The following is a 57671-nucleotide window of genomic DNA, read 5'->3' on the forward strand; positions in this document are numbered from 1 at the left end:
TGGTAAAATAAGCGTACAACAAGCCTTCGAAAAATCGTCGAATGTAGGAATATCAAAACTCGTCAATCAATTTTACAAAGACAGACCTCGAGATTTTATTAATCGTTTATACCATTTCAGGCTGAACAAAACCTTAGAATTGGATATTAAAGGTGAAGGTCAACCTAAAATTAAATTTCCTGGCGAAGAAGGCTGGTCAGGTATTTCACTTCCCTGGATGTCCATTGGCTATGAGGTACAACAAACACCTCTTCAAACATTGAGCTTTTATAATGCCATTGCCAATAATGGTAAAATGATGAAACCTATGTTTGTTCAGGAGATTAGATATCATGGAAAAGTATTAAAGCATTTCGATGAAGAGGTTCTAAAAAATAGTCTCTGCTCAAGAGAAACACTTCGTAAAGTTAAATCGATGCTTGAAGGTGTCGTTCTGAGAGGTACAGCAAGAAATCTAAGAAATTCAAGTTATAGCATTGCTGGCAAAACAGGAACAGCTCAAATAGCTGACAAAAACAAAGGATATGGTCACAAAGTTTATCAAGCTTCCTTTGCTGGCTACTTTCCTGCTGATGCTCCAAAGTACTCTTGTGTCGTTGTGATCAACAGCCCTGATAAGAAGAAAGGTTTCTATGGAAACCAAGTTGCTGGACCTGTTTTCAAAACAATTGCTGATAAAGTTTATGCCATGACTTATGCCATGCATCCGCCAAAGCAGCACGAACAACTTTGTGAAATAAAAGTCCCTATTTCATTGAATGGTAATAAGGACGATTTGGATAAGGTCTTTAAAGAACTTGATGTATCAACTGATGATCGTGAAGTTTATAGCGATTGGGTTTTAACATCGCGTCAAGATTCTATAATCAAATACAAAAATAGAACGGTAAACAATCATTTAGTCCCCAACGTAAAAGGGATGGGACTACAAGATGCTCTATACATATTAGAGAATGCAGGCCTGAAAGTGAAAGTCAAGGGCTTTGGTTCTGTAAAGAAACAATCTCTTCGTCCAGGTTCAAATTTTCGATCTGGCAATAAGATTCAAATTGAACTATCCTAAAAAATCATATTAGGATCGTGATTTTAAAAATGGCAAAGACTGATATCATATATAAGAAATGATTAAGATGACTAAAAACATAACGGATCTGTTAAGATCCATCGACATACTCGAAAGTGTGGGTGAGCTCAATATAGAGGTTAACAACATTCATTTCGATTCAAGAAAAGTTGGAGACGGTGATTTTTTCATTGCACAGGTTGGCACACAATCAGATGGTCATGATTTTATATCAAAGGCTATAGAACAAGGCGCCAATGCAATTTTGTGTGAACGTCTACCTGAAAATATTATTCCAAATATCAGTTATATTAAAGTAGAAAACACTTCGAAAGCACTTTCTACTTTGGCTCACAATTATTTCGATTCTCCATCGGACCAACTCAAACTTGTTGGGGTTACGGGTACCAATGGAAAAACAACAATTGCCAGCCTACTTTATGAATTGTTCAGAAAGCTGGGATATAAAGTCGGGCTACTTTCAACTGTTACCAATTATATCGATACAAAAGAAGTTAAATCCACGCATACAACACCTGATGCCATCCAAATCTCGAAACTTTTAAACGAGATGGTTGAAGAGGGCTGTGAATATTGTTTTATGGAGGTTAGCTCTCATGCAGTTGATCAGCACAGAACAAGGGCTTTAAATTTTAAAGGTGGTATTTTTACTAACCTAACTCATGATCATTTAGACTATCACAAAACTTTTGATGCCTACTTAAGAGCAAAAAAAGGCTTTTTCGATCAGTTGGCCAAAACATCATTTGCTATCACCAATGCGGATGATAAAAATGGAAAGATCATTTTGCAAAATACCAAAGCACATAAGTTCAGTTATTCAACAAGAGCTTTCGCGGACTACCGCTGTCAAACTCTTGAAAAACATTTCAATGGCATGCTTCTGGAAATGGATGGCATTGAATTGTGGACAAATTTCATTGGCGATTTCAATGCTCATAACTTACTAGCTGTCTACGGTACTGCAAGACTTCTTGATCAGTCGAAAGACGAGGTTCTTATGAAAATGAGCGAGCTGCAATCTGTTGCGGGACGTTTCGAAAGCATTATCTCTCCCGATGGTATTATGGCTATTGTGGATTATGCGCACACACCTGATGCATTAAAGAATGTCTTACTTACAATCGATCAACTTCGTACTAGAAACGAAACGGTGATTACAGTTGTTGGTGCTGGAGGCGACAGAGACAAGACCAAACGTCCTTTGATGGGAAAAGTTAGTGCTGAATATAGTGATAAGGTGATTTTGACATCCGACAATCCACGTTCTGAAAATCCAGAAACCATCATTACAGAAATGAGAGAAGGTATTTCTGCTAATAATCTTAGAAAGGTACTAGCTATTACAGATAGAAAAGAGGCTATTCGCACTGCTATCATGTTAGCAAAAAAGGATGACATCATTCTTATTGCTGGTAAGGGCCACGAGGATTACCAAGAAATTAAGGGTGTGAAACATCACTTTGACGATAAAGAAATTATTAACGAAATATTCAATCAATAAGCATGTTGTACTATCTATTTAAATACCTACATGAATTGGATTTCCCAGGAGCTGGGATGTTTGATTACATTTCATTTCGTGCTGCATTGAGTATCATTACATCACTCTTAATTGCCACTGTATTTGGAAAAAAAATCATTTATTATCTGCAAAAACAACAAATTGGTGAGATTGTAAGAGATCTTGGTCTTGCAGGACAAATCGAGAAAAAAGGAACACCTACAATGGGTGGGATCATTATTCTAATTTCTATTCTCGTTCCTGTTTTGTTATTCGCCAAACTCGATAACATCTATATTATCCTGATGATTATCACAACTGTCTGGTTAGGATTGATTGGCTTCATTGACGATTACATTAAAGTCTTCAAGAAGGATAAAGAAGGCTTAAAGGGACGATTCAAGATTGCAGGACAAGTAGGTTTAGGTTTAATTGTAGGCTTAACTCTATATATGAACGATGATGTGGTTATTCGTGAAAGAGCCAATATTTATGACATCGGAACACAAACAGAAATAGTTGATGAAGGCTTTGTTGCTGATAGAGCTGATGCAACAGCAATGACAAAAGATATTAAATCTACCAAAACAACGATTCCATTCTTTAAGAACAATGAGTTCGATTACGAAAGCCTTGTTCGTTTTGGAGGCGAATATTCATCAATTCTTGCATGGATACTCTTTATTATTGTCACCATATTTATCGTAACGGCCGTTTCCAATGGCGCAAATATGACAGATGGACTAGACGGACTCGCAACGGGAACATCAGCCATCATAGGTGCCACACTTGGTATTCTTGCCTACCTATCTGGTCACTTAGTTTATGCAAGTTATCTAAACATCATGTATATTCCTCACTCTGGTGAGCTGGTTGTTTATATCGCTGCATTTATTGGGTCTACTATTGGTTTTCTCTGGTACAACTCTTATCCTGCACAAGTCTTCATGGGAGATACAGGAAGTCTTTCATTGGGAGGAATTATTGCCGTTTTAGCAATTATCATTCATAAAGAGCTATTAATACCTGTACTCTGCGGTATTTTCTTGGTAGAAAATCTTTCTGTTATGATGCAAGTTTCATGGTTTAAGTATACAAGAAAAAGATACGGTGTAGGTCGTCGAATATTCAGAATGGCACCTCTTCACCACCATTATCAATTAAAGGGATATCCTGAAGCTAAAATTGTAACTCGATTTTGGATTATCGGTATTTTATTAGCAATTATCACTATTGTGACCCTTAAAATCAGATAAATGAATAGTCAGAAAAACATAGTTGTTTTAGGTGCTGGAGAAAGTGGTGTTGGTGCAGCTATATTAGCTAAAAGTAAAGGCTTTAATGTATTTGTTTCAGATAAGGGACAAATCACATCAAACTATAGCAAAATTCTGAATGAATACGAAATTTCTTTCGAAGAAGGCAAACATAGCGAGAAACGCATTATTGAGGCTATCGAGGTCATTAAAAGCCCAGGTATTCCTGAAACGGCTCCACTCATAAAAAAACTAAACAGCTTAAATATTCCTGTTATTTCTGAAATTGAATTTGCAGGACGCTACTCAGATGCTAAAATGATTTGCATCACTGGTAGTAATGGAAAAACCACAACAACGCTGCTTATTTATCACATGTTGAAAAAAGCAGGTATCAATGTGGGCTTGGCTGGTAATATTGGCCATAGTTTGGCTCGACAGGTAGCCGAGAATGATTATAGTCACTATGTGGTTGAGTTGAGCAGTTTCCAACTTGATGGCATGCAGCAATTCAAAGCTGATATTGCCATTTTAATGAACATCACTCCTGACCATCTGGATCGATACGATTATAAGATGGAGAATTATATTGATTCTAAATTCAGAATCATTCAGAATCAGACTGAGAATGATGCTTTCATTTTCTGTCATGATGACGATATCATAACAAAAGAGTTAAAACAAATATCAATTCAGGTTCAAAAACATCCATTTAGTATTTATGAATGTTTACCAAAGGGGGCAAGTTTGAAAGATGAAGATTTAATGATTAAGAATGAGAACATCAATCTTAATATGAAACAGAAAGACCTTTCCTTAAAAGGGAAGCACAACACATACAACTCAATGGCTGCAGGAATTGCAGGAAGTATTTTAGGCATTCGTAAGGAAGTCATCCGAGAGAGTCTTAGTGATTTTAAAGGCGTGGAACACCGTCTGGAGAAATTAACAAATATTCGTGGTGTTGAATTTATAAACGATTCAAAAGCAACAAACATCAATTCAACTTGGTATGCTCTGGAAAGCATGGACGACGAAACGGTTTGGATTGTAGGTGGTGTTGATAAAGGCAATGACTATTCTGAATTGATGGCATTAGTGAAAGATAAGGTGAAAGCAATTGTCTGTTTAGGTGTTGACAATTCAAAAATCCACCAGGCATTTGATGGTGTTATCGATACAATTGTAGACACAGAATCAATGCCAGATGCCGTAATAAAAGCATTTGAATTAGCAGATGAGGAAGCTACGGTCTTATTATCTCCTGCTTGTGCAAGTTTCGATCTGTTTAAAAATTACGAAGACAGAGGCAATCAATTTAAAGAAGAAGTGCAAAAATTATAGCAAGAATTAAATGGGACGATTTATCAGCAATTATAAATTACAAGGCGATAAGGTAATATGGATCATCATATTTCTATTATCCATCATTTCCCTTTTAGTAGTCTACAGTTCAACTGGAACCTTAGCTTATAAGGTCAAAGGAGGAAATACGTCCTATTTTCTCATCAAGCAATTAGGTTTGTTACTGTTTTGCTATGGCATTATTTGGGTCACCCACAAAATACCATACAAATACTATTCTAGCTGGGCCAATATGGGTTTAGTCATAGCTATAGGCATGTTATTATTAGCCAAAATTGTTGGGGTTAATCTAAATCAGGCATCTAGATGGATCGCAATTCCAGGAACTGGCATGAACTTTCAGCCTTCTGAATTAGCAAAACTGGCATTAATTCTATTCGTCTCACGAATACTATCTAAGTTTCAGACAGATAAAGAATGTGAAAAAGAAGCTTTCTTGAAAATAATTGCAGCAGTTGCTGTGGTGTGTGGCATTATTTTTCTCGATGACTTTTCGACTTCTGCACTCCTTGGGGGCATTTGCCTGATGCTCATGTTTATTGGTAGAATTGCAGCCAAATACCTTCTTGGTACTATGGGAGCAGGTTTAGGACTTATCATCGTCTTACTTATAATAGCACCATTCTTACCTGATAGTTTTGGACGTATTCATACCGTCAGAAATCGAATTCTGAACTTCGCTGGCATAGGCGATAAAAAAACTGACAACGACCGTAACTATCAAGTCGATCAGGCAAAAATAGCCGTCGTTTCTGGTGGCATAATAGGTAAAGGCCCTGGTAACAGTAATCAACGAAATTTCTTACCTCATCCCTACTCCGATTTTATTTATGCAATTATACTTGAAGAATTAGGATGGTTTGGTGGATTTGGAATTCTTGCACTCTATCTCTTCCTAATCTATCGGGCTGGCTCCATAGTTCGGAAATGTGATAGGACTTTCCCCGCCTTTCTCGTCATTGGATTAAGTTTAAGTATCGTTGCACAGGCATTAACAAATATGGCTGTTTCCGTCAATTTAATTCCTGTTACAGGTCAACCGCTGCCTCTGGTCAGCATGGGAGGAACCTCACTGTTTTTTACCAGTGCAGCCTTGGGGATGATTTTAAGTGTGAGCCGAGAAGTTAAAGAACAAGAAGATTTAAACCATGCAGAAGATTAAAATAATAGTTAGTGGAGGTGGAACTGGAGGGCATATCTTTCCAGCGATTTCGATTGCCAATGCCCTAAAAGCTAAACAAGACGATATAGAAATTTTATTTGTGGGTGCCGATGGTAAAATGGAAATGGAAAAAGTTCCTGCTGCTGGTTACAAAATCATTGGACTCCCCATCAGAGGCTTACAAAGAAATTTCAGCAAAGAAAATCTGAAATTTTTATCTCGACTATTCAAAAGTCTTCGCAAGGCTAAAAAGATTATAAAAGAATTTAAACCTGATGCTGTAGTTGGAGTGGGTGGTTATGCCAGTGGTCCTTTATTGCATGCGGCAAACAAAATGGGTATTCCATCATTGATTCAAGAACAGAATTCATATGCAGGAATCACTAATAAACTGTTAGCAAAGAAGGCAAACAAAATTTGTGTGGCTTATCAAGGTATGGAACGTTTTTTCCCTGCTGATAAAATCTTGTTGACTGGGAATCCTGTCAGAAAAGATCTAACACAATTAGAGGATCTAAGAGCAGAAGCTCAGATTTTTTTCAATCTCGATCCAAACAAAAAGACACTATTGGTTATTGGAGGAAGTTTAGGAGCAAGAACCATTAATAATAGTATTATAGAAAACATTGAAGCCTTCAAAGACAAGGCTATCCAAGTCATATGGCAATGTGGTAAATTCTACCATACAGAGATGAAGGAGAAACTTGCTAAAGCCAATATTGACAACGTACAAGTTTCAGACTTCTTAGCTCGAATGGATTTGGCTTACGCTGCATCTGATCTTGTTATTTCAAGAGCTGGAGCAGGAACTATTTCTGAACTTTGTTTGGTGGAGAAAGCTTGTATTCTGGTTCCATCACCAAACGTTTCAGAAGATCATCAAACTAAAAATGCTATGGCTCTTGTTAATCAAAATGCAGCCATGATGATTCCTGATATTGAATCGAAAGAAAGATTGGTTAAAGAAGCCTTATTGCTATTAGACAACGATTCTGAGATGGAAAAGCTTGAAAAGAATATTGCCCTATTGGCAAAACCGAATGCTGCAGATGAAATTGCAGATGAAATATTAAAAATGATTAAGCGATAAGTTTAAGTTTTGAATACTTAAATTGATTCACATATAGGCAAGGAAATGATGAATATAGAGGATTTTAAAAACATCTATTTTGTAGGAATTGGAGGTATTGGAATGAGTGCTATTGCACGATATTTCAAAGCTATTGGAAAAAACGTGTCTGGTTACGACAAGACACAAACTTTGCTTACTGGGGAGTTAGAAAAAGAAGGTATTGATATTATTTTCAAAGATGGTGTTGATATAATTCCAGAGATTTATCTCAATAAAAGTGAAACTCTAGTGGTTTATACGCCTGCTATTCCTTCAAATCATGAGCAATTGTCTTTTTTCAAAAACGAGGATTTCCTTTTGATGAAAAGAGCTCAGGTTTTGGGATTCTTATCTGATCCGTTGAATGGAATTGGTATTGCCGGCACACATGGGAAAACAACTGTATCGAGTCTAACAGCTCATATATTCAAAACTTCAGCTCTAGATTGCAATGCTTTTTTAGGTGGTATTGCAAGAAATTACAACACCAATCTACTCCTGTCAAAAACGAGTCCATGGGTGGTTTTAGAAGCTGATGAATTTGACAGATCATTCCTTCAACTTCACCCACAAGTCGCTGTTGTAACATCAATGGATGCGGATCATTTGGACATATATGGTAGAAAAGAGGAACTGGAAAAGACATTTCAAGATTACGTCAGACAGATAAAAAAAGGTGGCCATTTAGTCTATAAAAAAGGTTTAGATCTAAACCCTTCTGACATCAACCTTTATTCATATTCCTTAGATGAAGAAGCTGATTTCTATGCAAAAAACCTTAAGCTAGTTCAAGGCTTATATCAATTTGATTTGGTACATCCTAAGGGTTGCATTGAAGGGTTAAAACTTTCATATCCGGGTCGAATAAATGTTGAGAATGCAATTGCCGCTAGTGCTGTGGCTTTAATCTGTGGAATCAGCCAGGAAGAACTTCGTTTAGCACTAAATAGTTTCATCGGTGTTCGCAGAAGATTCGACTATCGAATTAAAAGTGATAATTTGATTTTTATTGATGATTATGCTCACCACCCTAAAGAACTATGGGAAAGTATTTCATCGGTTAAAGCCATTTATCCTGATAAAAAGATAACGGGAATTTTCCAACCTCATCTCTATACCAGAACACGCGATTTTGCCGATGGTTTTGCCGAAAGTTTAGATTTACTTGACGAACTTATTTTATTAGATATTTATCCTGCTAGGGAATTACCTATTGAAGGTGTTGATTCTAATTTGATTCTAAGCAAAATGAAAAGCAAAGGCCGACTATGTTCAAAGGATGAATTAATTGACCAAATTAAACAAAGCAAAATAGAAGTATTGTTAACTTTGGGAGCAGGTGATATTGATAAATTGGTGGAACCAATAGAACAGGTATTGAATCAAAAAATAAAATGACAAAAAAGATCAAGCCCATATTAATCACTACGGCATTATTTGCCTACATCATTTTCACTTTCGCCTTTGTGAATAAGAAAAGTGATGCCATACTGGTTACAGGTATTGATATCAGTATTACTGATAGCTTAAACACGCATTTCATTTCCGATTCTGAGATTAAGAATCTCGTATTAAAGAATCATCCAGATATTATTGGGAAGTATACAACGAGTATCAATAAGGAAAAATTAGAACAAATAATCAATAAAATTCCGTCAGTAAAAAACACGGAAGTTTTCACCTCACTTAGAGGCAATTTGCATATTGAAATTGAGCAACGTAAACCTATTGTTCGATTATTAAAGGGGAAAGGGTTTTATATTGATGAAGAAGGTAGGCGAATGCCGCTGTCTTCGAACTACACGTCGAGGGTTTTGGTTGTTTCTGGCCACATAAAAGACAAGACGATTGAAACAGATTTAATGCCACTGGTAAATTTTATCACAAAAGATGAATTTTGGTCTTCGCAAATCAATCAAATCTATGTAGATTCGAATAATGAATACATTTTAATACCTAGAGTAGGCGGGCAGAAAATTGAGATGGGGAAAATTGATAATTTCGAAAGGAAATTTGACAAGCTCTATGCATTATACAAAGATGGGTTTTCAACAATGGGTTGGAACAAATACAAAAAGATAAATTTGAAATACGAGAATCAGGTCGTATGTACAAAAAGATAATAGGATGATCAACACAAACGAAATCATAGCGGCTATAGATATTGGTACAACTAAAATTGTTGCCATAGCGGGGAAAGTTACATCCAACGGAGAACTTCAAATACTTGGACTGGAAAAAACCAAATCGACAGGTGTGGTTAAAGGAGTTATCCAAAATATTAACCAAACAATTGAAGCCATTCGTGAGGTGGTGAAAAAATTAGAAGAGAATACGAATATTAAAATCGATAAGGCATACGTTGGTATTGCCGGACAACATATTAGAAGCTTAAAAAACCGTCAGTTTAAATACATTCAAAACGGTTCTGAAATTATTACACAGGAAGATATTGATACAATTCTAAAAGAGAATTTCAGAATTCCTATTCAAGTTGGCGAGCAAATTCTTCACGTTATCCCACAAGACTACGTGGTTGATAAAGATAAAGGCATTACCGACCCTCTTGGGATGGCTGGACGCAGACTTGATGGCAATTTTAATATTATTATTGGAAGAACAGCATCAGCCAGAAATATAGAAAACTGCGTAAAAGCAGTTGATATTGATATTGAAGAGCTGGTTCTTGAACCTTTAGCTTCTTCTCTTGCAGTTCTTACTCATGAAGAAAAAGAAGCTGGAGTTGTACTTGTTGATATAGGTGGAGGAACCTCAGATATCACACTTTATTTCGATGGTGTTCTTCGTCATACAGCTGTCATTCCTTTTGGAGGCGATGTGGTTACCAAGGATATTAAAGAAGGATGTCATCTTTTACTAAAACAAGCTGAAGCTTTAAAAGTTCAGTTTGGCGAAGCTGTTGAGCAATTAGCAGATAGCGACAAGGTCGTAAATATTCCACAAACAGGAGGATGGGATCCCAAAGAGATTGCATTTAAAACCGTCGCACAGATTATTCAGTGCCGTATGGAAGAAATCTTAGATCGTGTAAAATATCAAATTGACATGACACCTTATGGAGACAAACTAGGTGCAGGAGTTGTGCTGACTGGTGGTGGTGCCATGCTTAAGAACCTTGATATCTTAACAAAGGAAAAATTAGGTGTAGATGTTAGAATTGGTTATCCCAATGCTTCAGCTATGATCAAGGTTGATGAAGCTATTAACATTCCAATGTATGCAACAAGTATCGGTTTACTTTTAAATGGATTAAACAAACTTCAGCATAAGCCAAGCGATGGTGTATCACACCAAATAAATACTAAAACAAGAAAGAGGGGCATCAAACGTTTCTTTGAAACTCTCTTCGATAACTAATATTAAAATTAGACTGACAAATTTATGATAGTATTGAATTCCCCTAGATATTCATATCAAATTCAAGTCTCATCAATTTGTATACTATTAAAAACACTATAAACCCTAAATTATGATTGACGAATTACTACCTGTTGATTTCGAAACTAAAGAAGAATCAATGATCAAAGTTATTGGTGTTGGAGGCGGTGGAAGTAACGCTGTCAATCACATGTATAAGGAAGGTATAAAAGATGTTGGCTTTGTAATATGCAATACCGACTCTCAGGCTTTAGTTGATAGCCCTATTCCTTTAAAAATCCAATTAGGGAAAAGTTTAACAGAAGGTCGTGGCGCAGGTAATAAGCCTGAGAAAGGTCGTCAGTCAGCTATAGAAAGCATAGATGAAGTTAATAAACTTCTTGGAGAAAAGACCAAGATGATTTTCATCACAGCTGGTATGGGTGGTGGTACGGGTACAGGTGCAGCACCTGTAATCGCTGAGCTTGCAAAAGAAAAAGACATCCTAACTGTGGGCATAGTCACCATTCCTTTCCTTTTCGAGGGGAAACGTCGTGTTCAGCAAGCTCTTGAAGGAATTGAGAATTTAGAGAAACACGTAGATGCTTTATTGATCATCAACAATGAAAAATTAAGAAGCATGTTTGGCGACTTAAAGCTTTCAGAAGCTTTTGCTCAAGCTGATAGTGTGTTATCAATTGCTGCGAAATCTATCGCCGAAATCATCACAGTTCATGGCTATGTAAATGTCGACTTTGCTGATGTAGAAACAGTGATGCGTAACTCGGGAGTTGCCATTATGGGATCAGCTAGTTTAGCTGGTGAAGACAGAGCAATTAAAGCAATTAAGCAAGCTCTTAATTCACCATTATTAAACAGCAATAATATCTATGGTGCACGCAATATCCTACTTAATATCATATCAGGTAGCGAAGAAGCAACCATGATGGAGGTAACTGAAATTACGGAATACGTTCAGGCAGTTGTAGGAAACGATGTTAGTATTATATGGGGGAATGGTTATAGTGAATCATGCAATGATGAATTGAGTGTAACTATTATAGCAACAGGCTTTACAGATAATCCAATTCCTGAACTAAATATTCAGCCTCGCCAACATGAACAAAATAAAGAACCTCAGCTTGAATTAATAATTGAAAATCCAGAAATGCTGGAAGCTGAAGCCAATAACTCAAAAAGAAAAACGACTGCTCCTAAAATGAAAAGTGTCAGTCAGACAGAAATGTTTGAAGAACCTTTTGATGAAGAAGAGATCGTAGACGATATTGAAGAAAAGGCCCACGAAAGTAAATCGGCTAATTCTTTTGTTGCTCCTCAGCCTAAGGAGGTGAAGAAAAACAAAAAATCAGGTTGGTTTAAAGATACTTTAGGTTCTTTATTCGATACGGAAGACACTTCAATGTAAATTATACGTTTAGATATAGTAATTCTCTCACTTAAGTTAAATTTCATCTAGAAAATCCAGATGAAATATACAATCGTAATTAATTAAGCATTAAATTTGCAGCGCAAAAAGCTTAGTTACTTTAGAATACAATCACACACATCCAACAAAAGGATAAATATAATAGAATTAATGAGCGAGGAATTAATGGATTTTGGCTTGATAGAAAACGAACCTTCAATTATTAAAGTAATTGGAGTTGGTGGTGGTGGAGGCAATGCTGTTAACTACATGTATAAGCAAGGCATCAAAGATGTTGATTTTATCATCTGTAATACAGATGCACAAGCATTAGCAAAAAGCAATGTGCCAAAGAAAATTCAACTTGGAGAATCTTTAACAGAAGGACGTGGAGCTGGTAATAAGCCTGAGAAAGGTGAGCAATCAGCTATAGAAAACTTAGATGATGTTACGGCAGTATTAGAGGATAATACTAAAATGGTATTTATTACTGCTGGAATGGGTGGAGGAACCGGAACGGGTGCTGCTCCTATCATTGCTAAGGCTGCAAAAGACATGAATATTCTTACTGTTGGTATTGTAACCATCCCTTTCCGTTTTGAGGGAAGACAACGTATCAATCAGGCAGTAGAAGGTATTAGAAAACTTAAAGAAAGTGTCGATTCTCTTCTTGTGATCGATAATGGTAAACTTTCTGAAATATATGGCGATCTTAAACTATCAACAGCATTCTCAAAAGCTGATGATGTTTTAGCCACTGCGGCAAAAGGGATTGCTGAGATTATAACACTACATGGTTATATCAACGTTGACTTCGAAGATGTTAAAACCGTGATGACAAATAGTGGTGTTGCTGTTATGGGATCGGCAAGTGCAGAAGGTGAAGGAAGAGCCGTAACGGCTATTCGAGAGGCACTAACCTCTCCTCTTCTTGACAATAACGATGTTCGTGGAGCAAAATCTATTCTTCTTAATATCACATCTGGAACCGAAGAAGTGACTATGGATGAAGTCGGTGAAATCACCGATTATGTCTATGAAGCTGTTGGAGATAGTGGAAATATTATTTGGGGTACTGGTCAGGATGAAGCTTTAGAAAATAAAATTTCTGTGACCATAATTGCTACAGGTTTTGAGCATGAAGATTCTGAAAACTACGATCCACTACCTAAGCAAGCTGCTGTTAACAAACCAAGTGCTTTCAAAGGCGGAAAAGGTCCAGCTAAAGTAACTGAAACTCAAAAATTGCAATTGGAATTAGATCCAATGCCAGAGCCAGAAGTTGAGCTAAATAAAAAACTGGATGCCAGCAATATGAATGAAGCTGAAATTCAAGAGAACGAAGAAATTCCAGCATACAAGCGCAAACAAATCAATTTAAATCGAACTGAAACTCAAAAAACATCTAATGTGGTTCACTTCAACTTAGATGATTTTGATAATTAATACAAATCTGTATAAATCCATCTTCTGACTCGGGTTTATACAATAATCTCATACATCATGACTTTATTAGAACAAATAAACGGCGATATAAAGGCTGCAATGAAAGCCAAAGACAAAGAAAAACTACAAGCTATTAGAGCAGTAAAAGCAGCCTTTATGCTTGAAATGACTAAAACTGGTAGTACTGAGATTGCTGATTCTGATGCACTTAAAATTGTACAGAAGCTTGCTAAGCAAAGAAAAGATTCAGCAGATACCTTTATTGCTGCTGGCCGCCAAGAATTAGCTGATGTTGAGTTAAAAGAGATGTCTTTTATCGAAGTTTACTTGCCTGCACAAATTAGCGATGAAGAACTAACTGCTGCCATTAAGGGTTTGGTTGAAAAAACTGGAGCTAGCTCAATCAAAGATATGGGTAAAGTTGTAGGTATGGCATCAAAAGAACTAGCTGGTCGTGCTGATGGTAAAACTATCGCTGACAAGGTAAAAGCATTACTTGCTTAAGTAAGCAATAACAATACACAAAAGAGGCTGTCAATTAGAATTGACAGCCTCTTTCACTATAGTCTAGTACAAGCTTTATTCGCTTATCTCACCAATTAGTGTAGCTGATGTACAGCTAACTGCTTTCACCTTTACAAAATCACCAATTTTCAGATCCTTCTTAGGCAAAACAAAGGCTTTGTTCTGTGAACTTCGTCCGTACATTTCCTGATCAGATTTCTTAGAGGTGCCTTCAATTAAAATTTCAAAGGTTTTTCCAATATCTCGCTGATTACTTTCTAAAGAGAGTTGTCTTTGTAAGGCAATCATTTCATCCAAACGCTTCGATTTCACATCCTCTGGAATATTATCCTTCAGATTTTTATAAGCAAATGTTCCTGGACGTTCCGAATATTTAAACATATAAGAATAATCGTAATTGGCCCACCTCATCAATTCTAATGTTTCTTGGAACTCCTCTTCTGTTTCATTATGAAATCCAACAAAAACATCAGACGTTAAGCCACAATCTGGAATATATTTTCGGATAGCTTCAACACGATCCATATACCATTCGCGAGTGTATTTACGACGCATATTTTTAAGAACCTCGTTGCTACCCGACTGAACAGGCAAGTGAATGCTTCTACAAATATTTAGATTGGCAGCCATCACTTTAAGTGTATCATCACTCATATCTTTAGGATGAGAGGTTGCAAAACGAATACGCATATTGGGTTCTGCTTTAGCTACCATATCTAAAAGCTCAGGGAAAGTAATTTCCGAGATCGAATTATTGAAATGGTACGAATTTACATTCTGTCCCAACAAAGTAACCTCCTTATAGCCTCTTGAAGCCAAATCGTGTACTTCTTTCAATATACTTTCAAAACTACGACTACGTTCTCTTCCTCGAGTGTATGGTACGATACAATAAGTACAAAAATTATTACAGCCTCTCATAATTGAAACAAAACCAGAAATTGCTGTTTCATCAATACGAGATGGACAAATATCCTTATAAGTTTCTGTTAATGATAAATCGATGTTAATGGCCTTTTCCCCCTTCTCAGCTTTCTTTACTAACAAAGGTAAATCCATATAAGCATCAGGTCCAACAACAATGTTTACATTTTTTTCCTGCTCAAAGAGCTTCTCTCCCAGACGTTCAGCCATACAACCAATTATCCCTACTAAGAGCTTAGGATTCTTCTTTTTCAACACACTAAAACCTTGAACTCTTCCACGAACTCTTTGCTCAGCATTCTCACGCACCGAACATGTATTTACCAAAATCACATCAGCCTCAGTTCGCTCATTGGTTCTCTCGAAACCATCGTGTTCCATTATGGCAGCGACGACTTCACTATCGGCAACATTCATTTGGCAACCATAGGTCTCCATGAATAGTTTTTTATTGCTTTTGTTCATTGTTTTTTCAATTATCCTTAATGTCAACACTCAAGAATCCTGAAGGAAGACGTATTGTTTTTTGTTTAACGCGCAAATATAGATCTTATTAGCTGAATGACAATTGAAGACTCGCAAATTCTCTTGATATAGACTCAGTAAACACAAACATTAAAACTAAAAAAAAGGCACTTGGTGTACTTTTATATTGAATGAGGCTCTGTTTTTTAAGGAAGTCAATATAAAATTCCGATATTTAGGCCACAATTGGCTTTAATGGGTTTAATTCAAGTATTTATTGATCAACATGAAGTCAAAATAAGTCATAACTAAGCCTTATTTTTAGAATTATTTCAAATGCAAGACCAATCAAAATCTCAGGATTTTCAGAAGATAGATCTCAAACAAGTATTTGCCAGTAAAAGCGAAAAGGTCGCTAAATTAATCCCTGGCTTTATTATTTCATACTTAAAACGCATCATCCATCAGGATGAACTGAATGCCTTTCTTTCTAAAAATCATCAAAAGCAAGGCATCGATTTTTCTCAAGCCGTTTTAGATGAATTATCGATTACCTATGATATTCATGGACTAGATAAACTCGATAAAAATAAGCGCTACCTTTTAGTCGCAAATCATCCCCTTGGTGGGCCAGATGGACTTATTCTAATCAGTCTTTTTGGAAAGCATTTCAAAACAATTCGGTTCTTGGTTAACGATCTTCTGATGAATATTAAAAATATGGGGCAGGTGTTTGTTCCTATAAATAAACACGGAGGCCAGGCCAAAGAAGCAGCACAAATTATTGAATCTGCTTATGCTTCTGATTCTTCTATTCTAACTTTCCCTGCAGGATTAGTTTCTAGAAAACAAAAGGGAGTCATTAAAGATTTAGAGTGGAAAAAGAGCTTTATCGTAAAAGCCAAGAAACATCAACGCGATATTGTACCTATACACATCAGTGGTCGAAATTCAAATTTCTTTTACAACTTATCCAATTTTAGAAAGTTTATTGGTCTAAAAGCTAATATCGAAATGTTGTATCTGGTAAACGAACTATTCAAACAAAGAGGTAAACAATTCAAAATTACAATTGGGGATCCTATCCCATTCGAAAGTCTTGATCGTAGTTTAACTCATAATCAATGGGCTGAAAAAATTAACAAGCAATGTTACGATCTTGCTGACTAACTATCTTAATATACAAATCCATAATAAGCACTATATTTGCAAGGATTTTATAATCTTATAATAGCCAATAGGTAAAATTAGCTATGGAGATATCCATATTTTCACTTATATTGCTAGAATTACACCACAAGCGAATCTCAATATTCTTAATTCGAGGATTAAAGAATTGTCGCCATCTAAAAAAGAAAACAAATGAAAGATATTATCCCACCAGTAGATAAAGAGCTCCTTGAGAAAGAACTAACCGAGGATCGATTTGTAAGAAAGACCAATAAGGGATCGAACGAGATTTATTGTTTTACTCACCATAACTCGCCAAACTTAATGCGCGAGGTAGGACGTTTACGTGAAATTACATTTAGAAAAGCTGGTGGTGGAACTGGTAAAGAAACAGATATTGATCATTACGATTTAGATGAAAGACCTTATCATCAACTAATTGTATGGGACCCAAGTGCAAAGGAAATATTAGGAGGTTATCGTTATATTATCTGTAAGGATGCACATACCAATGAGCAAGGTGATTTACAATTAGCTACATCAAGATTATTTGATTTTTCAGATGAATTCAAATCAAAATATATCCCTAATATGATTGAACTTGGTCGTTCATTTGTTCAGCCAGAGTACCAATCAATATTAAAAGGAAGAAAGAGTCTTTATGCGCTAGACAACTTATGGGATGGACTTGGAGCTTTAATTGTTGAATACCCTGAAATCAAATATTTCTTTGGAAAAGTGACTATGTATCCTCATTTTAACATCGAGGCTCGCAATCACATTCTATATTTTATGAACCGTATGTTCAATGATCCTGACAAACTTGCTTGGCCATTGAACCCTCTAAAGACGGATGCCGATACAGCCGCAATGGATGCAACATATAATGGTGTCGATTTCAAAGAAAACTATAAGATTCTATCTAGAATCGTACGCGAAAATGGAGCGAATATCCCTCCACTTATTAATGCATACATGGGTCTATCTCCATCTATGAGAAGTTTTGGGACAGCCGTGAATACTCATTTTGGGGACGTTGAAGAAACGAGTATCATGATTACAATCGAAGATGTATATGAGAATAAAGTTGAACGCCACATCTCTTCATATCTGAACTTCTTGAAAATACGTTTCCCTAAAACGAATTTTCATTTATTCAAAAAAAGACATTAGTCAATTTGTATTGACCAAAAAAAAAGTCATCCAATAGGATGACTTTTTTTTTATATTATTTAAGCTCAAAGATTAATAAGCTCTTTTTGTATTTCCTTCAACATAGTTGATAAATGATGTATTCACAACCTTGTTTCCTCCTGGAGTTGGATAATTACCAGTAAAATACCAGTCACCATTATTTTCAGGACAAGCTGCATGTAAATTCTCTACAGTTTGGAATACAATCTTAACCTCAGCATTCATATCTTCTGGTGTCAATTGCACCGAAATTTTATCCGAAATCTCTTCTGGAGTAAATGGTTTGTAAATCTCAGTTACATAGTTCATCACCTCTTCCTTAGGTAAATTCTCCTGAGCCTTGCACTTCTGATAAACATCTTCTATTAAACTCTCCATGTTTCTCTCCTTAAGCAATGCAATAGCTGCATTAAAAGCACAGAAATCACCCATTCTCGTCATATCAATACCATAACAGTCTGGGTAACGAATTTGAGGTGCAGAAGACACAACAACAATTTTCTTAGGATGAAGTCTATCTAAAATTCTAAGGATACTTTTCTTAAGAGTTGTTCCACGTACAATTGAATCATCAATTATAACAAGGTTATCAACACCGTTACGAACAATGCCATAAGTTACATCGTAAACGTGACCAACTAGATCATCACGACCTTCATCTCCTGATATAAATGTTCTTAGCTTAACATCCTTAACTGCGATTTTCTCAACGCGAGGCTCAACAGAAATAATCTCTTGCAACTTCTCTTCAGTCCACTCACCATTCAGTTCATGAATCTTACGTTTTTTATCTTCTTGCAGGTGATTTCGAACACCTTCCATCATACCATAAAAAGCAGTTTCTGCCGTATTAGGGATAAATGAGAAAACAGAGTTCGCAATATCATTATCGATGCTCTCAAGAATAGCTGGAGTCAATAATTGGCCTAATTTTTTTCTCTCTAAATAAATATCTTTATCAGATCCTCTTGAGAAATATATTCTCTCGAATGAACATGAGCTTCTTTTCTCTGCTACACGAACAGGAACTTCTTTAATATCACCATTCTTGCTAATAATCACAGCATTACCTGGTCCGATTTCCTTAATATCATCAGCTTTAACATTTAAAGCTGTTTGGATAACTGGACGCTCTGATGCTACAACTAAAATTTCATCATCTTGATAATAGTAAGCTGGACGAATTCCCCAAGGGTCACGCATTACAAAAGAATCGCCATGTCCAAACATACCGGCAATAGCATATCCACCATCCCAATCACGAGAAGCATTAGAAAGTACTTTCTGTACATCGAGATTATTCTCGATTAAAGGCGATATTTCTTGAGAGGTAAAGCCTTCATTTTTATATTGTCTGAATTTAAGTTGGTTTTCTTCATCAAGATAATGACCAACTTTTTCAAGAATAGTTACTGTATCGGTATAATCAGTAGGACTTTGACCTAAAGAAACCAATAGATCAAAAAGTTCATCAACATTAGTCAAGTTAAAGTTACCTGCTAATACAAGGTTACGAGAACGCCAATTATTTTCACGCTTTACAGGATGAACAAAATCGATACTATTACGACCGAATGTTCCGTAACGGAGGTGACCTAAATAAACTTCACCAGCAAAAGGTACATTCTCTTTAGCCCATTTTGCATCCTCAAATTGTTCTGGATTAGCTTCTCTTTTTGTTGCCAAATCGCCATAAATACTATCAAAAACATCTTTTATTGGCTGATTCCCATTTGAACGATGACGATGAATATATTTCGTTCCTGGCTTTTGATCGATTTTGATACTAGCGGCTCCTGCTCCTTCTTGTCCTCTATTGTGCTGCTTCTCCATCAAAAGACAAAGCTTCTGAATTCCATATTGCCAAGTCCCATACTTTTCCTGATAATACTCAAGAGGCTTACGCAAACGGACTAAAGCTATTCCGCACTCGTGTTTAAGTTGATCACTCATTTCGATTTATTATAATGGTTATTTAGTATTTCCTTATCTTCGAAAGGTAAATTTACAATTTCCTTTACTATTTTTTCAATAAAAAAACCGCTTAGAATTATCCAAGCAGTTCAATATTATTCTATTTCTTCAATCTGAATTTTCAATTCTACTTCTAGGTCAATCAAATCTATCTGGTCTCTCCTAATGTAGCAATTGGGATATTTTTTTAAGCATTTCTTATATAAATAAACAGCATCAAAATTACTTCTAAAATTCCCTATGAGAACTCGCAAGTTTGGTGCACGGTATTTAAGATAAACTCTTTCATTGGGAAATTTACCTTCCAGCTCATCTTTTATGGCAATAGCTTTTGCTTTATCTCTACCACCTCCAGAAAAAACCTGTATTCTCCATCCGAAGAAACCTGGTGCCTCTGAATTTTCAGTTCTGTCAATTTTTAACAAATCATCAATTCGGTAATCTTGAACAATTTTCACTTGTCCCTGCCCCTCTTCATTTTGTCTTAATCTCTCTAAGAACTCAATATCTCCTTCGTAAAATTTTATATTTTTAATACGAATAGTGTCCTGAATATGCTGCCCCAGAGTATCAACACTCTGATTTGAATCATACACTTGTGCATTTAGTGATGTGATACAAAAAGCAAATACTAAAGTGAGTAAAGAAAAAAGATACTTCATTTGATATGTGTTTCCAAAACTGATTACTTCTCCATTCTTCTATATTACATACAAGTATCATACAAATCCAACTGAGTATCAACACTATTAATATTTCTAGAATAGATCTCAAAAATAAACAAAATTATCTAGCTTCAAATATTATTTAACGATTGATAAGATTTCTCCTTTTCAAGATTGCAATACGCAAATCAAAAACAAGCATATACACATGAACAACTGCAGTTTACGAACGGGGAAGACATTGGAAATAAATATAACTTTCTAAAAATTTAGCATTAATTAAGTTATTTTCAGACCTAGAATAAAAATGAAGGAGGAACTTATTTTGGTTGAACTACTAATTTGATTTTATTCAACTGGTGGAAAAGAAAAAGGATGGTAACCACAACCATCCTTTCTTCTAACTATTAACCAAAATTTGAAGACTGATTCCAAGGATTCAATCTTCGTGGGCAAAAATAAGATCTATAAATTGAATTCAACATTATAATGATGAAAAATAAGATAAAATGTCCTATAACATATTATCAATCAAGCTAAGATATTTGAACAAATAATCTAATTTATATTAACAAACAACACAAACACTCAACGATTTACTCTTACGTATTGATAGGGAAAAAACGATTTCTCTATAATTTATCAATGTTAAAAAAAATCGCCTTTTAAAGAAAAGACAATAAAAATTTATAGATCAGATATACTTCAAAGCTTTCTTCCTCCGTTAAAGATTGTTAAGCATGAATAAGCGCATGAGTATTTTTCTATATTTGTATTCATGAGTAAAAAATACATTTGGTTAGTAACAATCGTTTTGGCAATATCCTTATGCGGTATGATCTTCATTCAGATCAAATACTATCAGTCTACAGCTAAAATAAAAGAAGACCAGTTTATACTTACTGTAAGTAAAGCTCTCGACCAAGTTGTTGAGAAAATGGAATATGATGACGAAACGAATAGTATTCTAGAAGGTAACACTCCCCAATTAAATAAGAATGCAAACATTACAGAAACGATAAATGCGTATCGTTATAATATTGAATTACCTCAAAGACCAGGGCAAAACACGTCATCCAAAGCGAGTAATTACCAAGATAAAGGCGGCTATAAAAAAGCAAACCAACTCGATGCAAAAAGTTTAAACAATTTAATAAAAACCAGGTCCAGATACCCGAATAGTAGAATGGGTTATCAATTTGAAATATCTCGCTTGGCCCGTCAAGCAATGCCTCTTAAAAGGCGTGTTAACTTAAATACCATTCAGAAATTAATTAAGGAAAAACTGCTTAGCAATGGAATAAAACTAGATTTTGAATATGCAGTTAAATCCGAGAATAAGTTTGAAAAGAAATCATCAAATTATTTTATTCACAAGAATAAGGAAGCATATTTCGTACAACTATTCCCCAACGACAAATACAAAAACACACACGAGTTATTCATCTTTTTCCCTGGCATGCATGAATATATTATTCAGTCATATACCATGCTAATACCATCTTTAGTATTATCTCTTATTCTGATAATGTGTTGTGCCCTTACTGTCTTTATTATATTCAGACAGAAGCGTCTATCTAAAATAAAGAACGACTTTATTAATAACATGACACATGAGTTTAAAACACCTATATCGACGATATCACTAGCATCACAAATGCTTAGAGACAACTCAATAACAACAACTCCAACGAGTATTAATCAAATGGCTAAAATCATAAATGATGAAAGTCGAAGATTAACTTACCAAGTGGAGAAGGTGCTGCAAATGGCTATTTTTAACGAAGGCCGTTTGAAATTAAAATTGAAAGCTATTAATCTTCATCATATAATTGAGAATCTAATGCCTAACTTCACAATTAGAGTTGAAGATAAAAAGGGGAATACATACCAGCATCTGGATGCTAGTGAAGATCTTGTTATGCTAGATGAAATTCATATAGGTAACCTTATTTCAAACCTTATTGACAATGCCATTAAATACAGTAAAGATACACCTGAGATAAGTATTAGTACAAGAAATAAAGATAAAGGAATTGTGGTAGCGATTACCGATAATGGTATTGGAATATCAAAAGAAGATCAAAAAATGGTTTTCGAACGTTTCTTTAGAGTACACACTGGAAATGTTCACGATGTGAAAGGCTTTGGCTTAGGTTTATCCTACGTAAAAAGAATTGCCGATGCTCACGGTGGACATGTTAGTGTTGATAGTAGCCTTGGAAAAGGCACAAAATTTGAAGTATACCTGCCATTTAAAAAATAGACATTATGAAAAAAGAAATTAAAGTCTTATTGGCTGAAGATGATGCAAATCTCGGCCTTTTGCTTAAAGAATATTTAGTAGCTAAAGGCTACGACACAACCTTATGCGAAGATGGTGATAAGGCATACGATGCATTTTTAAAGAACCCTTTTGATATTGGCATTTTCGATGTCATGATGCCTCATCGTGATGGTTTTACATTAGCTAAGGATATTCGTTTAATCAACTCTGAAATTCCTATTATATTCCTAACTGCAAAATCGATGAAAGATGATGTATTAGAGGGTTTCAAATTGGGAGCTGACGATTATATGACCAAACCTTTTAGTATGGAAGAACTTTTGGTTCGTATTGAAGCTGTACTAAGAAGATCTGGTGGCAAGTCGGAAAACAAACAAGAAGAATTCAAACTAGGTCGTTTCATTTTCGATTCTAAAAAGCAATTGCTTCACGATGGTGACAAGGCAATTAAGCTAACCACTAAAGAATCTGAGCTTCTTAAACTACTTAGCAATAATGCAAACGAAGTATTAGAGCGTAATTTCGCGCTTAAAACGATCTGGTTAGACGATAACTATTTTAATGCACGAAGCATGGATGTCTATATTACCAAACTACGTAAACATCTTAAACCAGATACAAATATCGAAATTATAAATGTTCATGGTAAAGGATATAAACTTATCATGTAATTTTTGAAAATATAATTCGATAAGAAATCCCCAAAATAAACATTTTGGGGATTTTTTATGGGCACAAGCTACTATAAAAATAGTAGAAAGGTTTGTTATTGAACTTTATTCTACTAGATTTGTAGTAGATAATGAATTCAAAATCTATAATTGCAATAAATAGAGCACAGTATGAAACAAATGACAAAAGCCGAAGAACAGGTGATGCAGATATTATGGGACCTAAATGAAAGTAATATCAGAAGTATTGTTGATAGGTTTGACATACCTAAGCCTGCTTACACAACTGTTGCAACGGTTTTAAAAGTTTTAGAAAAAAAAGGTTTCGTAACTAAAATACCACAAGGGAAAACGCATTTGTTTATACCACAAATTACCAAAGAAGAATATTCCGGTCATCAAATGGGGAGTTTATTAAAGGACTACTTTAATGGCTCATTTTCTAAAATGGCATCTTTTTTTGCTAAGGAAAATAACCTAAGCATTTCCGATTTGGAAGAAATGATTGAGATGACTAAAAAAGAAATTAATAAGAAGTAATATGAATGACTTTTATATTTATATACTGAAATCATCAGCTGCTTTAGCTTTATTTTATGGGATTTATCATTTCTTTTTACAAGATGAAAAATTCTATAATGCTATTAGGCTATATCTTGGATCATCCCTAATCTTATCGTTTATTTTGCCCCTAATTAAAGTGAAATACGAAGTGGTAACAGCAAGTGAGAACTCAGATTTTCTCTTGATGATTAATCCCTTTGTACAAACACACGAGACCAATGCTAATACGCCACTAATCGAAAATATAAGTTTAATTCAAATAATCCTTGGGCTTTACATTTTAATCTGCCTTTATATGCTTGCAAAAGCAATATTCAGAATTATTTCTACACAAAACATTATTAAAGATAAAACGTACGATGAATTTGAAGGTCATAAGTTGATAAAACTAACTGATGACACACCTAGCTTCTCATTTTTAGGGAAAATCATCATCAATTCAAAAGATTATAATACCAATTCATTTAAGAATATACTAGCACACGAGAAAGTACATGTGGAACAGAAGCATTGGATCGATCTGCTTTTGGTGGAACTAACAACAATTTTATTGTGGTTTAATCCTTTTGCCTGGCTTTTTGAACGTGCTATTAAACAAACGCATGAATTATTAGCTGATGAAGGAGTCATTGCGCAAGGCTGCAACATCGGAGAATATCAGGCGAGTATTTTAAATCAGATAATGGGTGTTGAAGTGATGGGTTTAGCCAATAACTTCAACTGTTCAATTACTAAAAAAAGAATGATCATGATGACTAAAGATAACCAATCAGATTCTAGGAAACTCCGTTTTCTATACATATTCCCGGCTATAGCAGCATTACTTGCTCTTAATTTACAAGTTGTGAATGTTGCACAGGCTCAAACCAACGAAGTTGTAACAATTACTAAAAAATCTGAAAAAGTAAAAATTGAAGGGACACTTCTCAACAATGACAACAAACCTGTAGCAAACTACAGTGTTTTATTGTTTAAAATGAAAGATACAAACTCAAAAGATGCCGTAAACATTAAGGGAGTCTTTGTTGCAAGGACTAATTCTCAAGGAAAATTCTCAGCTACAGTTCAAAAAAACACGGTAGTTAGAATATTTAATGGAAAAGAAGAAGTTATTACTCGTAACATAGATGACTTTATTCTTAATGGCAAAAAGCAAGGAGACACTTATTGCCTGACTCTTAAATCTCAACAATATCTAGAATCAGGAAAAAAAGGTAATAGAGCTAAGCGCTTTTCAAGTAAAAAAGATGTTTTTGTCGTTGTTGAAGACATGCCTGAATTTCCGGGTGGCGACAATGAACTTCAAAAATGGATTGCTCGTAATATAAAATATCCTGAAGCTGCGGCAAAAAAAGGAATTGTAGGACGAGTTTATGTAGGTTTTGTTGTTAACAAAAAAGGTGGTATTGAAGATATCAAAATTATGAGAGGTGCTGAAGCATCACTTGATGCTGAGGCAATGCGAGTAATCGGTACAATGCCAAAATGGAAACCTGGGAAACAGAATGGAAAAATAGTAAAAGTACAATATACTATACCTATCAACTTTGCTCTAAATAAATAATAATTTATAAATTAAGTATGTAAAAAAAGCTCTCAGTCACGGTTCTGAGAGCTTTTTTCTTATTTGTTTCTTCTAGCTTTTTCCATAATAACATCTTGTCCCGGGCGTTTTCTTTTCCATTCAAAAAGCAATTGCTTCACGATGGCGACAAGGCAATTAAGCTAACCACTAAAGAATCTGAGCTTCTTAAACTACAGCAATAATGCAAATGAGATATTAGAGCGTAATTTAGCGCTTAAAACTATCTGCTTAGACAATAACTATTTTAATGCACAAGCATGGATGTTTATATTACCAAACTACGTAAACATCTTAAACCAGATACAAATATCGAAATTATAAATGTTCATGGTAAAGGATATAAACTTATCATGTAATTTTTGAAAATATATTCCATGAAAAATCCCCAAAGTAGAAACTTTGGGGATTTTTTTATGGGAAGCTCTACTATATAAATAGTAGAAAGCTTGCTTATTAAAACATTATCTACTAAATTTGTAGTAGATAGTGAATTCAAAAACTATAATTACAACAAACAGAGTACAGTATGAAACAAATGACAAAAGCCGAAGAACAGGTGATGCAGATATTATGGGACCTAAATGAAAGCAATATCAGAAGTATTGTTGATAGGTTTGACATACCTAAGCCTGCTTACACAACTGTTGCAACGGTTTTAAAAGTTTTAGAAAAAAAAGGTTTCGTTACTAAAATACCACAAGGGAAAACGCATTTATTTATACCACAAATTACCAAAGAAGAATATTCAGGTCACCAAATGGGGAGTTTATTAAAGGACTACTTCAATGGCTCTTTCTCTATGATGGCTTCATTCTTTGCTAAGGAAAACAACCTAAGCATATCCGATTTGGAAGATATGATTGAGATGACTAAAAAAGAAATTAATAAAGAATAGCGATATGAACGATCTATATATCTACCTATTAAAATCATCAGCTATTCTAGCTTTATTCTATGGGGTTTATCATTTCTTTTTACAAGATGAAAAATTCTACAAGGGAATCAGACTATACTTAGCTTCTTCTCTATTAATGGCGTTCATTTTGCCTCTAATCAAGATGAATTTTGAAGTCGCGGAAGCTGCCAATAGCTCAAATATCGTTTTACTACTAAACGCGATCAATCTAACTGCTGAAGGAAGTCATACAAATGCCTTATTAGAGAACATCTCATTAACTCAATTCACTGTTGGCTTCTACACCTTCATTTGTCTCATCTTATTCCTAAGATCTATTATCCGAATTAATAAGACCCAGAATATTATCAGAAACAACCCTAAAGATGAATATGAAGGGCAAGAATTGATAAAAGTTGATAAGGGTACCCCTAATTTCTCTTTTCTAGGAAAAATTGTAATTAGTGATAAAGATTATAATACAGAATCATTTAGAAATATTATAGCACACGAAAGAGTACATGTGGGACAAAAGCATTGGATCGATCTGCTTTTGGTAGAATTAACAACAATTATATTGTGGTTTAATCCTTTTGCATGGCTGTTTGAGCGTGCCATAAAACAAACGCATGAATTGTTGGCTGATGAAGGAGTTATTGCGCAAGGCTGCAACATCGGACAATATCAAGCGAGTATTTTAAACCAAATAATGGGAGTTGAAGTGATGGGTTTAGCCAATAACTTTAATTACTCTATTACTAAAAAACGAATGATAATGATGACGAAAGCCAATACACCAAAACACAGAATATTTAAACTTCTGTTAGTAATACCTGCAATTGCAATTGCTTTAACACTTAATCTGAAGTGTACATCAGAAACCCAGACTCCAATTGAAGAAGAGATTGTTACTATAACAAAAACAGATCAAGCTCTAACAAAATCTGAAACTGTCAATGAAGAGATAGTTTTTGTCGCTGTTGAAGAAATGCCTCAATTCCCTGGTGGAGACAAAGCCCTGCAAACTTGGATAAATCAGAATGTAGAATATCCAGAAATTGCTCAAGTAAATGGTATCGAAGGATGTGTCTATGTTAGATTCGTAGTTGATAAAGAAGGTGTGGTTGGTCGTGTAGAATTAGCCAAAACTGCTTCTTCTTCACTTGATGCTGAGGCCATAAGAGTAATCAGCAAAATGCCAAAATGGACTCCTGGAAAACAACGCGGAAAAGTAGTCAATGTAGAATATGTAATACCTATCAATTTTGCGCTGAGATAAATTTCAATTAAAAATTTAAGTATGTAAAAAAAAAGCTCTCAGTAACGATTCTGAGAGCTTTTTGCCTATTTGTTTCTTCTAGCTTTTTCCATAATCACATCTTGTACCGGGCGTTTTTCAATTTTTGAATCTAACCATGAAATAACATCTAAATAAAGGAAAGCTCTCTTTTCAAATGGATCGTTCACCCATTGCATTAAATCTCTTCTAGATTTGATAAACTCCTCTTTCAACTGATCAGGACTAATCACACTTAATCGTCGGATAAAACGTAGAATATATTTTTGTACTTCTTGCAAATCTTCCATCTTAACCAAAAAGCGATAAGTCGATCTGATTTGATAATCCAAATGATCGGTATGTTCTAATTCATAATGACTAATCAGATTTAGAATTCGTGCAAAACAATGAATATCAGCCCTAAGGGAAGTGTTTTTCTCATCAATAATCCTATTCAAGTATTTAATAGCTTCTCTATATTCACCACATCCAAAGTACAAGCAGGCAATTTTATAGTAAAAAACTAAGTTTCGATGCTTGTCTAAACTGTACTTATTGGCTTCGATAAAGGATTCAATTTCTGGAACAATGGAAGTTCCAGCTCTGAATTGCCCCTCCATAAAAAACTGATTAATTTGATGCATAAAGGAAAACTGTTGCTGCAAAATACACAGATTTGAGTTTGCCTTTACATATTCCTCATTTTCAAGATTTTTAAGAATCTTCAGATTTTTCTTAAACTTACTTAAGTGATTCGTATAGAATAAAGCGACCAAGACATTATTAAGAGCTTTCAGATACAAATCACACTGACTCGTAATCATATCAGGATTCATCCGAAATAAATCGACCCACTTTTGCGCGTACTTATAACACATTAGGAAATCCTGAATAATCAAATAATACCAAACATAGGACTGATATAGGTACAGCTTTTCGTAGAAGCTCAATTTCGTCATGTCCACTGATCGAATATTTGAATTAAAGAACTCACGAACCATTAAAAGGTCCTTATCGTTACGAGCATACCCCACCTTTAGGTATAAGGCATACAAGCGAATAGACATATTGGAGAAATAGATCGTCCCTCCCATCTCTTGATTGAGACCTTTCGATTCTAAAGTAATTTCATCAGCTCTAGTCTCCATACTTTTAGTTATGTACTGAGATTCGATGAGTTTTTCAAACTCAACAATTTCGAGCTGAAGTAGTTTTCGCTCATATTTCTCAGCCAAAACCTTACTCTTTTCCAACATTCGTAAACTTTGTTGGTACAAGCCTTTATTGTATAATACTTTTGCATGATCAATCTGCTCACGAATATTTATGGTAATATCATGGTTCACCTGCGTGAGTCGCAAACTGGTCAACAACTGCTTATAAAGATGAGCTTTCAGGTTGGGAAGTTGAGAAAGCTTGATATCCTTAGCCCGCTTAATAATGAGCTCTTCCTTATAAGTCTCCATCTTATCTATAGAATCAAAGACTTGTATGAATTTGCTCTCTTTTCCGCTCCCTATTCGATTAGCGTAAAGTTTAAAATTCCTTTTTTCAGACTTAGTCATCGATTTGATTAGCTGAAATAAGGGTTCAATTTGGTGCTTAGACATAGTTGTTTTTTTTCCGTATCTAACTAATAAACAAGTTATTTATCGCACAAACGAACTTTGAACTTCGGAAATAACTCATAAAAGTGATTTTCCAGAGCCTAAGCTATGTGCTACATTCATGTCGTTTTTCAAATCAACATAGTAAGCAACATAGGATATGCGTTCAAATGTAATAAAATTCGGCAAACCTGTTTTAACTAATGAGATTGAATATGATTCAATCAACACAAGTCAAAAACAATCTCTTCATAAAATGGTCTTAAATAAACTATCTGTAATTCTGAATCAGGATATCGATAAAGGACTGTCAATGATCGAGCAATTAATAAGCAAAGAAGAAATGACTGTTTTTAGATCAGAATTGGAAGCAAGATTCTCATCAAAACAAGAAAAGGAATATCAGTCTGCTAATTTTAATAGACGTCTTAAAACGCTTAGATCATGTTTCGAAGGGCTTCCAGCTGATAGTATTTTATAGAATTATAAATATTTAAAATATCAATAAATCTACTTTTCAAGCTTATAGCTCTAGAAATAATAGCTAAAATTTAATAAAGCTATGAGAACTTGAAAAGTCGATTTAGTGGTGCATGGCAATCCAAACAGTTTTCCCTTTGTCTGGGTCGTCTAATTATTAACCAAATCTGAAGGATACTAAGTCGTGAGGATAGTGAATAAAATGCTTCGTAGGGTCATACGATAAAATTGTGAATCACCCTGTCTGTTAGATTTAGTAGTTTATTTCTGAAGCGTTAATCACTTATCCGATCACTTAGATTCTTCGAGGTTTAAAACGTCTTAAAATCCAATTTTCAAGAATAAGCGCACCGAAAAAGGCGTGGTCTTTTCGTTTACACTCAATATCGTCTCCTGATCTATATTAACTTGCTCCGAGTTGAAATAATTAATATTTTTCCTATCAAAAACGTTTAGAAACATCAAACCAAACTCCGTTTTTACTTTCTTAGGTTTCATTTTATAGATAATAGAAGCATCTATACGATTATAATCGGGTTCTGACACAATTGTGTTTTGAAGAGTATTATAAGAAGGGAAACCTGATCCCCAAATGTAATTGGCAGAACAATAAAAACGTCCAAAATTAACCAAACCCGCAAATTTAAGTTCATGAGTCTGATCGTGCAGTGCTCTTTGAAATGTTTGAACCCGACCATATTCAAATTTCTCTTCAGTTCTACCAAGCGTGTATGCTAACCAAAAGACGTGTTTATCTATCGTCTTTTTCAAATATAAATCGAGCCCAGTCGTCTGACTTTCACCAATTGTTATGCCCTCTACTCTTCTATCTTGAAAATAACGTGTGTGTCCTTTAGTATACTTGTGAAATGCTTCAATACTTATCGTAAAATCATCCTGATGATAAGAGCTTCCAAAAACAAAATGTTGTGAATTTAAAACAGGTATGGTTTTATTATCTGCTCCTACCCAAAAATTACGAAGATTTCCCTCATCATCCCAAATTATACTTCGACTTATGAATTGCCTATAAATCCCCCATCCTGAATTTACGGATACTAAGGGAGATATTTTATAACTCAAAGAAACTCGAGGGTCAATATAGAATTGATTAATTAATGTTGGGTAACTTAGGTTTACTCCTATTTTTGCACTTAGTTTCTCATTGAATGAGATTTTATTCTGCAAAAAACTACTCAGCCTTCCCATATCAGAATCATAATTCATTGTACTCACATCAAGAGAATCTTCTGAATACTCAATCTTACTATACAAGTAGGTCATCCCCGTTTGAAAAAGAATCTTCTTTGATAGATTAAAATCATGTCTCAATCCAGCTTTGTATTCAATAATTTTTGTCTTTCGATCATCTTTACGCCGAACGACTGTTTCCTGATTTCTTATCCTATTAAACTGCACGATATTAGTAAGGGTAGAATTCAAGCCTGAACTTGTAATAAAAAGTTCACTTCTACCTCCTTTTTTCCATTGCTTATTATACAAAGCAGAAGCACCAAATTGTTCTGTTTCTTCATCCTTACTCTTTTTTATCTGACTAAATCGCCCATCAGTAAAACTATAATCATATTTATTTGAACCATGCAACAAGCTTACTTGAAATGCATCCCCTTTATCTCCAGAATAAGAATATTTCAGATTCATATCCCGGAATTGATAATTGGGTGTCAAAACTATATTTGATGCTATATGTGAATCATTTTGAGAGTTAATACTAAGGGATTCCACCGACTCACTTTCATACAAGTTATAGTAAGTCTGTCGGTATGCAGCAATTAGTGAAGATTTTTTACTCAAAGGCAATTCTAACGAAGCATTAGCAGTTACGTTACTCAATACTAAATTAAATGCAGGCTTATTCTTATTTCCATTCTTACCCGTAATATTTACAAAACCTCCAACTCTCCCATCATAACGTGCATCGTATCCTCCCTTTTCAACATCGATATGCTTTGCCATTAAGGGATTGATATCTCCAATATTTTGATAAGAATTCTTCAGCCCCCAAAGAGTTATTTTATCAAATAAAACCTGAGTTTCTCCATCATAAGACCCCCAAATAATAACGCGATCAGATTGTTCATTTGAGGCTGCAATACCTGGCTGCATACGTAAAAGCTCAAATACTGAATTATCGCCATTACCAGGCAAAAAGTTTACAATTTTATGGTTAAGGCTGATATTGCCCACTTCGTTACCAATATTAATGAAGTTCTGAACCATCCTATCTGAAACTAATATTTCAGGTAAATCTGTCTTGGCAGGATGAAGGTAGAGTTTATGAATATTACTAGTAATTAATACCGTATCCAAAATAAAATAGCCCAAGTGTGAAGCCTGAAGATGTAGCTTTTCATCTTCGTCAGAAGTGAATGAAAAACCACCACTTACATCGCTAACCTGAGGGATATCATTTATGGACAAATGTGAATAAGGCAAACTTTCATTGGTTTCAAGATCGTATAAATTCCCTCTTAGGTAATACTTCTTTATTCTCTTATCAGCATAAATAAGAAAAACGCCATCTGCATTTTGATAATCAAGTGAGGTGTTCTTTAATAAGAATTTAATAGCTTCTTCAACTTCTGGGAAAGTTTGCGATGTTGTAATAATGAATTTAGAGAGTAGCTCATCATTAAAAGAAAATTGCACATCATACCTATCTCTCAAATCAATTAGAACTTGATTTAAGTTTTGTTCTTTCGCGTTGACTCTAATTTCTTGAGAATATGAGGTAAGTCTTAGAGCGAAAATGAAACAGAGTAGAATGACGATTTTTAATTTCACTTAGTATGTTTTGAACCTACAATATACTTTTTTGATGAAACTTTATAATATTCTAATCCTAAAGGTAAACAAACCAAATTCAATATTTCATCAGCTGAATGGCTTTTTTTGAAGTTCCCAGTGTAAGGAATTTTCGCTAAATCTTTCTTCACAATTCGTATGTCATATTGCAGCTCAATTTCCTCTAAAACCTGTTGAATAGGCGTAGCGGTAAAGAAAAATATATGATCGCGCCACATTGTCTTTTCCTTAGCATTTATATCAGTTTTCAATTCTATCAGTCCATTCCTATTGATTGATGCATGATCTTTAGGATATAAAACCACCTCATCTTGAGTCATATTTGAAAGCACCCTTACTTTTCCTGTGAAACAGGTTACTTTATAATTATTCTTTCGACTATAAATATTAAAACTTGTACCTAGAATACTCGTGGAGCCGGAACGAGAAACAATATCGAAACGATTCCCTTTGCTGATATTAAAAAATGCTTCACCTTCGAATTTCACTTCACGAGTAAATCGCCACCAATAAGGGTGGTAAGTCAAACTGGAGTTTGCATTAAGTTCTACTCTGCTCTTATCTGGTAATAATACCGATAAGTGTTCTCCTTTAGAACAATGAATGCTTTGAGTATAAAAACGCATAAAAGCAGCACTTGCAATCACGAGCAATAGACTTGCAGCAAGTGAATACATCAACCAATGGCTTTTAATTTTCCTTACTGGTTTTTGAACGTCTTCAATATCAGTAAACATCTCAGCCCAAATCTTATCTTTCGATTTTGAATAAGGTAATTCAAGCTCGGGCAAAGAGTTTAAAAACTCCTCGTCAGAATATTGATCCATATTTTTTAAGTCAAGACTCATGAGAATGATATCGGTTAATTTAAAATCGTTTCGTTTTTCAATGCATATTTCAAAAACTGAAGTGCATTCTTCATTCGTTTTTCAACGGCTTTTACTGATAGGTTCAATCGCTCGGCAATTTCAGAGTACTTTAACCCTTCATTCCTGCTCATCAAAAAAACCACTCTCTGCTTTTCAGATAATTGAGTCAAAGCCAATTGATATTTACTATTCAATTCCTTGTACTGCAAAATATCTTCAGGTGATTCCATTTTATCGTATTGCTTTGTGTTTGCAATATAATTCTGAGCGACAATTTCTTTTCTGTATCTGGAAATAAATAGATCGTTTGCCATCTTATAGAGTAATGCTTTGCATGGAGGATCTTTAAAACTAGCTCGCTTTTCCCAAACCCGCATAAAACACTCCTGTGCAATATCAGTCGCCAATTCTGAATCTCCTGATCGGAAATACAAATAATTTCGAATAGTATCGAAATAGGTATCGAATAGATATTTGAAATGTTCTTTATTCAAAACTGTGTGTAAAATTGGTTCCCTTAAAAATAAAATAAATTTTAGATAAAGAACTGGAATCTAGAGATTATCTAGAGATGGAATAGCAATCAGCACGTTTTCTAACCACTATTCCATTTCTCACTCAAAACTTAATTCTTACAATCGTGTCTATGATATCCAAGAGTAATTTCTTCTACTCCATCAACTGTCGTCTTTAAAGCTATATCATCACATGTTCCATTTCCAAAATCAACTCTGGCAAATTCTTCTCCATTCTGATAATAAACAACAATACCACTTACGATATATTTACATGTACCCAATCGTACAAGAAAATCATCAATTTCTTTTTTAAATTCATTGTCCTCTGAATCAACAAAAACATCTTGTCCCGTGATATGAATGATATCATCTGCTCTATCATAGTTTGTGTCTAATCCTTCAACCCATTCCTTAGTTTTATTACCAACACAAGACACTTCTGTTTCGTCCTCAAAAGTAAAATTCAAATCATAATCATGCTCAAACATCCTTGAAACACCACTTTCACCAGTAAATACAATTTTTTGGTAACCTGCTATTCCAATTAAATCCACTTTAAAATTTTGATAAGTAATTTCACGCATAGCTCCATCAGTTCTAGGAGGGGCAGAAACGACTATAATTACAATACCACTTATCACTCGTCCATTCTTTAAAGTGATACCATCACCATAGTCAATAGTAATTGTCATAGGAAAACCATCATTATCTCCTTTTTCAACAGTAACCTCAGGACCTTCATCATTATTATAACAAGACCATCTTTTATATAGTCCTGACAGATCTCTCAAACAATCTCCATAACCGCCTGATTTTGTAGAACTCTCACCCAGAGAAAACATGTCACTTTCGTAATCAGCTTCCGTCATAACATTTGCTATAGCAACCTCAGTATCAACAACTGATGCAATATCTGTTATGGTAATTTCATCTTCGCCAATCAATTTCACATTGTCATCCGATTTATCACATGATGTGAATGTAAAACCAATTGCTATAAAAAAAACAAATAATAACTTTTTCATAATTATAAATTTTATGGGTTTAACTCAATATATTTCGAAAAATGATTGTTTATTCCTTCTTCTATATGTGTACCGCATAAATCTTCATCTACCCTACTTTTTTTTTGAAAAAAAATAAAATGGTTTCTCTGATCACCAATTCGTAAAGACAATAGTCAGCTTTTGGAGACACTTCATCAACAAGATTAATCCATTAAAAGAAAACAGAACTTTCTTGGGTTACTTTTTCCCTTAATAGGGAATTAAGTAGATGACAGGAATTGTTATATGTTGATTAAAAAAGAAGGATAAGTGAAAGAAAGGAAATTAAAAAAAGCTCAGGTATATTCAATCTTGGGTTTCAGCATTATTGCATTAGGTGTATTGGTACAGTTTTTCTCAAACAATAAAATCTATATTTATTCATTGTTAATATTAGGCTTAGCTATATGCTTCTTTGCATTGCTTAAAGCCATTAAGAATTTTAAGTAATAATACATTCTGCCAAGATTGAAAACTCTATTCCAAGTTCAATCTTGGCAAAATAACTTAGTCCTGTTTTGGTAAACACAACGAATATCTTCTAAGTCTCATTTCTCAAAGAATACAAAGACTCAGAATCCTCAAAATCAAGAATATCTCTTCAAACAGAAAATCCTCTTTCATCTCAATAGTTATACTTCTTATTTAAAGGATCTTAATCACCTTGTCTAATCCAAGGAATTGAATATCTTTGTAAATTGGTTAAGAAGCTCCGTAAATGAAGTTGAATCACTTGTAAAACGATAGGAGTCTCAAGCATTATCTAATTTGATTTTTGAAGATGAAGAACATTCGTAATTTTTGCATAATAGCACATATCGACCACGGTAAGAGCACATTAGCCGACCGCCTATTACAAGAAACAGAAACTGTCGGTGAACGCCAAAGACAGGCTCAAGTTCTTGATGATATGGATTTGGAACGTGAACGTGGTATTACCATTAAGAGTCACGCTATTCAAATGGACTATACTGACGACAAAGGCGAAAAGTATGCTCTAAACCTAATTGACACTCCAGGTCACGTTGACTTTTCATACGAGGTTTCTCGTTCAATTGCAGCCTGTGAAGGTGCATTACTTATCGTAGATTCAACTCAAGGGATTCAAGCTCAAACTATATCTAACCTATACTTAGCTATCGAGAATGATTTAGAAATCATTCCTATTCTCAATAAAATTGATTTGCCTAATGCTAATCCTGAGGAAGTAAAGGATCAAATTGTTGATCTTTTAGGTTGTGATAGAGACGAGATTTTATTAGCTAGTGGTAAAACTGGAGAAGGTGTTCCTGAGATTTTAGACGCTATTATAGATAGAGTTCCTGCTCCAAGTGGCGATAAGAAAGCTCCATTACAAGCCTTAATTTTCGATTCTACATACAATGCTTTTCGTGGTATCATTACTTATATTAGAGTAATGAATGGTGAGATACGAAAAGGTGACATGGTGAAATTCCTGAATACCGATAAAGAATATATTGCTGATGAAGTCGGTGTCTTACGTCTGGAACGTGAACCTCGCAAAATATTAAGTACAGGAGATGTCGGTTATATTGTATTGGGAATAAAAACATCTACAGAAGTTAAAGTAGGTGAAACCATTACAAACAAAATAAATCCGTGTGAAAAAGCTATTGACGGTTTCGAAGAAGTGAAACCAATGGTTTTTGCTGGTGTTTATCCTATCGATAGTGAAGATTTCGAAGACTTACGTGCTTCGATGGAAAAATTAAAACTAAATGATGCTTCACTTACTTTTGAGCCAGAATCGTCTTTAGCACTTGGTTTTGGTTTCCGATGTGGTTTCCTTGGCCTTTTACATATGGAGATTGTTCAGGAGCGTTTGGATCGCGAGTTCAATATGAACGTGATCACAACTGTTCCTAATGTATCCTATATCGCACATACCAGAAAAGGTGATGTATTCGAAATGCATAACCCATCGGATATGCCTGATCCAAATTCACTGGAATTTATTGAAGAACCCTTTATACGTGCACAAATCATTACGAAATCTGAATTTGTTGGACCATTAATGACTCTTTGTTTGAGTAAACGAGGCATGATGACTAACCAGCAATACTTAACCAGTGAACGTGTTGAGTTAACTTACGAAATGCCATTGGGTGAGATTGTATTCGACTTCTACGATAAACTGAAAAGTATTTCGAAAGGTTATGCCTCATTTGACTATTTCCTAATTGGTGTAAAACCTGCCAAATTGGTGAAACTAGATATTCTTTTAAATGGTGAGGGAGTAGATGCACTTTCTACATTGATCCATTTCGATAATGCTCAATCATTCGGAAGAAGAATGTGTGAGAAGCTTAAAGAGCTAATTCCTCGACAGCAATTTGATATTGCTATACAAGGGGCTATTGGTGCTAAAATCATCTCTAGAGAGACTGTAAAGGCCGTTCGTAAGGATGTAACTGCAAAATGTTATGGTGGTGATATCTCTCGTAAACGTAAACTTCTTGAAAAGCAGAAGAAAGGTAAGAAGAAGATGAAACAAATTGGTAATGTAGAAGTACCACAGAAAGCTTTCCTTGCTGTATTAAAATTAGATTAATTAGGATTATTCCTTTTTCAAATAGATTCAAACCCTTCGATTTTTCGAGGGGTTTTTTATTTATTTTAATTCTAAATAAAATCACTTATTATTATTCTGTAATTAATGTAACTTGATCTTCTGAACAACAAAACGACCAATATGAAATCTAGATTAATTGATATTCCTCGTTTATTTCGCAATTACAACATACTCATCTTACTTCTTCTGAGTATCGGATTTGGAAGTTTGGTTATTATTGTTGACTATCAAGCTCACAAAAAAGATGTCGTAAAATCTCGCGAAGCCATTGAAAATGAAAAAAAACTATTCCTAAAGCATTCTGTCGATAATGCAATTTCTTACATCAACTACAACAACTCTAAAGTTGAGGAAAGATTAAATAATGAATTGTCACATAAGGTACAAAATGCATGGAAGCTTGCCACTGGCATTTACACTAAATTTAAAGATACTAGATCAGAACAAGAAATAAAAACCCTCATTATAGCAGCCTTAAGACCTCTCAGACATTTTAACGAAAGAGGCTACATATATATTATCAATATGGATGGCTATACCCAAATGCATCCTGTCAGCCCTGAGAAAGAAGGCCACCTTTTAACAGATATACAAGATATATCTGGCAAATATGTCATTCAGGATGAAATCAAATTAATGCGTGAAAAAGAAGAGGGTTTTATCGATTATCTATGGACGAAACCCGATTCACCTGATGGTGTCTCACATTTGAAAAGAGCATTTTTAAAACGCTTTGAACCTTACAATTGGTTTTTTGGCTTGGGTGAATATCAAGATGATTTTAAAGAAGATCTAAAACAAGAAACACTGAAATGGTTTCGTCAATCTTACGACCCAACAAAATGGCATTTGTTTATTAATGATTATGACGGGCAAGCATTAATAATTAATTCTGACAAATACAAGGATGGTGTAAACATCAAAACGATATCAGATGATAAAGGACTTAAGATATTTGAAGAAGAGCTCAATATTGCCAAAAACACAGAGGGTGATTTCCTAAGATACTCATGGCTTGATGCAACCACTGGAAAATATACTCCCCGAGTTACCTATGTGAAAGGCTATAATCAATGGGAATGGATGATTGGCGCATCGTCTAGCACAGCAGCAATAGATGAAGCTATAGTTCAAAAAGAAAAAGATCTTTTTAAAAATTCTCTCAAAAGAGTCACTTATCTCCTCTTAGCTATGCTTGGAGCATCTGCATTATTCTTTATCATTAGTCAATATATAAACAATAGAATCAGAAATAATTTCAACAATTTTATTTCAGAATTTGAATCTGCAATTTCGAAACAGCAATTACTTAAGGAAGACAAGTTTAACCTCACTGAATTAAGACGCTTGTCAAACTCAATAAATAAGCTTTTAAAGAATCATTTGAAAAGCCTAGATGACTTGAAATTGAGTGAGCAAAAATTCCGAATCGTAGTTGAAAATGCCCCCGTCTACATTTTTGGGTTCAATCCTAATGGATTAGTCAAACTATGGAATAAACAATGCGAAGAAAATTTTAACTATAGCGCAGACAAAATCTTAAACAAGCCCCTACCTTACGAAGAATTATACCATTCTGATTCAATTGAAACCATCAAGGGATTTATAAACTCCCCTTCCGAAGAATACCGACTCTCTCATATCAAACTTAAAAATGGACTGGAAAGTTATAAGTACTGGGCATCTTTTGAGTTAAGTAAAGATCTTCGTATATGGGTCGGTCACGATGTGACCGCTCTCAAGTTAACAGAACAAAAAATGAGTGCTCTAAATGCAACAAAAGACAAATTCTTTTCAATTATTGCACATGACTTACGAAATCCATTTAACGCACTAATCACTCTAAGTTCTTATCTTATCGAAGCAATTGAATCAAGTAATAAAACCGAAGCTATAGAGCTTGCCAAAGTTATCGAAACTTCTTCAGAACAAGGATTCGAATTATTGGTAAATCTGCTCGAGTGGTCACGAACACAAACAGGTTCAATTCAATATAATCCTGAAAGAATCAACTTGCAGAAGGAACTAAAAAATCCTATCCAGATCATAAAAGGTATAGCCGAATCTAAGGATATAAAGTTAACACATAATATTAGCGAAGATATTATAGTATTGGCTGACCCAAACATGATAAGAACCATTGTCCGCAATTTACTTTCAAATGCCGTGAAATTTACGCCTAAAAATGGGGAAATATCTCTTGAAGCTTTTGATAATGACAATGAAATACTGATAAAAATATGTGATAACGGTGTTGGCATGTCACAAGATATAATCGATAAACTGTTTTCAATAGAAGTTAACACAAGTTCTATTGGTACAGAAGGAGAAATGGGAACAGGTTTAGGTTTAATACTGTGTTTTGAATTCGTGAAAAAACATAAGGGGAATTTGTGGGTAGACAGCAAAATTGGTAAAGGATCCTGTTTTTCATTTTCAATACCAAAACAAACAATCAGCATTTAAATTAATTTCGTTCCATCCATTTTAACTTCAAAACATTAAGGTTTCCTTAACTCTTTTTAGTCAAAGCTTAACGCCTTTTAGGTGAGACAATTTCTAATTTTGGAAGTAGTTAATTAATCAAAACTAAATTTCAATAATTATGAAACGATTATCACTCCTACTTTTAATAATTGGGCTCATCTTCGTGTGCACACAAAGTACAACAGCTCAAGAAACCAAAAAGAAGAAAGAAGGTAAAGTAAAAATTCTAATTAATAAAGATGGAAAATCTATAAAATTCGATACCATTATTCATGAGTTCAAAGATCATAAAGACATCATGAAAATCATCAAATCTAAGCATCTGTCAGATTCTCTATTTGAGGTTATAGAAGGTGAGGATTTTATGTGGATTTCTAATGATAAAGACTCACATGGGAAACACAAAGTCATCATTAAAGAATTTCATGACTCAGACACATCACTTCATTCAAAAATAAGCAAACACATTAGAGTCATTTCTGAAGATGATGAAAACATCATCATTACTAGTGGAGATGGTGAGCACAAAACCATCAAAATTGAAATCATAGACGAAGATGGGAATAGCCATAAGAAACATTCTAAGGGGAAGAAAGTTTATATCATCAAAGAAAAAATCGATCTAGACATCTCCGAAGATGGCGATGTGAAAATCATCAAGATAGAGTGCACATCAGATCATGATGAAGATATTGATATAGAAGTCGAAGTTTCAGAAGATGGTAAGACAACTAAAAAAATTAAGAGAAAAAGGAAGAAAGCCAAGAAAACAGAGAAAAAGGATAAATAAACTTACAACTCCATTAAATACAAAAGAGGATGATAGCTAACTATCATCCTCTTTTGCTCTGCGAGCAGAATAAATTATTAACTACAACTATGCTGTAGCTACCAAAGGTTCCTCGAGCTGAATTAAAGCTTCTTTTGCAGCCATTTGCTGAGCTTCCTTCTTAGATGCACCAATACCTTTTCCCAGCATGTTTTTCTCAACTTCAACTTCAGAAATGAATACAGGCAATTTCATCACCTTATCTAATCCATTTTCACGAGTATCGAAAACAACATCCTTTTTATTTTTCTGAGCCCACTCAATAAGTTTGCTCTTAAAGTTTGTCTCTACTGTAACTACCTCTTCAATATTGATGTAGTTACGGAAGATTTTATCTTCGATAAAAGTTTTAGTTACAGAATAGCCTTGATCAAGAAAAATAGCTCCTATCAAAGCTTCGAATGCGTCACCGTAAATATGTTTGTTGTTATTCAAGTTGACATTCGACATAACCTGCTTATCCAATCCTATTGTAAGAGCTAATCTATTTAAAGATTCACGACTAACAATTTTAGAACGGATTTGAGTAAGAAACCCCTCACTCTTGTTGGGAAAGTATTTGTAGAGAATATCAGCCGTTATAGATCCTAATATGGCATCTCCTAAATATTCGAGACGTTCATTATTCATAGGAGCTCCATCCTTACAAGGAATAGACGCTGATTTATGCACAAGCGCAAGCTCATACAAATCGATTTTATTAGGCGTAAAGCCCAAAAGATCAAAAGTCAATCCATAAAACTCCCTCTTAGGTAAGAAATGAAGTTTTATGGATTGAATAATAGATTTAATCACAAATTATTCAGTAAAAGATTTGAAAATTACTGAAGCATTGTGTCCACCAAAACCAAACGTGTTGCTTAAAGCAGCTCTGATAGGGCGCTTTTGAGCAGTGTGTAGAGTCAGGTTTAATTTCTCATCAATTTCAGGATCTTGTTCTCTGTGATGGATAGTTGGCGGTACAGTAGAGTTATTAATTGCTAGAATACTAGCGATAGCTTCAACTGAACCGGCAGCTCCCAAGAGGTGACCTGTCATTGATTTTGTGGAACTAATGTTCACATTGTATGCATGCTCGCCTAAAACAGTTTTAACTGCTCTCAATTCTGGAATATCTCCTACTGGAGTAGATGTTCCATGAACGTTGATGTAGTCTAAATCTTCAGGTTGCATATTAGCATCGTTCAATGCCATTTTCATAGCATTAATAGCACCACGTCCTTCAGGATGTGTTGCTGTCAAGTGATAAGCATCACCAGACATCCCACCACCAACAATTTCAGCATATATTTTAGCACCGCGAGCTTTAGCGTGTTCATATTCTTCAAGAATAAGAGCGCCAGCGCCTTCTCCCATTACAAAACCGTCACGGGTTTTACAAAATGGACGAGATGCTTCTTTATAGTCATCATTATTAGTTGAAAGGGCCTGCATTGAGTTAAATCCACCCAATCCCGCTTCATTAATCGAAGCTTCTGAACCACCTGATATAAAGATATCAGCTTTACCCAAACGGATATAGTTCATTGCATCAATCATGGCGTGTGTGGAAGAAGCACATGCAGATACTGTACCGTAGTTCGGTCCCTGGAAACCATATTTCATAGAAATATGACCGGCAGCAATATCAGAAATCATCTTAGGAATAAAGAAAGGAGAGAAACGAGGAGTTCCGTCCCCGTTTGCATATCCTGTTACTTCATCTAAGAAAGTCTTAATTCCGCCAATTCCAGAACCCCAAATTACTCCGGCTCTTGTTAAATCTTCTGCCTCCAAATCGAAACCTGCATCCTCAACTGCCTCTTTAGAAGCGATTAAAGCATACTGCGCATAAAGATCGAGTTTACGAACTTCTTTGCGATCGAAATGAGCTTTAGGGTCGAAGTTTTTAACCTCGCAAGCAAACTTAGTCTTGAACTTTGAAGCGTCGAACTGGCGAATCATATCAGATCCACTCACTCCGTTCTTCAAACTTTCCCAATATTCAGCAATATTATTACCAATTGGGTTAATGGTTCCAAGACCAGTTACTACTACTCTTTTAAGTTCCATAAAAAAGGTTCTGGTTAATTAATTACTTAGCGTTCTCTTCGATATAAGAAATAGCGGCACCTACAGTCCCGATGTTTTCAGCTTGATCGTCTGGAATAGCAATGTTAAATTCTTTTTCGAATTCCATGATTAACTCAACGGTATCCAATGAATCAGCTCCTAGGTCGTTAGTGAAGCTAGCTTCGATAGCAACTTCAGTTTCATCAACACCCAATTTGTCAACAATGATTGCTTTTACTCTAGATGCAATATCAGACATAACTTTAAAATTTTAGATTAATATTTAAAAAACTAATTAATTTCTAACTCTGCAAAGAAATAAATTTTGGTTATAAAATCAAACTTATTTCCACATAGCTGGTCGCAAAGATAATTCTTTTTCTTTCTCATGTGAAAGTATTTCCTATTAAATTCACCACCCCAAGATCTTTCATCCTGATAATCTGACAAATAGGTATTTTAATTACCACTCATTTTCATGAATTCTGATTAGATTTATTAAGGCTAAGTGCTCAAATCCCTTAATAATAAGTAAACCAACTTGATAATAAGTGTATAACTTATACAATTAAAAATGATGATAATCAGAGGAGTATAAATTCATTTATTAATTAACTTTGCAGAGATTAAATACGAAACAACAACCATGAAAAGAATTGCCATTTTTGCTTCTGGATCAGGAAGTAACGCTGAAAATATTGCTCATCATTTTAAATCAAAGCCTGAGGTTGAAATTTCAATAATTCTCAGTAATAAAAAAGACGCTTTTGTTCTTGAAAGAGCACAAAAGCTTAATATTCCAAGTCAAACCTTCACTCGAAATGATTTTTACGATACCAATACAATTGTTGATCTCTTAAAGAGTAAGCAGATTGACCTTATTGTATTAGCTGGTTTTTTATGGCTGGTTCCAGATTCTCTAATACATGCATACCCTAATGCCATCGTAAATATCCACCCTGCTCTTCTTCCAAATTATGGTGGGAAAGGCATGTATGGGATGAATGTGCATAATGCTGTAATCGCCAACAAAGAATCTGAGAGTGGTATAACCATACATCTTGTTAATGAAAAATACGATGATGGGAAAACCATTCTACAGGCAAAATGCAAAATTGAAGAAAACGATACATCAGAAGATCTTGCTAATAAAATTCATGACTTGGAATACGAACATTTCCCTCGTGCCGTTGAGAATTATTTAAATCAGATTTAAGATTAGACTCATTTATATGATATAAAAAATGGGAGATAGTTTTAGAAAACTATCTCCCATCTTTACTTAATGTCTTTTTATATCTTAGTGCAGACTCGTTATGATTGAATCAAGAGCGACTTCTTTTTCAGTAACATTTTCATGAGCACCTAATTCAATCAAAAGCTGATCTTTAATAATATTATAAGCTTCAACACTCTGTGCTGAGATTGGTGCCACAGGAGGCGATTTCATTTTAAGAGGATTAATAGCTTTTCCATTTTTATGAACTCTGAAATCTAAATGTGGTCCGGTAGCCAAACCACTTGCCCCAACATAACCAATTACCTGACTTTGCTTGACGCGTGCTCCAACACCAACATTCTTTCCAAATCGTGAAAAGTGCATATAAGTTGTAGTGTAAACTGAGTTATGCTTTATTTTAAGATAACGTCCTCCACCTCGTTTTTGATTTCCTTTCTTTACAACAACACCATCACCAATGGTCATAACAGGTGTTCCTGTTGGAGCTGCATAATCGATACCATGATGTGGACGATAACGCTTAAGAACAGGATGAAATCGTCTGTTTGAAAATTTAGAACTAATACGTGAAAAACGTAGAGGAGCTTTCAGAAAGGCTTTCTGTAAGCTCTTTCCTTCTTCATCGAAAAAACCGTCCTTATTTCCATCTTTAAAAGCAAATGCATAATTATTTGATTTATGATGAATAAAATTGACTGCAATCACTTTAAGCTGATGAATGGATTCTCCATCAATCATTTCTTCATCATAGATAACATGAAACACATCTCCTTTAGCAATACCAAAGAAATCAATCGTCCATGCGTAAATATCTGATAGTTCCATTGAGAGAATTGGATCTGCTTTAGCCTCAACCATTGCATTCCACAAAGACGACTCAACTGTACCACTAATCTGTTTGCGAACTTTCGTAATTTCCTTTTGCCCTTTATAAACCTGAATGGTATCTGTTAAATCAAAAACGATATATTCCTTAGGTGTATTCTCGTAGATAAAGTACTCAGCTGTTTTAAGGCTATCCTTAGTAAAAAGCATCGTATATTTTCGACCAGATTTGATTTTACGAACATTGAATACCTTCTTGGCTTTTTGAGCTATATCATAAATTAGCTTTGAAGTAACATTGTGTTTATCTAGAATGACAGAAAGCGTTTGATTTCGCTTCACTTTATATTCTTCAAGTTCAAAATTATCAATAGGGAAACCATATTTATAATTGACTTCCTGATTTTGGACTGAATCAATTAATACAGGCTTGGCTTTGTCGATAGGCGTTAACTCTAAATCGCTTCTTTTTTTCAGGAAAAATAGGCCTGCAAGAATAAGAACTGGAATTATTAGGTATTGAACTTTTAGGAACCGTTTCATAAAATAATTAAATCTTCAAAATATAACTTAGGTCGGATATTTTCACAAATCGGCTCTTTTCATCTTCACAATTCAATCACCTGGCCGACTTCACCGCCGAAGTTAAGATATAAAACATGTGGATACAAATTGCCGGGTATTAGAATGAACTAATCCCGGCAATTTTAACATTATTAAACCTATCTAATCTGTTCTCTTAAACAGCTGATATTATTTTATCTTATCGAAACCTTGTCCGTATACACCCATTACAGATCCCATCGAAATAAAGGCATCTGGATCTACAATTTTCACCATTTTAAGAATAGCCTGAGAATCTTTCTTTTTTGCTAAAAGCATCAAAACTTTCACGTCTTGCTGAGAGTAGCCTCCCTTAGCCTCTAGAACAGTTAATCCCTGATCAAGATTTAAAACGGCTTCATTCCTTATTTCGTCATGCTTTTTGGTGAAAATAAAAATTTGAACAGATTGTTTAGCTCCTTCAATCGCCATATCCACACAATAAGCACTCACTCCCATGGCTACAAAACCATATACCACTTGTTCGATAGAGTTCGAAAGAAAATATGAGGATGAAATGATTATCAAATCCAAAGTCAATAAAAGCTGACCTGGGCTATAATTTCGGTATTTATTTATCATCATAGCAATGATATCGGTACCTCCAGTACTTCCACCTTGCGATAATATCAAACCTGCACTTGCTCCAGCCATAATACCACCAATTATAGCACACATGAATTTATCACTTACCAATGGCTCAGTGAAAATAGATTGCATTAGCCACAAAAAGAAGGATAATACAATAGTGGCAAATATGGTTTTGATTCCAAACCCAAAACCTAACACTTTCATGCCTAGAATCAGCAATAAACCATTTATAATAAAAACAGAATACCCAACCTTAAAACCTGTTGCAAAATAGATAATAGTAGCCATACCAGTAACTCCACCTCCTACAATTTCTGATGGAATTAGGAAACCTGTCCAGCCAATGGAACCGATAAAAAGTCCTAAAGCAATAATAAAATAAGACTTAAATTGCTTGATGAAATCTATAACACTTATCATTATGAAATTTTAAGATTATTTTCCCACATGGGATTTTATTTTCGGGCACAAAGCTAGTAAGATTTTCCTTACGCACGAATTTCTTCGAAGCCAAAACCATAAACTCCCATAACAGAGCCCATGGAAATAAATGCATCAGGATCATGCTGTTTCACTATTTTGAAAACCTGTGGAGCTTCATGTTTACGAACGACAACCATCAACATTTTTTTATTTTCCTTTGAGTACCATCCCATGGCATCGATAACAGAAATTCCTCTGTTAATTTTTAAGCCAATCTCATCGGCCAATGTTTCATGATCCTTAGTAATAATAAACATCTGCGCTGATTGCTTATTCCCACTTATAGCCATATCGATAGCATAAGAAGCAACACCCATACACACATACCCGTAAACAATGGTAGGGACATCACCAAAAACAATATAGGATGATGCAATAATGAAGACATCGATATATAAAATGACACGTCCTGGACTGACATTCCTATATTTGTTTATAATCATGGCTATAATATCGGTCCCTCCACTACTACCACCCTGCGAAATAGTAATGCCAACTCCAGCACCTCCTAATATACCTCCAATAATTGCAGCCATAAATTTATCGTCAACTAAGGGTTCAGTAAAGAAATTTTGCTGAACACTAAGAAAAATTGCCCCCAATATAATAGCATAGATAGTCTTGGCTCCAAATTTAGGCCCAAGAATTTTCAAGGCAATTATTATCAAAAAACAATTAATAATAAAGTAAGAAAGTCCAACAGGAATTGTCTCTCCAGAACCATAAAAAATTAAAGTTCCAATACCACTAACACCACCACCAATGATCTCTGATGGAATTAAAAAGGCTGTCCAGCCAAAACTATAAATTGCCAATCCTAGGGCTATGATTAAATAGGATTTCAATTCAGCAGTGTTCAATTTCATTTTCTTAGTTATTATTTTTTTGAGTTTATTTTTACACTTTACCTTAAAAAAAGAAAAGCTCCAGTTTCATTGAGTAGTCAATGGAACTGAAGCTTTTCAAATATGAATTATTAGCTTTCTGTTTAGACTACTATATTTACAATTTTCTTAGGGACAATAATCACCTTTTTAGGGGTTTTACCATCAATCCATTTCTGGGCCTGTTCACTAGTCATCACGGCCTGTTCAATTTCATCTTTATTCAGACTCAAGGAAAGTTCAAGTATGAATCTCATTTTCCCATTAAATGACACAGGATATGAGTAGACATCTTCAACTAAATACGATTCATTAAAGACAGGGAAAGTCGCATCGGTAATACTATTGGTATTTCCACACAGCTTCCAAAGCTCTTCTGTAATATGTGGTGCAAAAGGAGTAAGTAAAGAAAGTAACTCTTCTAAAATGGCCTTCTTATTACACTTCGCACTATTTAGCTCATTTACACAGATCATAAATGCCGAGACAGACGTATTGAATGAGAATCGTTCAATATCTTCCTGAATCTTCTTAATGGTTTTATGTAGTATTTTATATTCAGCCTTAGATGGTTCATCTGTTGAAATCACGAATTCATTCTGATCGTTATGGAATAAACGCCACAACTTTTTCAAGAATTTATGAACACCATCAATTCCATTAGTATCCCAAGGTTTTGATGCCTCCAATGGTCCTAAGAACATCTCATACAAACGAAGTGTATCTGCACCATATTCATCAACAATCACATCAGGATTAACCACGTTAAACATCGACTTCGACATTTTCTCTACAGCCCAACCACAAATATATTTACCATCTTCCAATACAAATTCTGCATCAGTATACTCAGGCATCCAATTTTTGAAAGCTTCAGTATCTAAAACATCGTTTTTAACGATATTTACATCAACATGAATTTGAGTCGTGTCGTGATCTTGTCTCAAACCATATGACACATATTTATTGGTATTCTTAATACGATAAACAAAGTTTGAACGACCTTGTATCATACCTTGATTAATCAATTTCTTGAAAGGCTCATTCTTACACACTTTACCTATATCGAAAAGGAATTTATTCCAAAAACGTGAATAGATCAAGTGACCAGTTGCGTGCTCAGTACCTCCAATATACAAGTCTACATCTTGCCAATACTCATTTACCTCCTCAGATACCAACGCGTCATTATTACGAGGATCCATATAACGTAAATAATAAGCTGATGAACCTGCAAAGCCAGGCATGGTATTCAACTCAATAGGATAACCATCTTCAGTTGTCCAATTTGTTGCACGTCCCAAAGGTGGCTCACCAGTTTCTGTTGGTAAATATTTATCAACCTCGGGTAACTCAAGAGGCAATTTATCTGCATCCATCATTTTTGGCATACCATCCTTGAAATAAACTGGGAATGGCTCACCCCAATAACGCTGACGAGAGAAAATAGCATCACGTAATCGGAAATTGATTTTACGCTTACCTAATCCTCTTTCTTCAATTTCAACATTTGCTTTTACGATAGCATCTTTAACATCCAGACCATTCATAAAATCCGAATTGATCATCTCACCAGATTTTGCATCGTAAGATTCTTCGCTAATATCACCTCCTGATACAACAGGTACAATTGGCAAATCGAATTTCTTTGCAAAAGCGTAGTCTCGACTATCATGAGCAGGAACGGCCATAATAGCGCCTGTTCCATATCCAGCCAAAACGTAGTCACTTATCCATACAGGAATTGTTTCTCCTGAAAATGGATGTATAGCATACGAGCCTGTAAATTCACCACTAACCGTCTTAACATCGGCCATACGTTCTCTTTCAGTACGCTTTTTAGTAGCTGCAATATAGGCTGCAATTTTTTCTTTATATTCTGGAGTTGTTAATTGGTCTACTAACTCACTTTCTGGAGCCAAAACCATAAAACTAACGCCGTAAATCGTATCTGGTCTGGTTGTAAAAACCGTCATACGTACATCAGAATCCTTCACCATGAAGTCCATCTCTGCACCTTCTGAACGACCAATCCAGTTACGCTGAATTTCTTTCAATGAATCAGTCCACTCAAGACTCTCCATATCTTCAAGTAAACGCTTAGCATAAGCAGATACTCTTAGAGACCATTGGCGCATTTTTTTTTGCTCAACAGGATAACCACCTCTAACAGATAGACCATCTTTAATTTCATCATTAGCAAGCACAGTACCTAACTTCGGACACCAATTCACCATTGTATTTGCCAAATAAGCTAAACGATAATTCAAAAGAATACCATCTTGCTCTTTTTCAGATAAAGCATTCCATTCTTCAGCAGAAAAGATATCTTCTTGAGAAGTAGAAGCATCTACATTTGAATTTCCCTGAGTTTGGAATTCAAGAGTTAAGTCAGATATTGCCTCTGCCTTTTGAGTTTTATTGTTGAAATAGTGCTTAAACATTTCGACAAAAGCCCACTGAGTCCACTTATAATAATCAGGATCAGAAGTGCGTATTTCTCTATCCCAATCGTAAGAGAATCCAATTTTATCTAATTGCTGGCGATATCTTTTGATATTTACTTCAGTCGTGATAGCAGGGTGCTGTCCTGTTTGAATCGCATATTGCTCAGCAGGTAAACCATAGGCATCGTAACCCATTGGGTGCAATACATTAAAACCTTTTAAACGCTTGTAGCGAGAATATATATCAGAAGCAATATAACCAAGTGGATGTCCCACATGCAAGCCTGCCCCTGATGGATATGGAAACATATCGAGCACATAAAATTTTGGCTTGCTTGTATCAACATCAACTTTATAAGTCTTGTTATCAACCCAAAACTTCTGCCACTTTTTTTCTATTTCTTTAAAATTGTATTCCATGTTCAATAGCTAATTAGATATGAATTCCGATATAACACGGGTTAAGATATACTAGAGACCCAGATATATCCCACACATTCAACCTGATTGATAATTAAATGATCTGAATTCTGATTTTATACAGCATTAATATTTGCTGATGAGAAATTAGAAATCCAACTCTTCATTGAGCCGCAAAATTAGTAAAAGTTTGAAATAAATGAGGACTTTATTTTAGGAAAGCAAAATTATTATATTTTGTCTATTAGAGCTTTAGCTAATCTCATGGTAATTTTAAGACTTGTACTAGGAAGCAAAAAGTTATTTTCAATAAATAATTAGATTAATTTTCTAAATTTGTTTTCAGATTGGCTCCGTAGTTCAGCTGAATAGAACGTCAGATTCCGGTTCTGGAGGTCATGGGTTTGAATCCCATCGGGGTCACAAAAAAGCTCGAAGTTAACACTTCGAGCTTTTTCATTTTAATTGAGTTTCTATAATATAGCACAAAAAAAAGGAGTCCATAAGGACTCCTTTTAATTATATATCGAATAATAAATTATTCTGCAGTTTCTCTGGTTGAATAGTTCAACTTAAGTGAACTCGCTTTTCTAAGTTCCTGCTTAATATCAGTGATAATACCCATTTTAGTGTATTGATCAACTTTCAATGAAGTAGTCAACTTATTACGCAATTCTTCTTTTCTTGATTCACGTTCTGAAGCAATAAAAGCTTGAATATCTTCAACTGATGCAAATTGGTCGTTTAACTGGATACGAGGCTCAGTTCCGTGAGTCTTCGAAAATTTTCTCATTGGAACACCTACATAGATGTTACTAACAAGATCCTTCTTTTCCAATTTAGTTATCTCTTTAGCTGCTGGAACCATAATATCGACATTCAAATCGACTTCTCTCATGGTTGTTGCAACCATAAAGAAAAATAACAACATGAATACAATATCAGGAAGAGAAGCTGTTGATATGGCCGGTAAGTCTTTTTTACCGTCTTTTCTAAACTTTGACATTATTTACCTCCTGTATTTCTTGGTTCTGCTTCAGAAATCTGTACTGGGATATATTTTCTTACCGCTGCTTGTTGATCTCTATCAAGCTCGGTATATTTTTTACCCCATTTTTGCATTGACTTCTCATCTTTTAACTCACGAGAAGCTGCTGCAAGTTCATCCTGAACGCGAATATAAGTTTCATATTTTGTCCCTCGGTCATTCTGTAACGAAATCAGTCCTTTTGAAACCATTACGTCACCAAAAAATGGTACGTTTTTTAGGCCTTTTTCAGGAAGATTCTGATTGTTTGCAGGATTCAAGAAAAACTCTTTAGTCTTTTCGCGTAAATTCGAAATACTAAGAACTTCTCCGTTTACCAACAACTCATTGTTACGATTCACCAAAATGGACAAGACATTACGTTTCTTAACCTTTACATTATCGTCTACTTGATTTTCATCTGGAATAGGCGGCAATTTCTTGTAGATACCAGTATCTACATCCATTGTCGTTGTCACCAAGAAGAAAATTAGCAGAAGAAACGCGATATCGGCCATCGAACTCGAATTTATCTCTGGTGTTTTTCTTGCCATAATATTATTTATTAAGGTTTACGATTCGAAATTCATCGAATCATTGTCTTAGCGAAATTTTCTCATAGTTTCTGTCACTACGATTGACAGAATAGCACCAACACCTAAAGCATACATAGTATACAAAATGGTATCAGCAAACTTTAAAGGACCAACAGCATTGTCTTCTCCTGTGTAACCAGGAAGAGTTAACAATGTACCGTCTGATAAAGAATAAGCTATCAAGATAATTAATCCAAGACCAGCAAGTCCAGCTAATCCTTTAATTGCTCCTTTAGGATCAGATACGATCTGAAGAACAGGAAACAATACTGATAAGAAAACAGTGATAATGAATAAAGCCTTTGCCCACTGAATCAACGAATCAGTATAAACCGGTGTATCATAGGCTGCATTTGGCACTTCTCCACCCAAGTAAAACATGGCTACAAAAATAACTGTAAGACCAAGCATTACATAGGTAAGAATATTTAAATATTTACTCAATGTATTTGACATAGTCGAAAATTATTTTTTCAAGTTGTATTTTACTAAGATATCAAGAAGAGAAATAGATGCATCTTCCATGTTGTTTACGATACTATCAATTTTAGAAGTACAGTAGTTATAGAATACCTGAAGAATCATCGCAACGATCAAACCAGATACGGTTGTAATCAAGGCAACTTTAATACCACCAGCTACAGCAGCAGGAGAAATAGTACCCATAGACTGAATCGAGTCAAATGCACCAATCATACCAATTACTGTACCCATAAATCCTAACATAGGAGCAAGACCAATCATCAATGAAATCCAAGAAAGACCTTTTTCTAAAAGACCCATTTGAACTGAACCGTAAGCGATTACTGATTTCTCAACAACCTCTACACCTTCATCGATACGATCAAGACCTTGGTAGAAGATACTAGCGATAGGACCGCGAGTGTTTCTACAAACTTCTTTAGCAGCATCAACACCACCATTATTCAACGCTTCCTCTAGGCTAGAGATCAGTTTCTTAGTGTTTGTAGTTGACATGTTTAAGTAAATGATTCTTTCAATACAAAGAGCCAAACCTAAAATAAGAGTCAACAATACAAAACTCATAAACATCGCACCACCTTGGATGAATTGTTTTTTAACAATAGCGTGGAATGAAGTACTTTCTACTTCTTCCTCCATAACTGGAGCTACTTCTTCTACAGCAGTTTCTTGAGCTGCAACTTCCTCAGTTGTTTCATCCTGAGTATCTACGGTAGCTTCGGTCGTTTCAGCTGTCTCATCTTGAGCAACTGCATTAAATGATGCTCCAAAATTCAGCATCCCGATAACTGCTATAAATGCAAATAACTTTTTCATAGTCTGTTTTTCAATTTTAATTAACGAAATTATTTTTTACAAAATTAAACGGTTCTTTTTTGATAGTTAATTAACAATAATTAACGTTTTTTAATCTTTTTAAACTAGCTAAAACCTCTTACTTTATTTATATCACACTCGCTTTTCTTATGTAATACTACACGGTTTTAACAGTGCACCAAATTACAAAAAAAAAGTGAAAAACAAATTTTCTATTGGCATAATTCGCCTTTGATCGACTTATTTAAAAAGAATTTTATCTTATCTGAATTATGCTGCTGTCCTAGCAAAAACATAAGCTTAGTAATAGCAGCTTCTGTAGTGATGTCGTGACCACTCACAACCCCTATCTTTAGTAACTCAACACTTGTTTCATACAAACCCATATCAACACTTCCCGAAGGGCACTGAGTTACATTATACACAACGATTCCCTTAGCGATTGCCTGCCTAAGCGAATCTACAAACCAAGCATCCGTCGGTGCATTTCCAGCTCCATAAGTCTCAATCACCACAGCTCTTAGTCCTTCTATATTCAAAATAGCGTCAACTGTTCTCTTATTAATACCTGGAAATATTTTAAGAATTGCAATATTGGTATCCAAATTAGTGTTTATAGAGAAAGGTTCACCCGACACCTGTTGAATTGCAGTATTGTTATAGTGAATATTGATACCAACTTTTGCTAAATCCGGGTAATTGTATGAATAAAAAGCATTAAAGTACTCAGCATTGTGTTTTGTTGTACGGTTCCCTCTAAACAATCTATTCTCGAAAAGCACACTAACTTCAGGAACATTTGCTTTTCCATTTACATAATCTGCTGCAATTTCAATAGCAGTAATCAAATTCTCTTTACCATCAGTACGTAACATACCAATTGGTAATTGCGAACCCGTTAGAACAACAGGTTTTTCAAGATTATCGAGCATGAAACTTAAAGCCGATGCAGTATACGACATCGTATCGGTGCCATGAAGCACAACAAAACCATCAAACTGTTCGTAATTTTCTTTAATTATATCGGCAATTTTAATCCAAACTTCAGGATTAAGATTAGATGAATCGATAAGTGGATCAAAGGAAATAGTCGTTAAATCGAAACCAAAATTTTTAAGTTCTGGAACCTGCTTTAAAATATGATCAAAATCGAAGGGTTTTAAAGAACCATTTTTAGGATCTTTAACCATTCCAATAGTACCTCCAGTATAGATTATCAAAATTGAAGTCTTCATCTACTTATAAATTTCATGTTTTTGACATTCCGATTAAAATCGGATAATATTTAATACAAACAATACTTTTTTGGGCTTATACATTAGAATAAAACATCATTATTCAATATCGGCAAAATTCAACAACTAAGCTTTATCGATACAAAATACGGATTGACATTTATTAAATTTTAAATAAGCTTTTAGCATTTCTACTTGTTATCTCTGTAATTTCAAGTAGACTTAAATTGTGAATTTCAGCTAATTTTTCAGCAATAAGAGCAACATAAGCAGATTCGTTTCTCTTACCACGCTTAGGAGTTGGTGCCAAATAAGGCGAATCTGTCTCTAAAATTAGATGTTTCGTGTCAATTTCCTTAACGACTCGATCTAATCCAGAATTTTTAAAAGTTAGAATTCCATTTAAACCCAACAAGAATCCCATATCAATTGCTTTATTGGCCTGCTCTAAATTTCCAGTAAAAGAATGGAAAACACCAGTCAATTTTTTCGATTTGAAAGATTCCAAAACCTCAAAAATTTCTGAGAAAGAATCACGTGCATGAATAACAACTGGAAGTTCTCTTTCAACAGACCAAGTCAATTGCTTTTCGAATGCGAATAATTGCTCTTTCAAATAAGTTTTATCCCAATACAAGTCTATCCCAATTTCACCGATTGCAATAAATTTTTCTTCATTCAACCACTTTTCACAAATAGCTAATTCTTCCTCATAATTTTCTTTTACAGATGTTGGGTGAAGGCCCATCATTGGCAAACAGAAATCTGGATATTCTTTCACCAATTTAAACATTGGCTCTATTGATTCAGAATCAATATTGGGTAAAAAAATCTGCCCAACATTGGCATCTTTTGCTCTTTGAATCGCTTCAGCGATATCTTCATCAAAAGCTTCAGAATAAATATGAGAATGGGTATCGATTAACTTCATACAAAAATGTATTTCTGTGAATAATGTATGCAAAATTAATGTATCGGGTGATATAAAAAAAGCCGGCTTAGGCCGGCTCTTTTTTAATATTTAAAGGTTATGAGATTAAACACATCCTTGAGCTACCATTGCTTCAGCTACTTTTACGAAACCTCCAATGTTTGCACCATTTACGTAGTTAATCTTACCATCTTTTTTACCAAATTTAGCACAAGTATCGTGAATATCTTTCATGATACGAGAAAGTTTAGCGTCAACTTCTTCAGCTGTCCAGTTGAAACGAAGTGAGTTTTGTGACATTTCAAGACCTGAAACAGCAACACCACCTGCATTCGCTGCTTTACCAGGAGCAAATGAACAGTGATCAACTAAATAAAGCATAGCTTCTGCTGTACAACCCATATTAGATGTCTCAACAACATACTTACATCCGTTTGCTACAAGAAGTTTAGCATCATCTTCGTTCAATTCGTTCTGAATTGCACAAGGGAAAGCCATATCAACTTTTGCACCCCAAGGCTTTTGACCAGCGAAGAATTCAGCACCGAATTTCTCAGCATAAGGAGCAACAACATCGTTGTTTGAAGCACGAAGATCCAATAAGAAATCGATCTTCTCAGCATCTAAACCTTCTTTGTCGTATACATATCCATCAGGACCTGAAATAGTAACTACTTTAGCACCTAGCTCAGTTAATTTAAGAGCAGCACCCCAAGTTACATTACCGAAACCTGAAAGAGCAACAGTTTTACCTTTTAAAGTCTCATTGTTTTCAGCAACCATATGCTGAGCAAAATAAACAGCACCAAAACCAGTAGCTTCAGGACGGATTAAAGAACCACCGAACTCAAGTGGCTTACCAGTTAATACACCAGTAAACTCGTTACGGATTCTCTTGTATTGTCCGAAAAGGTATCCGATCTCGCGACCACCTACTCCGATATCACCTGCAGGAATGTCAGTATTAGGACCGATATGCTTACACAATTCAGTCATAAAACTTTGACAGAAACGCATAATTTCGTTATCTGATCTTCCTTTAGTATTAAAGTCAGAACCACCTTTACCACCACCCATAGGTAGAGTAGTTAAAGAGTTCTTAAAAGTTTGTTCGAAACCTAAGAATTTAAGAGCACTTAGAGTTACAGAAGGGTGAAAACGTAAACCACCTTTGTAAGGTCCGATTGCAGAGTTAAACTCAACACGGTATCCACGGTTAATCTCTACTTCGCCATTATCATTAAACCAAGGCACTCGGAACATGATAGTACGTTCTGGCTCACACATTTTCTCAAGAATCTTAGCATTCTTGTATTTAGGATTAGAATCGTAAGTTTCCCATACTGATTCTACTACTTCTTGTGCAGCCTGGTGAAATTCTGCTTCACCTGGAGTTCGACCCTTAAGGGCTTCCATGAATTCATTAATCTTCGCTTCCATGTCCAAAATATGTTATGAAATTAAAATAAGATTGTTGTGATACAATTGTTAATATTTTGATTCAAATGTATATAAATTTTAAGAACCTCAGTTTTTTTTTGCAAAAAAATTCAAACGTTTTAAAAAAATTCTCAAGACTGATAATCAGCTAGTTATGACTTTTTGAATTCTGCTCTACAACATCAGATAAAAAAAAGTAGATTTTTCAGGAAATCAAAGAGTAGATTTTACCCGGAAGAGCTCGAATAAGACCATCAAATTCCATTTTTAGCAACAAACTTGAAACCCTACTCATGGGTAAATTCAAATTTAGGGAAAGCATATCAATTCCAATTTTACCTTCATTATTTAATAGGTCTACAATTAATTCTTCCTCTGGCGAGAGTTCAACAAACATTCTTGATTGAACTGCA

49 protein-coding genes and 1 tRNA gene (2 of these 50 cut by a window edge) are annotated in these 57671 nt (G+C 34.8%); 27 read left to right on the top strand and 23 right to left on the bottom strand.

What is annotated here, in order from left to right; translation table 11 throughout:
• The 12 genes from ACXR6G_RS16005 to ACXR6G_RS16060 form a co-directional block, all read left to right on the top strand.
• Positions 1-1063 carry the 3' portion of a penicillin-binding transpeptidase domain-containing protein gene (locus tag ACXR6G_RS16005; protein WP_458362452.1) on the top strand. 1055 nt of this gene lie to the left of the window's left edge, so only the last 1063 of its 2118 coding nucleotides appear in the window; the start codon falls outside the window, past its left edge; its stop codon occupies positions 1061-1063.
• A 67-nt stretch (positions 1064-1130) separates the two neighbouring features.
• Positions 1131-2588, top strand: coding sequence for a UDP-N-acetylmuramoyl-L-alanyl-D-glutamate--2,6-diaminopimelate ligase (locus tag ACXR6G_RS16010; protein WP_458362453.1), 1458 nt, complete (start codon positions 1131-1133; stop codon positions 2586-2588).
• 2 nt (positions 2589-2590) lie between these two features.
• Positions 2591-3844 carry a phospho-N-acetylmuramoyl-pentapeptide-transferase gene (mraY, locus tag ACXR6G_RS16015; RefSeq protein ID WP_458362454.1) on the top strand — a complete coding sequence of 418 codons (1254 nt, stop codon included), beginning with the start codon at positions 2591-2593 and terminating at the stop codon, positions 3842-3844.
• Positions 3845-5188, top strand: a complete 1344-nt coding sequence (murD, locus tag ACXR6G_RS16020; RefSeq protein WP_458362455.1) for a UDP-N-acetylmuramoyl-L-alanine--D-glutamate ligase — start codon at positions 3845-3847, stop codon at positions 5186-5188. It begins immediately after the preceding gene.
• Positions 5189-5198: 10 nt separating this feature from the next.
• Positions 5199-6371, top strand: coding sequence for an FtsW/RodA/SpoVE family cell cycle protein (locus tag ACXR6G_RS16025; protein ID WP_458362456.1), 1173 nt, complete (start codon positions 5199-5201; stop codon positions 6369-6371).
• Positions 6358-7461 carry an undecaprenyldiphospho-muramoylpentapeptide beta-N-acetylglucosaminyltransferase gene (gene murG, locus ACXR6G_RS16030; RefSeq protein WP_458362457.1) on the top strand — a complete coding sequence of 368 codons (1104 nt, stop codon included), beginning with the start codon at positions 6358-6360 and terminating at the stop codon, positions 7459-7461. The genes ACXR6G_RS16025 and murG overlap by 14 nt, the downstream gene beginning before the upstream one ends.
• Before the next feature lie 45 nt (positions 7462-7506).
• Positions 7507-8880, top strand: coding sequence for a UDP-N-acetylmuramate--L-alanine ligase (murC, locus tag ACXR6G_RS16035; protein ID WP_458362458.1), 1374 nt, complete (start codon positions 7507-7509; stop codon positions 8878-8880).
• Positions 8877-9605, top strand: coding sequence for a cell division protein FtsQ/DivIB (locus ACXR6G_RS16040; protein WP_458362459.1), 729 nt, complete (start codon positions 8877-8879; stop codon positions 9603-9605). Before murC ends, ACXR6G_RS16040 begins: the two co-directional genes overlap by 4 nt.
• Positions 9606-9609: 4 nt before the next feature.
• Positions 9610-10860: a cell division protein FtsA gene (ftsA, locus tag ACXR6G_RS16045; protein ID WP_458362460.1), complete on the top strand. Its 1251-nt coding sequence runs from the start codon at positions 9610-9612 to the stop codon at positions 10858-10860.
• Positions 10861-10972: 112 nt separating this feature from the next.
• The gene (gene ftsZ / locus ACXR6G_RS16050; RefSeq protein ID WP_458362461.1) at positions 10973-12286 is read left to right on the top strand and encodes a cell division protein FtsZ; all 1314 of its coding nucleotides are present in this window, start codon (positions 10973-10975) and stop codon (positions 12284-12286) included.
• Between the two features lie 171 nt (positions 12287-12457).
• Complete coding sequence (gene ftsZ / locus ACXR6G_RS16055) at positions 12458-13732, top strand: cell division protein FtsZ (RefSeq protein ID WP_458362462.1); 1275 nt, start codon at positions 12458-12460, stop codon at positions 13730-13732.
• A 57-nt stretch (positions 13733-13789) separates the two neighbouring features.
• Complete coding sequence (locus tag ACXR6G_RS16060) at positions 13790-14236, top strand: GatB/YqeY domain-containing protein (RefSeq protein WP_458362463.1); 447 nt, start codon at positions 13790-13792, stop codon at positions 14234-14236.
• A 75-nt stretch (positions 14237-14311) separates the two neighbouring features.
• Here the strand turns inward: ACXR6G_RS16060 and miaB are convergent, their stop codons facing one another.
• Complete coding sequence (gene miaB / locus ACXR6G_RS16065) at positions 14312-15646, bottom strand: tRNA (N6-isopentenyl adenosine(37)-C2)-methylthiotransferase MiaB (RefSeq protein WP_458362464.1); 1335 nt, start codon at positions 15644-15646, stop codon at positions 14312-14314.
• Between the two features lie 336 nt (positions 15647-15982).
• Between miaB and ACXR6G_RS16070 the strand changes: the two genes are divergently transcribed.
• Together ACXR6G_RS16070 and ACXR6G_RS16075 are read left to right on the top strand one after the other, a co-directional pair.
• Entirely contained in the window at positions 15983-16816 is an 834-nt protein-coding gene (locus ACXR6G_RS16070; protein WP_458362465.1) for a 1-acyl-sn-glycerol-3-phosphate acyltransferase, read from the top strand.
• A 192-nt stretch (positions 16817-17008) separates the two neighbouring features.
• Complete coding sequence (locus ACXR6G_RS16075; protein WP_458362466.1) at positions 17009-17989, top strand: GNAT family N-acetyltransferase; 981 nt, start codon at positions 17009-17011, stop codon at positions 17987-17989.
• Positions 17990-18061: 72 nt separating this feature from the next.
• On the opposite strand, the gene ACXR6G_RS16080 is transcribed toward ACXR6G_RS16075, so the two are convergent.
• Positions 18062-19963, bottom strand: coding sequence for an amidophosphoribosyltransferase (locus tag ACXR6G_RS16080; RefSeq protein ID WP_458362467.1), 1902 nt, complete (start codon positions 19961-19963; stop codon positions 18062-18064).
• Positions 19964-20079: 116 nt separating this feature from the next.
• Positions 20080-20646: a hypothetical protein gene (locus ACXR6G_RS16085; protein ID WP_458362468.1), complete on the bottom strand. Its 567-nt coding sequence runs from the start codon at positions 20644-20646 to the stop codon at positions 20080-20082.
• A 781-nt stretch (positions 20647-21427) separates the two neighbouring features.
• Here ACXR6G_RS16085 and ACXR6G_RS16090 point away from each other — a divergent pair.
• The 7 genes from ACXR6G_RS16090 to ACXR6G_RS16120 all read left to right on the top strand — a co-directional run bounded on the left by ACXR6G_RS16090 (position 21428) and on the right by ACXR6G_RS16120 (position 27930).
• Positions 21428-22915, top strand: coding sequence for a sensor histidine kinase (locus ACXR6G_RS16090; RefSeq protein WP_458362469.1), 1488 nt, complete (start codon positions 21428-21430; stop codon positions 22913-22915).
• Between the two features lie 5 nt (positions 22916-22920).
• Positions 22921-23607, top strand: coding sequence for a response regulator transcription factor RprY (gene rprY / locus ACXR6G_RS16095; RefSeq protein WP_458362470.1), 687 nt, complete (start codon positions 22921-22923; stop codon positions 23605-23607).
• Between the two features lie 171 nt (positions 23608-23778).
• The gene (locus ACXR6G_RS16100) at positions 23779-24147 is read left to right on the top strand and encodes a BlaI/MecI/CopY family transcriptional regulator (protein WP_458362471.1); all 369 of its coding nucleotides are present in this window, start codon (positions 23779-23781) and stop codon (positions 24145-24147) included.
• 1 nt (position 24148) lies between these two features.
• Positions 24149-25735: a TonB family protein gene (locus ACXR6G_RS16105; RefSeq protein ID WP_458362472.1), complete on the top strand. Its 1587-nt coding sequence runs from the start codon at positions 24149-24151 to the stop codon at positions 25733-25735.
• Positions 25736-26013: 278 nt separating this feature from the next.
• On the top strand, positions 26014-26112 hold the full coding sequence (locus ACXR6G_RS16110; RefSeq protein WP_458362473.1) for a winged helix-turn-helix domain-containing protein: 99 nt from the start codon (positions 26014-26016) through the stop codon (positions 26110-26112).
• 170 nt (positions 26113-26282) lie between these two features.
• Positions 26283-26651, top strand: coding sequence for a BlaI/MecI/CopY family transcriptional regulator (locus ACXR6G_RS16115; protein ID WP_458362474.1), 369 nt, complete (start codon positions 26283-26285; stop codon positions 26649-26651).
• A gap of 4 nt (positions 26652-26655) precedes the next feature.
• Complete coding sequence (locus ACXR6G_RS16120) at positions 26656-27930, top strand: TonB family protein (RefSeq protein ID WP_458362475.1); 1275 nt, start codon at positions 26656-26658, stop codon at positions 27928-27930.
• A 65-nt stretch (positions 27931-27995) separates the two neighbouring features.
• Here ACXR6G_RS16120 and ACXR6G_RS16125 read toward each other — a convergent pair whose 3' ends face one another.
• Positions 27996-29540 carry a hypothetical protein gene (locus ACXR6G_RS16125; RefSeq protein WP_458362476.1) on the bottom strand — a complete coding sequence of 515 codons (1545 nt, stop codon included), beginning with the start codon at positions 29538-29540 and terminating at the stop codon, positions 27996-27998.
• 157 nt (positions 29541-29697) lie between these two features.
• On the opposite strand from ACXR6G_RS16125, the gene ACXR6G_RS16130 reads away from it, so the two are divergent.
• On the top strand, positions 29698-30018 hold the full coding sequence (locus ACXR6G_RS16130; RefSeq protein ID WP_458362477.1) for a hypothetical protein: 321 nt from the start codon (positions 29698-29700) through the stop codon (positions 30016-30018).
• Positions 30019-30338: 320 nt separating this feature from the next.
• Here the strand turns inward: ACXR6G_RS16130 and ACXR6G_RS16135 are convergent, their stop codons facing one another.
• From ACXR6G_RS16135 to ACXR6G_RS16150, 4 genes are all read right to left on the bottom strand, one after another.
• The gene (locus ACXR6G_RS16135; protein WP_458362478.1) at positions 30339-32822 is read right to left on the bottom strand and encodes a TonB-dependent receptor plug domain-containing protein; all 2484 of its coding nucleotides are present in this window, start codon (positions 32820-32822) and stop codon (positions 30339-30341) included.
• Entirely contained in the window at positions 32819-33691 is an 873-nt protein-coding gene (locus tag ACXR6G_RS16140; RefSeq protein ID WP_458362479.1) for a FecR family protein, read from the bottom strand. Before ACXR6G_RS16140 ends, ACXR6G_RS16135 begins: the two co-directional genes overlap by 4 nt.
• 14 nt (positions 33692-33705) lie before the next feature.
• Entirely contained in the window at positions 33706-34206 is a 501-nt protein-coding gene (locus tag ACXR6G_RS16145; RefSeq protein ID WP_458362480.1) for an RNA polymerase sigma factor, read from the bottom strand.
• Between the two features lie 131 nt (positions 34207-34337).
• The gene (locus ACXR6G_RS16150; protein ID WP_458362481.1) at positions 34338-35255 is read right to left on the bottom strand and encodes a hypothetical protein; all 918 of its coding nucleotides are present in this window, start codon (positions 35253-35255) and stop codon (positions 34338-34340) included.
• An 802-nt stretch (positions 35256-36057) separates the two neighbouring features.
• On the opposite strand from ACXR6G_RS16150, the gene lepA reads away from it, so the two are divergent.
• From lepA to ACXR6G_RS16165, 3 genes are all read left to right on the top strand, one after another.
• The gene (gene lepA, locus ACXR6G_RS16155; RefSeq protein ID WP_458362482.1) at positions 36058-37848 is read left to right on the top strand and encodes a translation elongation factor 4; all 1791 of its coding nucleotides are present in this window, start codon (positions 36058-36060) and stop codon (positions 37846-37848) included.
• Positions 37849-37989: 141 nt separating this feature from the next.
• Positions 37990-40335 (top strand): cache domain-containing protein, encoded by a 2346-nt coding sequence (locus tag ACXR6G_RS16160; RefSeq protein ID WP_458362483.1) that lies wholly within the window; start codon positions 37990-37992, stop codon positions 40333-40335.
• Positions 40336-40474: 139 nt separating this feature from the next.
• Positions 40475-41146, top strand: coding sequence for a hypothetical protein (locus ACXR6G_RS16165; RefSeq protein WP_458362484.1), 672 nt, complete (start codon positions 40475-40477; stop codon positions 41144-41146).
• An 87-nt stretch (positions 41147-41233) separates the two neighbouring features.
• Here ACXR6G_RS16165 and rnc read toward each other — a convergent pair whose 3' ends face one another.
• Genes rnc through ACXR6G_RS16180 form a run of 3 tightly spaced genes read right to left on the bottom strand, consistent with a single transcriptional unit; the run spans position 41234 to position 43496 of the window.
• The gene (gene rnc / locus ACXR6G_RS16170) at positions 41234-41980 is read right to left on the bottom strand and encodes a ribonuclease III (RefSeq protein ID WP_458362485.1); all 747 of its coding nucleotides are present in this window, start codon (positions 41978-41980) and stop codon (positions 41234-41236) included.
• Positions 41981-41983: 3 nt separating this feature from the next.
• Positions 41984-43237: a beta-ketoacyl-ACP synthase II gene (fabF, locus tag ACXR6G_RS16175; protein WP_458362486.1), complete on the bottom strand. Its 1254-nt coding sequence runs from the start codon at positions 43235-43237 to the stop codon at positions 41984-41986.
• A 22-nt stretch (positions 43238-43259) separates the two neighbouring features.
• On the bottom strand, positions 43260-43496 hold the full coding sequence (locus ACXR6G_RS16180; RefSeq protein WP_125030722.1) for an acyl carrier protein: 237 nt from the start codon (positions 43494-43496) through the stop codon (positions 43260-43262).
• Between the two features lie 387 nt (positions 43497-43883).
• On the opposite strand from ACXR6G_RS16180, the gene purN reads away from it, so the two are divergent.
• Positions 43884-44453 (top strand): phosphoribosylglycinamide formyltransferase, encoded by a 570-nt coding sequence (gene purN, locus ACXR6G_RS16185; RefSeq protein WP_458362487.1) that lies wholly within the window; start codon positions 43884-43886, stop codon positions 44451-44453.
• Between the two features lie 84 nt (positions 44454-44537).
• Here purN and ACXR6G_RS16190 read toward each other — a convergent pair whose 3' ends face one another.
• The 4 genes from ACXR6G_RS16190 to leuS all read right to left on the bottom strand — a co-directional run bounded on the left by ACXR6G_RS16190 (position 44538) and on the right by leuS (position 50730).
• On the bottom strand, positions 44538-45845 hold the full coding sequence (locus ACXR6G_RS16190; RefSeq protein ID WP_458362488.1) for a peptidoglycan DD-metalloendopeptidase family protein: 1308 nt from the start codon (positions 45843-45845) through the stop codon (positions 44538-44540).
• A 210-nt stretch (positions 45846-46055) separates the two neighbouring features.
• Complete coding sequence (locus ACXR6G_RS16195; protein ID WP_458362489.1) at positions 46056-46916, bottom strand: YitT family protein; 861 nt, start codon at positions 46914-46916, stop codon at positions 46056-46058.
• Positions 46917-46984: 68 nt separating this feature from the next.
• The gene (locus ACXR6G_RS16200) at positions 46985-47845 is read right to left on the bottom strand and encodes a YitT family protein (RefSeq protein WP_458362490.1); all 861 of its coding nucleotides are present in this window, start codon (positions 47843-47845) and stop codon (positions 46985-46987) included.
• A 122-nt stretch (positions 47846-47967) separates the two neighbouring features.
• Positions 47968-50730, bottom strand: a complete 2763-nt coding sequence (leuS, locus tag ACXR6G_RS16205; RefSeq protein ID WP_458362491.1) for a leucine--tRNA ligase — start codon at positions 50728-50730, stop codon at positions 47968-47970.
• 349 nt (positions 50731-51079) lie between these two features.
• Between leuS and ACXR6G_RS16210 the strand changes: the two genes are divergently transcribed.
• A tRNA-Arg gene (locus ACXR6G_RS16210) sits at positions 51080-51153 on the top strand.
• A gap of 115 nt (positions 51154-51268) precedes the next feature.
• On the opposite strand, the gene ACXR6G_RS16215 is transcribed toward ACXR6G_RS16210, so the two are convergent.
• From ACXR6G_RS16215 to dprA, 8 genes are all read right to left on the bottom strand, one after another.
• Positions 51269-51736, bottom strand: a complete 468-nt coding sequence (locus ACXR6G_RS16215) for an ExbD/TolR family protein (protein WP_458362492.1) — start codon at positions 51734-51736, stop codon at positions 51269-51271.
• Positions 51736-52311, bottom strand: a complete 576-nt coding sequence (locus ACXR6G_RS16220; RefSeq protein ID WP_458362493.1) for an ExbD/TolR family protein — start codon at positions 52309-52311, stop codon at positions 51736-51738. Before ACXR6G_RS16220 ends, ACXR6G_RS16215 begins: the two co-directional genes overlap by 1 nt.
• 48 nt (positions 52312-52359) lie before the next feature.
• Complete coding sequence (locus ACXR6G_RS16225) at positions 52360-52809, bottom strand: hypothetical protein (protein WP_458362494.1); 450 nt, start codon at positions 52807-52809, stop codon at positions 52360-52362.
• A 9-nt stretch (positions 52810-52818) separates the two neighbouring features.
• Entirely contained in the window at positions 52819-53652 is an 834-nt protein-coding gene (locus ACXR6G_RS16230; RefSeq protein ID WP_458362495.1) for a MotA/TolQ/ExbB proton channel family protein, read from the bottom strand.
• Positions 53653-53864: 212 nt separating this feature from the next.
• Positions 53865-54887: an asparaginase gene (locus ACXR6G_RS16235; RefSeq protein WP_458362496.1), complete on the bottom strand. Its 1023-nt coding sequence runs from the start codon at positions 54885-54887 to the stop codon at positions 53865-53867.
• A gap of 163 nt (positions 54888-55050) precedes the next feature.
• Positions 55051-55818: a TatD family hydrolase gene (locus ACXR6G_RS16240; RefSeq protein WP_458362497.1), complete on the bottom strand. Its 768-nt coding sequence runs from the start codon at positions 55816-55818 to the stop codon at positions 55051-55053.
• 105 nt (positions 55819-55923) lie between these two features.
• Positions 55924-57258 carry an NADP-specific glutamate dehydrogenase gene (gene gdhA, locus ACXR6G_RS16245; RefSeq protein WP_458362498.1) on the bottom strand — a complete coding sequence of 445 codons (1335 nt, stop codon included), beginning with the start codon at positions 57256-57258 and terminating at the stop codon, positions 55924-55926.
• Between the two features lie 205 nt (positions 57259-57463).
• On the bottom strand, positions 57464-57671 hold the final stretch of the coding sequence (gene dprA, locus ACXR6G_RS16250; protein ID WP_458362499.1) for a DNA-processing protein DprA. It continues 896 nt past the right edge of the window; 208 of the gene's 1104 nt are visible here — the last part of the coding sequence; its start codon lies off the right edge, out of view — the gene reads right to left on this strand; it ends in the stop codon at positions 57464-57466.

The sequence above is a fragment of the Ancylomarina sp. YFZ004 genome, from assembly GCF_054254355.1.

What these genes read in the sequence shown, in the direction of transcription:
- ACXR6G_RS16010 (WP_458362453.1), top strand. Translation starts at nt 1,131, where the DNA reads ATGACTAAAAACATAACGGATCTGTTAAGATCCATCGACATACTCGAA.
- mraY (WP_458362454.1), top strand. Translation starts at nt 2,591, where the DNA reads ATGTTGTACTATCTATTTAAATACCTACATGAATTGGATTTCCCAGGA.
- murD (WP_458362455.1), top strand. Translation starts at nt 3,845, where the DNA reads ATGAATAGTCAGAAAAACATAGTTGTTTTAGGTGCTGGAGAAAGTGGT.
- ACXR6G_RS16025 (WP_458362456.1), top strand. Translation starts at nt 5,199, where the DNA reads ATGGGACGATTTATCAGCAATTATAAATTACAAGGCGATAAGGTAATA.
- murG (WP_458362457.1), top strand. Translation starts at nt 6,358, where the DNA reads ATGCAGAAGATTAAAATAATAGTTAGTGGAGGTGGAACTGGAGGGCAT.
- murC (WP_458362458.1), top strand. Translation starts at nt 7,507, where the DNA reads ATGATGAATATAGAGGATTTTAAAAACATCTATTTTGTAGGAATTGGA.
- ACXR6G_RS16040 (WP_458362459.1), top strand. Translation starts at nt 8,877, where the DNA reads ATGACAAAAAAGATCAAGCCCATATTAATCACTACGGCATTATTTGCC.
- ftsA (WP_458362460.1), top strand. Translation starts at nt 9,610, where the DNA reads ATGATCAACACAAACGAAATCATAGCGGCTATAGATATTGGTACAACT.
- ftsZ (WP_458362461.1), top strand. Translation starts at nt 10,973, where the DNA reads ATGATTGACGAATTACTACCTGTTGATTTCGAAACTAAAGAAGAATCA.
- ftsZ (WP_458362462.1), top strand. Translation starts at nt 12,458, where the DNA reads ATGAGCGAGGAATTAATGGATTTTGGCTTGATAGAAAACGAACCTTCA.
- ACXR6G_RS16060 (WP_458362463.1), top strand. Translation starts at nt 13,790, where the DNA reads ATGACTTTATTAGAACAAATAAACGGCGATATAAAGGCTGCAATGAAA.
- miaB (WP_458362464.1), bottom strand. Translation starts at nt 15,646, where the DNA reads ATGAACAAAAGCAATAAAAAACTATTCATGGAGACCTATGGTTGCCAA.
- ACXR6G_RS16070 (WP_458362465.1), top strand. Translation starts at nt 15,983, where the DNA reads ATGCAAGACCAATCAAAATCTCAGGATTTTCAGAAGATAGATCTCAAA.
- ACXR6G_RS16075 (WP_458362466.1), top strand. Translation starts at nt 17,009, where the DNA reads ATGAAAGATATTATCCCACCAGTAGATAAAGAGCTCCTTGAGAAAGAA.
- ACXR6G_RS16080 (WP_458362467.1), bottom strand. Translation starts at nt 19,963, where the DNA reads ATGAGTGATCAACTTAAACACGAGTGCGGAATAGCTTTAGTCCGTTTG.
- ACXR6G_RS16085 (WP_458362468.1), bottom strand. Translation starts at nt 20,646, where the DNA reads ATGAAGTATCTTTTTTCTTTACTCACTTTAGTATTTGCTTTTTGTATC.
- ACXR6G_RS16090 (WP_458362469.1), top strand. Translation starts at nt 21,428, where the DNA reads ATGAGTAAAAAATACATTTGGTTAGTAACAATCGTTTTGGCAATATCC.
- rprY (WP_458362470.1), top strand. Translation starts at nt 22,921, where the DNA reads ATGAAAAAAGAAATTAAAGTCTTATTGGCTGAAGATGATGCAAATCTC.
- ACXR6G_RS16100 (WP_458362471.1), top strand. Translation starts at nt 23,779, where the DNA reads ATGAAACAAATGACAAAAGCCGAAGAACAGGTGATGCAGATATTATGG.
- ACXR6G_RS16105 (WP_458362472.1), top strand. Translation starts at nt 24,149, where the DNA reads ATGAATGACTTTTATATTTATATACTGAAATCATCAGCTGCTTTAGCT.
- ACXR6G_RS16110 (WP_458362473.1), top strand. Translation starts at nt 26,014, where the DNA reads ATGGATGTTTATATTACCAAACTACGTAAACATCTTAAACCAGATACA.
- ACXR6G_RS16115 (WP_458362474.1), top strand. Translation starts at nt 26,283, where the DNA reads ATGAAACAAATGACAAAAGCCGAAGAACAGGTGATGCAGATATTATGG.
- ACXR6G_RS16120 (WP_458362475.1), top strand. Translation starts at nt 26,656, where the DNA reads ATGAACGATCTATATATCTACCTATTAAAATCATCAGCTATTCTAGCT.
- ACXR6G_RS16125 (WP_458362476.1), bottom strand. Translation starts at nt 29,540, where the DNA reads ATGTCTAAGCACCAAATTGAACCCTTATTTCAGCTAATCAAATCGATG.
- ACXR6G_RS16130 (WP_458362477.1), top strand. Translation starts at nt 29,698, where the DNA reads ATGCGTTCAAATGTAATAAAATTCGGCAAACCTGTTTTAACTAATGAG.
- ACXR6G_RS16140 (WP_458362479.1), bottom strand. Translation starts at nt 33,691, where the DNA reads ATGAGTCTTGACTTAAAAAATATGGATCAATATTCTGACGAGGAGTTT.
- ACXR6G_RS16150 (WP_458362481.1), bottom strand. Translation starts at nt 35,255, where the DNA reads ATGAAAAAGTTATTATTTGTTTTTTTTATAGCAATTGGTTTTACATTC.
- lepA (WP_458362482.1), top strand. Translation starts at nt 36,058, where the DNA reads ATGAAGAACATTCGTAATTTTTGCATAATAGCACATATCGACCACGGT.
- ACXR6G_RS16160 (WP_458362483.1), top strand. Translation starts at nt 37,990, where the DNA reads ATGAAATCTAGATTAATTGATATTCCTCGTTTATTTCGCAATTACAAC.
- ACXR6G_RS16165 (WP_458362484.1), top strand. Translation starts at nt 40,475, where the DNA reads ATGAAACGATTATCACTCCTACTTTTAATAATTGGGCTCATCTTCGTG.
- fabF (WP_458362486.1), bottom strand. Translation starts at nt 43,237, where the DNA reads ATGGAACTTAAAAGAGTAGTAGTAACTGGTCTTGGAACCATTAACCCA.
- ACXR6G_RS16180 (WP_125030722.1), bottom strand. Translation starts at nt 43,496, where the DNA reads ATGTCTGATATTGCATCTAGAGTAAAAGCAATCATTGTTGACAAATTG.
- purN (WP_458362487.1), top strand. Translation starts at nt 43,884, where the DNA reads ATGAAAAGAATTGCCATTTTTGCTTCTGGATCAGGAAGTAACGCTGAA.
- ACXR6G_RS16190 (WP_458362488.1), bottom strand. Translation starts at nt 45,845, where the DNA reads ATGAAACGGTTCCTAAAAGTTCAATACCTAATAATTCCAGTTCTTATT.
- ACXR6G_RS16195 (WP_458362489.1), bottom strand. Translation starts at nt 46,916, where the DNA reads ATGATAAGTGTTATAGATTTCATCAAGCAATTTAAGTCTTATTTTATT.
- ACXR6G_RS16200 (WP_458362490.1), bottom strand. Translation starts at nt 47,845, where the DNA reads ATGAAATTGAACACTGCTGAATTGAAATCCTATTTAATCATAGCCCTA.
- leuS (WP_458362491.1), bottom strand. Translation starts at nt 50,730, where the DNA reads ATGGAATACAATTTTAAAGAAATAGAAAAAAAGTGGCAGAAGTTTTGG.
- ACXR6G_RS16215 (WP_458362492.1), bottom strand. Translation starts at nt 51,736, where the DNA reads ATGTCAAAGTTTAGAAAAGACGGTAAAAAAGACTTACCGGCCATATCA.
- ACXR6G_RS16220 (WP_458362493.1), bottom strand. Translation starts at nt 52,311, where the DNA reads ATGGCAAGAAAAACACCAGAGATAAATTCGAGTTCGATGGCCGATATC.
- ACXR6G_RS16225 (WP_458362494.1), bottom strand. Translation starts at nt 52,809, where the DNA reads ATGTCAAATACATTGAGTAAATATTTAAATATTCTTACCTATGTAATG.
- ACXR6G_RS16230 (WP_458362495.1), bottom strand. Translation starts at nt 53,652, where the DNA reads ATGAAAAAGTTATTTGCATTTATAGCAGTTATCGGGATGCTGAATTTT.
- ACXR6G_RS16235 (WP_458362496.1), bottom strand. Translation starts at nt 54,887, where the DNA reads ATGAAGACTTCAATTTTGATAATCTATACTGGAGGTACTATTGGAATG.
- ACXR6G_RS16240 (WP_458362497.1), bottom strand. Translation starts at nt 55,818, where the DNA reads ATGAAGTTAATCGATACCCATTCTCATATTTATTCTGAAGCTTTTGAT.
- gdhA (WP_458362498.1), bottom strand. Translation starts at nt 57,258, where the DNA reads ATGGAAGCGAAGATTAATGAATTCATGGAAGCCCTTAAGGGTCGAACT.